The sequence below is a fragment of the Clostridium sp. K13 genome, from assembly GCF_019734195.1.
GTDB lineage: Bacteria > Bacillota > Clostridia > Clostridiales > Clostridiaceae > Clostridium.
Window position 1 is genome coordinate 1 of sequence record NZ_JAASHM010000006.1, and the last position, 57,671, is coordinate 57,671.

Annotated in this window: 61 protein-coding genes and 1 other annotated feature (1 of these 62 running past the window's edge); of the genes, 5 read left to right on the forward strand and 56 right to left on the reverse strand. The window is 26.4% G+C overall.

From position 1 onward, the window contains the following. Positions 1-68: 68 nt before the first annotated feature. Positions 69-521, reverse strand: a complete 453-nt coding sequence (locus HCG76_RS05335) for a site-specific integrase (protein ID WP_260458036.1) — start codon at positions 519-521, stop codon at positions 69-71. Between the two features lie 238 nt (positions 522-759). Further along, a complete protein-coding gene (locus HCG76_RS05340; protein ID WP_221699200.1) occupies positions 760-1,926 on the reverse strand; it encodes a sialidase family protein in 1,167 nt (388 codons plus the stop codon). Between the two features lie 170 nt (positions 1,927-2,096). Here HCG76_RS05340 and HCG76_RS05345 point away from each other — a divergent pair, with 170 nt between their 5' ends. After that, on the forward strand, positions 2,097-2,261 hold the full coding sequence (locus tag HCG76_RS05345) for a hypothetical protein (RefSeq protein ID WP_195989416.1): 165 nt from the start codon (positions 2,097-2,099) through the stop codon (positions 2,259-2,261). 30 nt (positions 2,262-2,291) lie between these two features. On the opposite strand, the gene HCG76_RS05350 is transcribed toward HCG76_RS05345, so the two are convergent. From HCG76_RS05350 to HCG76_RS05375, 6 genes are all read right to left on the reverse strand, one after another. Further along, positions 2,292-3,965 carry a peptide ABC transporter substrate-binding protein gene (locus HCG76_RS05350; protein ID WP_221699201.1) on the reverse strand — a complete coding sequence of 558 codons (1,674 nt, stop codon included), beginning with the start codon at positions 3,963-3,965 and terminating at the stop codon, positions 2,292-2,294. Positions 3,966-4,211: 246 nt separating this feature from the next. Then, the gene (locus tag HCG76_RS05355; protein WP_221699202.1) at positions 4,212-5,192 is read right to left on the reverse strand and encodes an ABC transporter ATP-binding protein; all 981 of its coding nucleotides are present in this window, start codon (positions 5,190-5,192) and stop codon (positions 4,212-4,214) included. Then, positions 5,192-6,199, reverse strand: coding sequence for an ABC transporter ATP-binding protein (locus HCG76_RS05360; RefSeq protein ID WP_221699203.1), 1,008 nt, complete (start codon positions 6,197-6,199; stop codon positions 5,192-5,194). The genes HCG76_RS05355 and HCG76_RS05360 overlap by 1 nt, the downstream gene beginning before the upstream one ends. A gap of 12 nt (positions 6,200-6,211) precedes the next feature. After that, positions 6,212-7,180 (reverse strand): ABC transporter permease, encoded by a 969-nt coding sequence (locus HCG76_RS05365; RefSeq protein WP_221699204.1) that lies wholly within the window; start codon positions 7,178-7,180, stop codon positions 6,212-6,214. Between the two features lie 15 nt (positions 7,181-7,195). Beyond that, positions 7,196-8,113: an ABC transporter permease gene (locus HCG76_RS05370; RefSeq protein WP_221699205.1), complete on the reverse strand. Its 918-nt coding sequence runs from the start codon at positions 8,111-8,113 to the stop codon at positions 7,196-7,198. Between the two features lie 408 nt (positions 8,114-8,521). Then, positions 8,522-9,655, reverse strand: coding sequence for a pyridoxal phosphate-dependent aminotransferase (locus HCG76_RS05375; RefSeq protein ID WP_221699206.1), 1,134 nt, complete (start codon positions 9,653-9,655; stop codon positions 8,522-8,524). A 182-nt stretch (positions 9,656-9,837) separates the two neighbouring features. Here HCG76_RS05375 and dapD point away from each other — a divergent pair, with 182 nt between their 5' ends. Continuing rightward, complete coding sequence (gene dapD / locus HCG76_RS05380) at positions 9,838-10,548, forward strand: 2,3,4,5-tetrahydropyridine-2,6-dicarboxylate N-acetyltransferase (protein WP_221699207.1); 711 nt, start codon at positions 9,838-9,840, stop codon at positions 10,546-10,548. Between the two features lie 39 nt (positions 10,549-10,587). On the opposite strand, the gene HCG76_RS05385 is transcribed toward dapD, so the two are convergent. Together HCG76_RS05385 and HCG76_RS05390 are read right to left on the reverse strand one after the other, a co-directional pair. Next, positions 10,588-11,256 (reverse strand): single-stranded DNA-binding protein, encoded by a 669-nt coding sequence (locus tag HCG76_RS05385; RefSeq protein ID WP_221699208.1) that lies wholly within the window; start codon positions 11,254-11,256, stop codon positions 10,588-10,590. Positions 11,257-11,372: 116 nt separating this feature from the next. Further along, positions 11,373-12,131, reverse strand: coding sequence for a polysaccharide deacetylase family protein (locus HCG76_RS05390; RefSeq protein WP_221699209.1), 759 nt, complete (start codon positions 12,129-12,131; stop codon positions 11,373-11,375). A 125-nt stretch (positions 12,132-12,256) separates the two neighbouring features. Between HCG76_RS05390 and HCG76_RS05395 the strand changes: the two genes are divergently transcribed. Continuing rightward, positions 12,257-12,790 (forward strand): DUF4364 family protein, encoded by a 534-nt coding sequence (locus HCG76_RS05395; RefSeq protein WP_221699210.1) that lies wholly within the window; start codon positions 12,257-12,259, stop codon positions 12,788-12,790. On the opposite strand, the gene HCG76_RS05400 is transcribed toward HCG76_RS05395, so the two are convergent. Then, the gene (locus HCG76_RS05400; RefSeq protein ID WP_221699211.1) at positions 12,787-13,662 is read right to left on the reverse strand and encodes a YncE family protein; all 876 of its coding nucleotides are present in this window, start codon (positions 13,660-13,662) and stop codon (positions 12,787-12,789) included. The two genes, HCG76_RS05395 and HCG76_RS05400, sit on opposite strands and share 4 nt — an antisense overlap. A 155-nt stretch (positions 13,663-13,817) precedes the next feature. On the opposite strand from HCG76_RS05400, the gene HCG76_RS05405 reads away from it, so the two are divergent. Next, the gene (locus tag HCG76_RS05405) at positions 13,818-14,069 is read left to right on the forward strand and encodes a TIGR03905 family TSCPD domain-containing protein (RefSeq protein WP_195989428.1); all 252 of its coding nucleotides are present in this window, start codon (positions 13,818-13,820) and stop codon (positions 14,067-14,069) included. A 42-nt stretch (positions 14,070-14,111) separates the two neighbouring features. Here HCG76_RS05405 and deoD read toward each other — a convergent pair whose 3' ends face one another. From deoD to HCG76_RS18985, 40 genes are all read right to left on the reverse strand, one after another. Further along, positions 14,112-14,822, reverse strand: a complete 711-nt coding sequence (gene deoD, locus HCG76_RS05410) for a purine-nucleoside phosphorylase (RefSeq protein WP_195989429.1) — start codon at positions 14,820-14,822, stop codon at positions 14,112-14,114. Between the two features lie 493 nt (positions 14,823-15,315). Continuing rightward, complete coding sequence (locus HCG76_RS05415; RefSeq protein ID WP_221699212.1) at positions 15,316-16,878, reverse strand: MutS-related protein; 1,563 nt, start codon at positions 16,876-16,878, stop codon at positions 15,316-15,318. Positions 16,879-17,154: 276 nt separating this feature from the next. Next, positions 17,155-18,444, reverse strand: coding sequence for a bifunctional folylpolyglutamate synthase/dihydrofolate synthase (locus tag HCG76_RS05420; RefSeq protein ID WP_221699213.1), 1,290 nt, complete (start codon positions 18,442-18,444; stop codon positions 17,155-17,157). Positions 18,445-18,580: 136 nt separating this feature from the next. Beyond that, the gene (locus tag HCG76_RS05425) at positions 18,581-20,656 is read right to left on the reverse strand and encodes an FtsX-like permease family protein (protein WP_221699214.1); all 2,076 of its coding nucleotides are present in this window, start codon (positions 20,654-20,656) and stop codon (positions 18,581-18,583) included. Further along, positions 20,646-21,413: an ABC transporter ATP-binding protein gene (locus tag HCG76_RS05430; RefSeq protein ID WP_221699215.1), complete on the reverse strand. Its 768-nt coding sequence runs from the start codon at positions 21,411-21,413 to the stop codon at positions 20,646-20,648. Before HCG76_RS05430 ends, HCG76_RS05425 begins: the two co-directional genes overlap by 11 nt. Positions 21,414-21,527: 114 nt before the next feature. After that, complete coding sequence (locus tag HCG76_RS05435) at positions 21,528-22,553, reverse strand: sensor histidine kinase (protein ID WP_221699216.1); 1,026 nt, start codon at positions 22,551-22,553, stop codon at positions 21,528-21,530. Beyond that, a complete protein-coding gene (locus HCG76_RS05440) occupies positions 22,550-23,218 on the reverse strand; it encodes a response regulator transcription factor (RefSeq protein ID WP_221699217.1) in 669 nt (222 codons plus the stop codon). Before HCG76_RS05440 ends, HCG76_RS05435 begins: the two co-directional genes overlap by 4 nt. 61 nt (positions 23,219-23,279) lie before the next feature. Next, complete coding sequence (locus HCG76_RS05445; protein ID WP_221699218.1) at positions 23,280-24,050, reverse strand: hypothetical protein; 771 nt, start codon at positions 24,048-24,050, stop codon at positions 23,280-23,282. Between the two features lie 105 nt (positions 24,051-24,155). Then, entirely contained in the window at positions 24,156-24,287 is a 132-nt protein-coding gene (locus HCG76_RS05450) for a DUF6019 family protein (protein ID WP_221699219.1), read from the reverse strand. Positions 24,288-24,476: 189 nt separating this feature from the next. Further along, the gene (locus HCG76_RS05455) at positions 24,477-24,698 is read right to left on the reverse strand and encodes an ABC-2 family transporter protein (protein WP_221699220.1); all 222 of its coding nucleotides are present in this window, start codon (positions 24,696-24,698) and stop codon (positions 24,477-24,479) included. Further along, complete coding sequence (locus HCG76_RS05460) at positions 24,676-24,816, reverse strand: hypothetical protein (RefSeq protein WP_221699348.1); 141 nt, start codon at positions 24,814-24,816, stop codon at positions 24,676-24,678. The genes HCG76_RS05455 and HCG76_RS05460 overlap by 23 nt, the downstream gene beginning before the upstream one ends. 34 nt (positions 24,817-24,850) lie before the next feature. After that, positions 24,851-25,015 carry a hypothetical protein gene (locus HCG76_RS05465; RefSeq protein WP_221699221.1) on the reverse strand — a complete coding sequence of 55 codons (165 nt, stop codon included), beginning with the start codon at positions 25,013-25,015 and terminating at the stop codon, positions 24,851-24,853. 368 nt (positions 25,016-25,383) lie between these two features. After that, a complete protein-coding gene (locus tag HCG76_RS05470; protein ID WP_221699222.1) occupies positions 25,384-26,511 on the reverse strand; it encodes a M56 family metallopeptidase in 1,128 nt (375 codons plus the stop codon). 12 nt (positions 26,512-26,523) lie between these two features. Further along, entirely contained in the window at positions 26,524-26,901 is a 378-nt protein-coding gene (locus HCG76_RS05475) for a BlaI/MecI/CopY family transcriptional regulator (RefSeq protein ID WP_221699223.1), read from the reverse strand. A 242-nt stretch (positions 26,902-27,143) separates the two neighbouring features. Next, positions 27,144-27,914: a CPBP family intramembrane glutamic endopeptidase gene (locus tag HCG76_RS18980; protein WP_260458275.1), complete on the reverse strand. Its 771-nt coding sequence runs from the start codon at positions 27,912-27,914 to the stop codon at positions 27,144-27,146. Positions 27,915-28,031: 117 nt separating this feature from the next. Further along, entirely contained in the window at positions 28,032-28,364 is a 333-nt protein-coding gene (locus tag HCG76_RS05485) for a hypothetical protein (protein WP_221699224.1), read from the reverse strand. Between the two features lie 114 nt (positions 28,365-28,478). Continuing rightward, complete coding sequence (locus HCG76_RS05490) at positions 28,479-28,856, reverse strand: hypothetical protein (RefSeq protein ID WP_221699225.1); 378 nt, start codon at positions 28,854-28,856, stop codon at positions 28,479-28,481. 91 nt (positions 28,857-28,947) lie between these two features. After that, the gene (locus tag HCG76_RS05495; RefSeq protein ID WP_221699226.1) at positions 28,948-31,269 is read right to left on the reverse strand and encodes an extracellular solute-binding protein; all 2,322 of its coding nucleotides are present in this window, start codon (positions 31,267-31,269) and stop codon (positions 28,948-28,950) included. A gap of 40 nt (positions 31,270-31,309) precedes the next feature. Beyond that, a complete protein-coding gene (locus HCG76_RS05500; protein WP_221699227.1) occupies positions 31,310-32,374 on the reverse strand; it encodes a DUF4179 domain-containing protein in 1,065 nt (354 codons plus the stop codon). Beyond that, positions 32,371-32,907, reverse strand: coding sequence for a sigma-70 family RNA polymerase sigma factor (locus HCG76_RS05505; RefSeq protein ID WP_221699228.1), 537 nt, complete (start codon positions 32,905-32,907; stop codon positions 32,371-32,373). Before HCG76_RS05505 ends, HCG76_RS05500 begins: the two co-directional genes overlap by 4 nt. 198 nt (positions 32,908-33,105) lie before the next feature. Then, the gene (locus HCG76_RS05510; RefSeq protein ID WP_221699229.1) at positions 33,106-34,164 is read right to left on the reverse strand and encodes an LCP family protein; all 1,059 of its coding nucleotides are present in this window, start codon (positions 34,162-34,164) and stop codon (positions 33,106-33,108) included. A gap of 81 nt (positions 34,165-34,245) precedes the next feature. Continuing rightward, positions 34,246-35,457, reverse strand: coding sequence for a hypothetical protein (locus tag HCG76_RS05515; protein ID WP_221699230.1), 1,212 nt, complete (start codon positions 35,455-35,457; stop codon positions 34,246-34,248). A gap of 73 nt (positions 35,458-35,530) precedes the next feature. Next, positions 35,531-36,994: a HAMP domain-containing sensor histidine kinase gene (locus tag HCG76_RS05520; RefSeq protein ID WP_221699231.1), complete on the reverse strand. Its 1,464-nt coding sequence runs from the start codon at positions 36,992-36,994 to the stop codon at positions 35,531-35,533. Next, a complete protein-coding gene (locus tag HCG76_RS05525; protein ID WP_221699232.1) occupies positions 36,991-37,677 on the reverse strand; it encodes a response regulator transcription factor in 687 nt (228 codons plus the stop codon). The genes HCG76_RS05520 and HCG76_RS05525 overlap by 4 nt, the downstream gene beginning before the upstream one ends. A 538-nt stretch (positions 37,678-38,215) precedes the next feature. After that, a complete protein-coding gene (locus HCG76_RS05530; protein WP_221699233.1) occupies positions 38,216-39,268 on the reverse strand; it encodes a VanZ family protein in 1,053 nt (350 codons plus the stop codon). Between the two features lie 160 nt (positions 39,269-39,428). After that, positions 39,429-40,442: a phosphotransferase gene (locus HCG76_RS05535; RefSeq protein ID WP_221699234.1), complete on the reverse strand. Its 1,014-nt coding sequence runs from the start codon at positions 40,440-40,442 to the stop codon at positions 39,429-39,431. A 383-nt stretch (positions 40,443-40,825) separates the two neighbouring features. Continuing rightward, positions 40,826-41,299 carry a hypothetical protein gene (locus HCG76_RS05540; RefSeq protein ID WP_221699235.1) on the reverse strand — a complete coding sequence of 158 codons (474 nt, stop codon included), beginning with the start codon at positions 41,297-41,299 and terminating at the stop codon, positions 40,826-40,828. A 238-nt stretch (positions 41,300-41,537) separates the two neighbouring features. Further along, a complete protein-coding gene (locus HCG76_RS05545) occupies positions 41,538-41,996 on the reverse strand; it encodes a hypothetical protein (protein ID WP_221699236.1) in 459 nt (152 codons plus the stop codon). Between the two features lie 105 nt (positions 41,997-42,101). Next, positions 42,102-42,896, reverse strand: a complete 795-nt coding sequence (locus HCG76_RS05550) for a hypothetical protein (protein WP_221699237.1) — start codon at positions 42,894-42,896, stop codon at positions 42,102-42,104. A gap of 79 nt (positions 42,897-42,975) precedes the next feature. Continuing rightward, positions 42,976-43,185 carry a hypothetical protein gene (locus HCG76_RS05555; protein WP_221699238.1) on the reverse strand — a complete coding sequence of 70 codons (210 nt, stop codon included), beginning with the start codon at positions 43,183-43,185 and terminating at the stop codon, positions 42,976-42,978. Between the two features lie 191 nt (positions 43,186-43,376). Then, positions 43,377-43,760, reverse strand: coding sequence for a hypothetical protein (locus tag HCG76_RS05560; protein WP_221699239.1), 384 nt, complete (start codon positions 43,758-43,760; stop codon positions 43,377-43,379). A gap of 363 nt (positions 43,761-44,123) precedes the next feature. Then, entirely contained in the window at positions 44,124-44,351 is a 228-nt protein-coding gene (locus tag HCG76_RS05565) for a DUF3892 domain-containing protein (RefSeq protein ID WP_221699240.1), read from the reverse strand. Positions 44,352-44,393: 42 nt separating this feature from the next. Then, entirely contained in the window at positions 44,394-45,698 is a 1,305-nt protein-coding gene (locus HCG76_RS05570; RefSeq protein WP_221699241.1) for an MATE family efflux transporter, read from the reverse strand. A gap of 87 nt (positions 45,699-45,785) precedes the next feature. Further along, positions 45,786-48,428, reverse strand: a complete 2,643-nt coding sequence (locus tag HCG76_RS05575; protein ID WP_221699242.1) for a valine--tRNA ligase — start codon at positions 48,426-48,428, stop codon at positions 45,786-45,788. A gap of 245 nt (positions 48,429-48,673) precedes the next feature. Beyond that, positions 48,674-48,904: a binding site (T-box leader), on the reverse strand. 140 nt (positions 48,905-49,044) lie between these two features. Beyond that, positions 49,045-49,416 carry a hypothetical protein gene (locus HCG76_RS05580; RefSeq protein WP_221699243.1) on the reverse strand — a complete coding sequence of 124 codons (372 nt, stop codon included), beginning with the start codon at positions 49,414-49,416 and terminating at the stop codon, positions 49,045-49,047. Between the two features lie 70 nt (positions 49,417-49,486). After that, positions 49,487-51,727 (reverse strand): ATP-dependent Clp protease ATP-binding subunit ClpA, encoded by a 2,241-nt coding sequence (clpA, locus tag HCG76_RS05585; RefSeq protein WP_221699244.1) that lies wholly within the window; start codon positions 51,725-51,727, stop codon positions 49,487-49,489. Positions 51,728-51,730: 3 nt separating this feature from the next. Further along, on the reverse strand, positions 51,731-52,030 hold the full coding sequence (locus HCG76_RS05590) for an ATP-dependent Clp protease adaptor ClpS (protein WP_221699245.1): 300 nt from the start codon (positions 52,028-52,030) through the stop codon (positions 51,731-51,733). Positions 52,031-52,187: 157 nt separating this feature from the next. Next, a complete protein-coding gene (locus HCG76_RS05595; protein ID WP_221699246.1) occupies positions 52,188-52,358 on the reverse strand; it encodes a hypothetical protein in 171 nt (56 codons plus the stop codon). 21 nt (positions 52,359-52,379) lie between these two features. Further along, positions 52,380-52,640, reverse strand: a complete 261-nt coding sequence (locus tag HCG76_RS05600; RefSeq protein WP_221699247.1) for a hypothetical protein — start codon at positions 52,638-52,640, stop codon at positions 52,380-52,382. Positions 52,641-52,657: 17 nt separating this feature from the next. Then, entirely contained in the window at positions 52,658-52,789 is a 132-nt protein-coding gene (locus HCG76_RS18985; RefSeq protein WP_260458038.1) for a CPC_1213 family protein, read from the reverse strand. Between the two features lie 206 nt (positions 52,790-52,995). On the opposite strand from HCG76_RS18985, the gene HCG76_RS05605 reads away from it, so the two are divergent. Further along, the gene (locus HCG76_RS05605) at positions 52,996-53,445 is read left to right on the forward strand and encodes a hypothetical protein (RefSeq protein ID WP_221699248.1); all 450 of its coding nucleotides are present in this window, start codon (positions 52,996-52,998) and stop codon (positions 53,443-53,445) included. A 56-nt stretch (positions 53,446-53,501) separates the two neighbouring features. Here HCG76_RS05605 and HCG76_RS05610 read toward each other — a convergent pair whose 3' ends face one another. The 5 genes from HCG76_RS05610 to hypF form a co-directional block, all read right to left on the reverse strand. Beyond that, entirely contained in the window at positions 53,502-53,975 is a 474-nt protein-coding gene (locus HCG76_RS05610; protein WP_221699249.1) for a hypothetical protein, read from the reverse strand. A 109-nt stretch (positions 53,976-54,084) separates the two neighbouring features. Next, positions 54,085-55,092, reverse strand: a complete 1,008-nt coding sequence (gene hypE / locus HCG76_RS05615) for a hydrogenase expression/formation protein HypE (protein ID WP_221699250.1) — start codon at positions 55,090-55,092, stop codon at positions 54,085-54,087. A gap of 27 nt (positions 55,093-55,119) precedes the next feature. Next, positions 55,120-56,199 (reverse strand): hydrogenase formation protein HypD, encoded by a 1,080-nt coding sequence (gene hypD / locus HCG76_RS05620; RefSeq protein ID WP_221699251.1) that lies wholly within the window; start codon positions 56,197-56,199, stop codon positions 55,120-55,122. After that, positions 56,171-56,431: a HypC/HybG/HupF family hydrogenase formation chaperone gene (locus HCG76_RS05625; RefSeq protein WP_221699252.1), complete on the reverse strand. Its 261-nt coding sequence runs from the start codon at positions 56,429-56,431 to the stop codon at positions 56,171-56,173. Before HCG76_RS05625 ends, hypD begins: the two co-directional genes overlap by 29 nt. After that, positions 56,403-57,671 carry the 3' portion of a carbamoyltransferase HypF gene (hypF, locus tag HCG76_RS05630; RefSeq protein ID WP_221699253.1) on the reverse strand. The gene runs 1,056 nt beyond the window's last position, so only the last 1,269 of its 2,325 coding nucleotides appear in the window; its start codon lies off the right edge, out of view — the gene reads right to left on this strand; the stop codon is at positions 56,403-56,405. Before hypF ends, HCG76_RS05625 begins: the two co-directional genes overlap by 29 nt.

The following is a 57,671-nucleotide window of genomic DNA, read 5'->3' on the forward strand; positions in this document are numbered from 1 at the left end:
AAATAGGATATAACTAATGATCATTTTTGTACATTTTTATTTTCCATTTTCTGTTCATTGTTATATTATCATTTACAAAAGTCCTTATAATGTCTGTTACCACCAGTAAATACTTGTTTCATAAGTTTATTAACCATATCATTATTGATTTCTTCTGTTCTATATAAGTAGTCATAAAAATTAGTTACAACTGTTATAGTTAAATTAACTGTTTTTTCTGTTCTTTTTGCTTTAATTGGCTTTAAATTCACTACTTTATTATTTTCATATGGATTTCTAAGCCAACCTACAAAATCAGAAAGTATATTTATATTCACATTTCTATAATCTATATCTATTTCTTGAAGATATTCAAAGTACAGTTTCAATGAGTAACAATATGTCTTTTGAGTATTAAAACTTTTTTCACTATTATCTATATATTTAAGATATTTTGCTACTGGTATTATAGGTAGTCCACTATCATCAACTAATAAATATCTTCGTTGGTTATTATCTAATTTTACTTCTTGCACCTTCATTTTTTATCATCCTTTGTAAAAATTATAATTTCATTATACAAACATTTGTTCTTGCATACTACAAGTATATTCTACCAACTATACTAATTTACTAATCTATACTTAATTAATTTAGTATATAAAAAAATGTATGGAATTAGTGTTTATATTACACTATCTATTCCATACCTATAATACTATATTTAATTTTAGTTACTAGACTCTTTATTTTTTTATAATTATTATCTTATTCTACTATTTATACTGATATTATATCTTCTAATAAATTAGTAAAATCTCTAAATACTATTTCTCCATCTTTTTCTTGAAGTAAAAATAAATGATTTAAATTATCAGAATCTATAGCATTGCATAAAGATGAGTATCCACCACCTACTTCACTTTGATTCTCTTTATATAATACACTTATTTCTTTCCAGCTCATAAAGTCATATGCTGCATATAAAGTTAAATTATCTCTTTTAACTCCTCCATTTAAATTCTTAGGAGTTGATAATAATCCAACTTGTCTATTATCAGAAAGAATAATTTTTATAAATGACGCTTGGCAAGCCGATGAGTTTTTATTGTTGCTAATACCATTATGCAATGGTGAATAAACTTCCCATGTTTTACCCATATCTTTAGATATATAACATCCTCTATCATTAAACTCTCTTCTACAATTTAATAATAGTGTCCCATTTTCAATTTCTAAAATATCACACTCACTAGTTCCTGCTTCGGCATATCCCTTAGGCATATTCCAACTTTCACCATCATCTAAAGAATAAATAATAGAAGAAAACGTTTTGTTTTGTCCATTTATTCTTCTACATACATCTATAGGTAATACTAGTGTTCCATTTTCCATTTGTATCCCTGTACCAACACCACCTAAAAACGAAACAATATCTCCATCTTCATTAGCCAATGAGCTAATGTCAGTATTAGACCAAGTAATTCCTTCATCTATTGACATAGATATGATAGCTTTCCAATCAGTATCTGGTGTTGTTTCTGTTCTAGTCCAGTTAAAGGCATTATTTTTCCATTGACCATGCAGAGTAAATATTTTACCACTTTCAGTTACTAATGCCGTTGTGTCCATAGTTCTAGATACACTACTATATTCTTTTCCATCCAAATTAGGATATTTGCAAACTAATATTGGTTCTGACCATGTCTTCCCACAATCATCACTTCTTCTAACAACACAAGATATTCTCCCTAAATTATCATCTGCAGTGTCATATCTAGCATCACAAAATGCTAAAAGAGTTCCTTTAGTAGTTTGTATTAAAGATGGTATTCTATAATAGACACAATTTTTGTCTTCTAATTTACAAGTACCTTCACTTATACTAAATAAAACATTATCCTCCAATAAATTCCCCTTATAAATTTCATTTTTTCCATTTAACATTCTAATCTTTTTCCCCTTTATATACACTTTTTACATAAAAATACTTTAATTTTATTTTTATACATATAATATAATACATAAAAGCATTAGTGTCCATAGAAGAATAAATAAAAATATATTAACACATAATAAGATTGTACATTTTATATGAATTTTAGGAGGAGTGAATAATGCCAAAAGATAGTCAACCAGATAATAAACAAGCTAGAATGGAAAAATGTAATTATCAAACTCCAATAACTGAAGAAGGTCATAACCATAACCCTAATTTAAAGCATAAATCAGTTAAAAGACAAGGTGTTTCAAGTCAACACTATAATCCAGCTGGAAATTAAAAAAGAGAGTCTTATGACTCTCTTTTTTAATTATTCTTTATAAGCGTTTTTAAATGTTACTTTTCCTAATGTAGAAACTTGAACACCCTTAACATTATCATTCCAAGCCATTACTGTTGTATAGTAGTAGATTGGGAATATTGGCATTTCATCCATTAAGATATCTTCTGCTTTTCTTAACATTTCTATTCTCTTAGCAGCATCAGTTTCAACTTTTGCATCACTAACTAATTTATCATACTCAGCATTGCTAAATCCACAGTCGTTGTTTCCTCCGCCTGTTACCCACATATCTAAGAATGTCATTGGATCAACATAGTCACCAATCCAACCATGTCTAGAAATTTGATAATCCCCTTGTTGTCTTGTATTTAAGAAAACAGCCCACTCTTGGTTAGTTAATTCAACATTAACACCTATTTCATTCCAGTTTTGTTGAATTATTTGACAGATATCTTTGTGTTGACCTTCAGAGTTGTACATTAATTCAAATGTAGGAAGACCTTCACCATTTTCGTAACCAGCTTCTTTTAATAATTCTTTAGCTTTTTCAATATTTCCATCCATATCTGTTGGATCATAATATTCTTTATCTGAGAATTCACTTCCATCTTCATTGAAGATACCTTGTGGTACAAAGCTATATGCAGGAATTTGTTCTGCTTTACCTACATTGTCTATTATTTCTTGTCTATCAATAACTAAATTTAATGCTTGTCTAACTAATTTATTTCCTAAAGCTTTTTTAACATCAGCACTTAAAGTATCTTGTTTACCAACATTAGCAGCAAAGAAATAAGTACCTAATTTAGGAACAACTTGAACTAATCCTTCTTCTTTACCTGGTTCAATTTCATTTGATGGTACACTATTTACTATATCAAAGTTTCCAGCTCTTAATTCAGAGTAAGCAGTAGTTTCATCAGTTACTAACTTAAATGTTAATGTATCTAATTTAACATTGCTTGCATCCCAGTAGTTTTCATTTCTTTCGAAAACTAATTGATCTTTCATATCCCATTTAACTAATTTGAATGGTCCATTTGAAATATAAGTGTCAACCTTTGTTGCCCATCCTTCTGGATCAGCTGTAACAATATCCTCTCTTAATGGAGCATATGTTGGGAATGCTAATAATTGTGGGAAGTAAGAAGTTGGTGATTCTAAAGTAACTTCTAATGTATGTTCATCAATTACATTGATTCCTACTTCATCAGCAGATACTTCTCCATTATAGAATTTTTCAGCATTTTTAATATAATATAATTGATAGCTATATTCAGCAGCTGTTGCTTTATCTAAAGCTCTTAACCAAGAATATTTGAAGTTATCAGCTACTACTGGTTCTCCATCTGACCACTTAGCATCTTCCCTTAATTTAAAAGTATACACTAAGCCATCTTCAGACACTTCCATACTTTCAGCAACTGCTTCTTTAGGTTGTTCATTTTCATCTAATACCATTAAACCTTCAAAAGCATTTACAATTATTGTACCTGCACCTGAAGAAGTATTTAATGTTGGGTCAATTGTTTCTGGATCTTCCCCAAGGTTAAATACTAAATCTTGATTTGTTGTTGCTGTACTTCCTGATCCAGATGTTCCAGTAGACTTATCGTCACTTCCACACCCTATGAATAAAGAAGTACTAATTGTTGCAGCCATTAAAACTGCACATAGTTTCTTAAGTTTTAAACTTTTCATCTTTTTTGTTCCCCCTTAATATTTTTTATATAAATTGCTAATGCAATTGATAACTGAAACTCCAAATTTTCAATTTGGTTAGTTGAAGTTACACCGCCGACCTTAGGAGGCAGTGTTACCTATATTACTCCAAATTTTCAATTTGGTTAGTTGAAGTTATACCGTAGATATATAGTAAACGGTATTACCTAACTACTATTTTTTAGATACACTAGCTAAATATTAAATTTAGCTAATGAAAACTTTCTATTTAAATAAGTGACATGCAACAAAATGTCCTGGTTCAATTTCTTTAAGTTCAGGATTAACTTCACTACAAACCTTCATTGCTTCCTTACATCTACCTTTAAATCTACATCCTGGTGGTGGATCTATAGGAGATGGAATATCACCTTCTAAAACAATTCTCTTATTAGCTTTTGCTACCTTTGGATCTGGAATTGGAACTGCTGATAATAATGCCTTAGTATACGGATGCTTAGGATTCGTATATACAGCATCTGCTGGTCCTTTTTCAACCATTTGTCCTAGATACATAACTCCAATATGAGTTGATATATGTTTAACCATTGAAAGGTCATGTGCAATAAATAAATATGTTAATCCAAATTCTTCTTGTAATTCTTCAAGCATGTTTATAACTTGAGCTTGAATAGATACGTCTAGTGCTGAAATTGGCTCATCACATACTATAAAATCTGGTTGAACTGCAAGTGCTCTTGCAATACCAATTCTTTGTCTTTGACCACCTGAGAATTCATGAGCATATCTATTTATATGACTTCCATTCAATCCAACCTTATCTAATAAATATCTTATTCTATCTTCTCTTTCTTTTCCCTTGAAAAGACCATGAATATCAATTGCTTCCCCTATTATATCTCCAACTGTCATTCTTGGATTAAGTGATGCATATGGATCTTGGAAAATCATTTGCATATTCTTTCTTAAAGATACCATTTTCTTTTCACTTAAGCCTGTAATATCTTGTCCATTAAAAATTATTTCTCCTGAAGTTGGTTCATATAACTTTAATATAGTTCTTCCAGTAGTAGTTTTACCACATCCTGATTCTCCTACTAATCCTAAAGTTTCTCCCCTTTTAATAGAGAAAGAAACATTATCTACTGCTTTAACAAAGCTCTTCTTAGAAAATAATCCTTTGTTTGCAGGGAAGTATTTACAAAGGTTCTTAACCTCTAAAATAACGTCATTTTTATTTTCCATTATTCTTCCCCCCTTATTGGTGACTCAACTTTTGGTGCATTTTTATGACATAGCCAACATGCAGCTTTATGTCCTTTTTCTATTTCAAATAGAGGTGGTTGCTTTTCCTTACAAATTTTCATTGCATAATCACATCTTGCTGTAAATGGACATCCAACTGGTGGTTTTAATAAATCTGGTGGTTGTCCTTCAATTGGAATTAATTTTTCTTTTAATTCACTCTTTGGATTAGGCACACTTCTTAATAATCCCCATGTATATGGATGCTTTCCTCTGTAGAATATATCCTCTGTTGTACCTTCTTCAACAATAAGTCCACCATACATAACATTAATTCTTGAACATAAATCCGCAACAACTCCAAGATCATGTGTAATTAATATGATTGATGTATCTAATTTTTCTTTTAAATCTTTCATTAAATCTAAAATTTGAGCTTGTATAGTAACATCTAATGCTGTAGTAGGCTCATCTGCAATTATAAGTTTAGGTTCACATATTAAACTCATTGCAATCATAACTCTTTGTCTCATACCACCTGAAAATTCATGTGGATATTGTTTTAATCTCTTTTCTGGGCTTGGAATTCCAACCATATCAAGCATTTTAATTGCTTTTTCTTTTGCCTCTTTTTTAGATATCTTTTTGTGTTTAATTAAATGTTCTGTTAATTGATCTCCAACTGTAAATAAAGGATTTAATGATGTCATTGGATCTTGGAAAATCATTGACATATCATTTCCTCTTATAGTTTGCATTAATTTTTCATTAGGCTTAGTTATATCTTTATCATCAAATGTGATTGTTTCTGCTTCTATCTTTGCATTCTCACCTAATAATCTCATTATTGTCATCATCGTTACTGACTTACCACATCCTGATTCTCCAACAACTCCTAGAGCTTCTCCTTTATCTAAATGAAAAGATACTCCTCTAACAGATTGAACATCTCCAATATGAGTCTTAAATGATGTTTTTAAATTTTTTACGTCTAATAATTTACTCATCTGTTTCTCCTCCTATTTTTGATGTTTAGGATCTAAAGCTTCAGTTAATCCATCACCAAATAAGTTAAATGCTAAAATGATTAAACAAATCATAGCAGCAGGGAATAATAATTGATAAGGTTGTGTTGTTAATAAACCTTTTGCATCATTTGCTAATGTTCCTAAAGAAGCAAGTGGTGCATTTAAACCTAAACCAATATAACTTAAGAAGGCCTCAGTAAATATTGCAGAAGGTACAAATAATGTCATTGTTACTATAATTGACCCTAAACAGTTAGGTATTAAATGTCTTAATAATATTCTTGACTTTGATGCTCCTAATGTTTTAGCTGCTAAAACGAACTCTTGTTGCTTTAATTGAAGAATATCTCCTCTAACAATTCTAGCCATACCTACCCAAGAAGAAATTGCCATTGCTACTATAATAGCAAACATTCCACTTGAACCTTCCGTCTTTAATACGCTCATTAATAAAACAACATATATTAATGTAGGAATAGAATATAATATATCAACTATTCTCATCATTATATTATCAACTTTTCCACCTAAGAATCCTGCAATTCCTCCATATAAAACCCCTATTACAAGATTTAATATTGAAGCTGCAAATGCAATAATAAGTGAATATCTTGCACCATACATAACTCTTACAAATAAATCTCTTCCTAAGTTATCAGTTCCAAACCAATGTTGTGCTGTTGGCCATAAGTTTGATGCAGTTTTATCTGTTGATTTATAAGTAAAACCAAAAAGTTTTTCTACAATAATTGGTCCTAATATTGCAAAAGCAATTATTACAACTATCATAACTAATGAAAATAACGCTACTTTATTAGCTTTTAATCTTCTCCATGCATTAGCCCAATAACCTACACTAGGTCTTACTACTTCATTTGCCTTTTTCTCTTCTGAACTTAAAGGAGAAAATAATTCACTATCTATATTTAAATCTAAATTCTCTACAACTACGTTTTTCAATTAACTCTCCCCCTTTTATCCTTCTAGTTTAATTCTTGGATCTACTACTACATAAAGTAAATCAACAATTAAGTTACAAATTACTATAAATGTACAGTAGAACGCTAAAACTCCTAATAACGCTGTGTAATCTCTATTTGTTATTGTTAATGTAAACTCATTACCAAGACCTGCTATAGCAAATATTTTTTCTACAACAAATGAACCTGTAAGTACACCAGCTGTTAAAGGTCCTAAATATGTAACAACAGGAATTAATGAATTTCTTAATGCATGTTTAAATATTACTGTTGCACCACTTAAACCTTTAGCTTTTGCTGTTCTTATATAATCTGATTTTAAAACATCTATTAATTTATTTCTTGTTAATCTTGTTATAAATGCCATTGAACTTCCTGATAGTGCTATTACTGGCATTATATAATTTGATGGCTTACTAAGACCAGTTGCTCCTAGTACACCTAATTTTACTGTAAATAAGAATATTAATAAGGATCCTATTACGAAACTCGGTATGGTAATTCCCAATGTGGCAATTATCATACATATCCTATCCGGCCACTTATCTGCATTTAACGCTGCAACTACTCCTAATAAAATACCAACTACTACAGAAGCTACAATAGCAACTGCTCCAACTTGTGCTGATTTTGGGAATCCATTTTTTATAGTATCAATAACTTGTCTACCTTTATATTTCATAGATTGTCCAAAGTCACCTTTTAATAAACCTTTCATATAGATAACATATTGTTCTCCTACCGGTTTATCTAGCCCATACTTTTCATTTAATACTTCTTTCATTTCAGCAGTGATTTTTTCTCCTTCAAAAGGTCCTCCTGGCATTATTCTTACAAGAAAGAACACAATTGTAATAACTGCCCAAATTGTAACTATACTAGTTAAAATTCTTTTTCCAACATATTTTAGCATTTGTGTACAACCCCCATCTTATTTTTTTAAAGCTAAATGTTAATAATTTATATTAATTATAATACATTTACCACTTTTGTCAAAATACATCGTTAATTTTTAGCCTTTACATTTAGTATTTTATTAAATAAATGTACACTTTTTTTATAATATGACAATATAATATCTCGCTCCAAGTTAACGTTTACATTTACTGTTTTAGCCAATTCACCCTCTTTAAGGTATAGTTCTTTTTCCAATTTTAAAATGTAAAATTATTAATAATTTGTTCAATTTTTAAAATTTAGCTTTTTACATACAAACGAACATTTTTTCATTTTTGTATTATCACTTACGGACATTTTTTGCATAAAAAAAAGAAATATACATTATTATTTTATAACAATGCATATTTCAAGTAATATTTTGTTAAATTTTATTAATAAATTTCTCTATTCTTTTTAACGCTTCTATTAATTCATCATCAGAATAACAATATGATATTCTTAAATATCCTTCACCACCAATTCCAAATGCAGTTCCTGGAACACAGGCTACCTTTTCCTCATTTAATAATCTAAGTGCAAATTCCTCAGAAGGTATATTAAATTTTTTAATTGATGGAAACACATAAAATGCTCCTTTAGGTGTAATTACATCCAATCCCATTTCTTTTAATTTTCCTACAACCATATCTTTTCTACTTCTAAAAACTTCTTTCATATGACTTACATCTTTTAAGCCATATTTTAATCCATTATAAACAGCCCATTGGCAAATAGATGGTGCACAAGATACATTATATTGATGAATCTTTATAATCTCATTCATCAACATTTGAGAACATGCATAATATCCAATTCTTAATCCAGTCATGGAAAACATTTTTGAAAATCCACCTACATAAATTATTTTTTCTTTAATTTCTTTACATTGTGCAATACTATAATATTCATCGTAACATAAAGATTCATATATCTCATCTGTAATAACTAATATATCATTTTCTTTAATTAATTCTATTAATTCATCTTTTTCTTCCTTTGATAAGATTGCTCCTGTAGGATTACTAGGTAATGATAAAACTAAATATTTTATATTCATATCTTTAATCTTATTCTTTATGTCTTTTACATCAATTTTAAATTCATTATCTAAAGAATAATTTACTACAGTTCCACCTAATATAGTAACTATACTTTCATATGCAGGATATGCTGGTGTTGGAATTAGAACCTTATCATCTTTATTTAATAATGCAGTAAATATATTAAATAAAGCTTCACTACCACCAACCGTAATACAAAGTTCATCTGCTTCATAGGCAATATCCTTAGTTAAAAGGTATTTGCTTATTTCTTCTCTCAATTCAACTATACCTGAATTACTTGTATATGTAGTTTTATTTTCTTGTATTGCATTTACTAATCCTTCTTCAATTGAAGTTGGAAGCTTAAAATCCGGTTGACCTAATGTTAATGAAATTGCTCCTTCAACCTTTTGTACCTCATTATAGAATTTTCTTATTCCAGATATCTTTACTCTATCTAAATTTTCATTCATATTCTTTGCCCCCTTATTTAATATTAAATCCAACATTACTCTCAAGTAATTTTATAGCAAATATACTATTCAGTAAAGTTTTTTCTACTATTTTACTAATGTCTCTTTAAAATAATTTGTAATTCTATTATAATATAAATGCTTAAATAAATATTTGGGGCAAATGAAGAAAGGATGATTTTATGAATTATAATTTAACTGATCCATATGAGATAGCAAGATTTATCAAAGAATCAAAAAAGACAACTCCAGTGAAAGTATATGTTAATGGAGACCTAAGCGATACTTCACTAGGAAACGTTGAACATTATGGAGAAAACAATTTTTACATATTATTTGGAGAAAGTGATGTAATTACTGAAATAATATTAGAAAACAAACACAAGATTAAATCTTTCAGAGTTGAAAATGATAGAAGAAACTCAGCAATACCAATGTTAGATCTTTTATCAATAGACGCAAGAATAGAACCAGGTGCAATAATTAGAGATAGAGTTTCTATCGGTAAAAACGCTGTAATCATGATGGGTGCTGTAATAAATATCGGTGCTGAAATTGGTGAAGGTACTATGGTAGACATGAATGCTGTTATTGGAGCTAGAGGACAATTAGGTAAGAGAGTTCACTTAGGTGCTGGTGCTGTTGTTGCTGGTGTTTTAGAACCACCAAGCAAGGAACCTTGTCAAATTGGAGACGATGCTATGATAGGTGCTAATGCAGTTATCTTAGAAGGTGTTAAAATTGGAGCTGGTGCTGTTGTTGCTGCTGGTTCAGTTGTTACTGAAGATGTTCCAGCTGGTGTGGTTGTTGCTGGTTCACCTGCAAGAATAATTAAAAATGTTGATGATAAAACAAAGGATAAAACTCAAATTTTAGATGATTTAAGAAAATAAAAAAAAGCTCCCATTTTGTGGGAGCCTTTTTTTTGTGTACTATACAGCACCTTCCTCATGACTAGGAGTACTATTTTCTGCTCTTTCTTCTTCAGATACCTTTTCCATTTTAGAAATTGATACCTCATAAGCAACCTTTTTAACTACTTCAGTTTCATTTATCTTCTTTTGATATTCTCTACTTTGTAGTCTTCCCCATACCCTAATATTATCGCCAACTTCTAATGTTTGACAGAATCTTGAGTTTCTACCCCAAGCAATTGTTGGGATGTAATCTGACTTATTGTAAGCTCTATTTACAGCTAATAATACATCTGCTATTTCTCTTCCAAATGGTGTTTTTCTATATACTGGTTCTTTACATATATACCCATCTAAGAATATTTCATTTGGATTTTTACTCTTTTCTATGCATGGCTCTATGTTTCGAGCAAAAACTGTTAATATTAACTTATTTGCACCATCTACAAATTTATTATAAGATCTTAATTGACCTAATACTACTATTTCTTTACCTATAGATAAATCCATATTACTAATAAGTCTTTCAGATACCGTAATGTTTAATAAATCTACAGAATCACTTAACCTAGTTACCTCCATTAGGAAAGTATAAAAACCTTCCCCATACATCTCATGACTAAACTCCATACCACTTACAATTTTTCCTTCAAGATAAATCTTGTTATTTAACATCAAATTGTCCATCTTTACCCCTCTCTCCCTTAGTAATTAATAAAATTCTTATTGCTGTTATAAAAATATCAAGGATTTATTTCCATTATAATACAAATACCTCATAACTTTCAATATTTTTCTAATATTTATTTTTTAATTTGTTCACCTTTTTCATCTACATAGTAATTATCATCATAAATTAACTCACTTATAGTAACAAATTGATAACCTTCTTCAGTTAATTTATTGATGATTTTCTTTAAATTTTGAGGTGTATACTTTGCATTATTATGAAAAAGGGCTATTGAGCCTTCCTTAATATTTTTCATTATCCTATTATATTCAACATCTGCACCTGATTCCTTATAATCTATAGAATCTACATCCCATTGAATACATTCATACCCTAAACTTCTAACATATTCTAAAGCATCTTGATTATAATCCCCACTAGGAAATCTAAATACTTTAGTTTTATTACCTGTAGCTGCATAAACAATATCTTCTGTTTTCTTTATTTCATCAGCCATTCTTTCATGATTAATCTTAGTAAAGCTTGGATGAATATAGCTATGATTTCCTATTTCATGTCCACCATCATTAATCTTCATTAGCTTTTCTCTATTTTCATCAGAATAATTTACCCATCCTCCCATAATAAAAAACGTACCTTTAGCATTATTTTCATTTAATACATCTAATATTTCATATATGTACTCATTCTCTGCCCAATTTACGTCAAAAGTTAAAGCTACTTTTTTCTCTTCTGTACAAACTCTATATATAGGAACCTCTTTAGCTTCGGTTGCTACTGTATTTTTAATTTTTCCACTATAGATAACTGATACAATAATAACCATAAAAATTATAAAAATATTAATATTTAATTTTTTGCTAAATTTCATCACACTACTCCTAAACTTAATTATTATTAATTTATATTCTTAATTTATAATATTATGACTACAATATTCCATCTAACAAATTTTATGTTATAATTAAATAGACACTTTCATATTGGAGGTTTAATATGTACGAAAATTCAGCTGAACTAGCAGAAAATAAACTTTTAGTATTATATGTTATAAAATCCTTAAGACAACCTATTTCTAAAACACAACTTACTGAAATCATTCTTGAAAATAATTTTATTAATTACTTTACACTTCAACAATATATTAGTGAATTAGATACTGCTGAATTTGTTGAGTATATTGAAAAGAATAATAAGATATTAATAACTATAACTAGTAAAGGAGAAAATGTTCTTTCAATATTTAATGACAGAATTTCTCCAATAAAAAGAGATATAATCGATAATTATATCTCAAAAACAATAGACAATATAAAAAAAGAATTAACAATTCATAGTGACTACACTATCGAAAAAAACAATTCTTTTGTTGTTGATTTAAAGGCTCTTGAGGATGAAACACTACTTATAGATCTAAAAATTTCTGTTCCTACTAAAAAGCAAGCAACATCGCTTTGCAATAGGTGGAAGGAAAATCCTTCGGATATTTATACTAAAATAGTTCAAGTACTTTTTTCTGATGAAAACTAAAATAAAATCATAGCATTGGGTTCTGACTCGATTGCTATGATTTTTTTTATTTTTTCATCTTCAACTACAATCAATCTACCTTTTAAGTAATCGCCTATATAGATTTTATTGTCTTTTTTTAAAATTCCTTTAGGCATTCCGCCTATATATAATGTTTTAACTGATTGAAATGAATTTTTATCAATTACACTTATACTTCCCTCAGTGAAGTTAGAAACATAAATACTTTTATCATCTTCATACATATCTATTGGAGATGTTCCTACTTCAATTCTAGCTACTCTATTAAATGTTTCCACGGAAAATACATCTAAATATCCATTTTCATCACTACCTAAATAACTTTCGCATATATAAATAAACTTTTCATCACTAGATATTTTTACTTTTGTAGGATATTCAGGTGTTAAGAGGGTTTTTACAATTTGATAATCATCTAAGTTAATAATATTAGTGCAATTTTCTTCTAAATTCGATACAAGTAATAATTCTCTTTTCTTACAATAATCAATGCTATGTGGCCAATTTCCTGTATAAAGCTCCCATAACACCCTATTTTGAGTTACATCATAAACGACTATTGAATTTGATTCACCACAAATTGTATAAATCTTATCCTCAACTTTAACTAAATCATTAGGTTTTGGTCCAATTTTAATATTACTTATTTCCTCAAAAGTTTCTCCTGAAAAAATTGATATAGAATCACTATAGTTATTTGCAGTTATAATTTCATTATTATACTTTCTTATTCCGTGAGGACCAACTGGTCTTTCAGAATACTTAAATAATATTTTTTTTACTTCAAATGTATCTAAATCAATTTTAGAAAGTGAATCTGCACCTGTATTGCATAAAACAATAGAACTCATTAACTACACCCCCTTAAAACTTCTATGTATTTTAATATATGCAGCTTTCAATAAGTTTGTCACTATTACATTATTTCTTATTTTTCTTTATTTTTCTACAAAGTCAATATATAATTAAAAAGTAAATTATTACTTAGATATTAGGAGGAATACAAATGTTTGTTTATAAAACATCTGGAGTATGTTCTACAGAAATACATGTAGACATAAAAAATGATATTATTGAAAATGTTGAATTCGTAAGGGGATGTCCTGGTAATTTATTTGGAATTTCAGTGCTTGTAAAAGGAATGAATATTGATGAAGCTATTGAAAAGTTACAAGGAATAGATTGTAGGGGAAAAGGAACATCATGTCCAGATCAACTATCTAAGGCTTTAGTAGAATATAAAGCTTCTAATAATTAAAAAAATAAAAAGACAAGCTCTCACTTGTCTTTTTATTTTCTTCTATTTTATTAATTCTAAAGCAATTTCCATCATATCTGTAAAAGTATTTTGTCTTTCTTCTGGAGAAGTTTCTTCTCCTTTAAAAATATGATCTGATATAGTTAAAATAGATAATGCTTCTACACCATTTTTAGCTGCTAATGTATATAATTCAGCTGTTTCCATTTCAACTGCTAAAACTCCATAATCAGCCCATGTTTTTAATGAGAAATGATTAGTATCATCATAGAATAAATCACTTGATAATATATTACCTACTTTTACGTTAGCTCCCTTTGCTTTTGCTATATTATATGCATTATATAATAAGTCAAAGTTTGCAGTTGGTGCATAATCAAGACCATTAAATCTTCTTTTATTAATTCCTGAATTAGTAGATGCACTTTGTGCAAGTACTATATCTCTAACATTAACATCATCACTACAAGAACCTGCAGATCCTATTCTTATAAGTCTTTTAGCTCCGTAAAATTGAATTAATTCATTTACATAAATAGAATGTGATGGTAATCCCATTCCTGTTCCTTGTATAGAAACTCTTTTTCCTTTATAAGTTCCAGTATATCCATACATTCCTCTTACGTCATTATAGCAAACTGCATCTTCTAAAAAGTTTTCTGCTATAAATTTAGCTCTTAATGGATCTCCTGGTAATAATACTGTTTCTGCTATAGCTCCTTCTGGTGCCATAATATGTAAATGTTTTGACATAAACGTATCCTCCTTTATTTTTCATTATTTATTAGTATAGTATATTCTTAAAAAATAGTAAATGATTAGCTTTTCAATAAATTCAAAATTTTAGGATGTTTTTCTTTTATATTTATAATCATTTACGAGTATTTTATTTTAGTGTATATTTTTTATAATATATATATCTAATTATACCTATCAGTGCATATATAAAATCTTTATGGATAAATTAATAGAGGTCGTATTTTACTATACAACCTCTACTAATTTCTTTATAATTATTAATTAATTTATCTAACCATTTTCTTAGAATATTTAGATAGTATGAAATTTGAAATAACTCCTTCTAAAAAGTTACCTATCATTGGCAAAATAATTAACTTACTTCTTATAAAAACATCTCCTATACCTATAGAAAAAAATAAATGATGAAAGAACTTCTATAACTAATTTTATATTAAACTTAATAATATATAAATAATCTCCATATATACTTTCCCCATTTTTTCACTTATATATTTTTTTCAATTATACTTGTTAAGCTCATAGCTTCATTTACAATCTCTTTAGGGTACCCCATATAATCTAACAATCTAATAGCATTTCTAGATTTAACTACTCCTGACTTTAACTTATAATCAAAAGATAATCCTTCATTATCATCAACATTCTCACTGAAATAATAAAAATCATATTTATTCTTTAATAAATCAGTTAATTCTTTATCGTGAGTAGCTACAAAAGTAATTGCATCTCTCTTATTTATATAATTTAATATAGCTGTAGATGAAGAAATTCTTTCAATAGGATTAGTTCCTCTAAAAATTTCATCTATTATGCATAAAGATCTAACAGAACCTTCTAATGAATTTATTATTCTATGAATAGCTTCTACCTCTGCTAAATAATAGCTTTTTCCATTATTAACATCATCATTTGGACTTATTGATGTTACTACATTAAAAAATGAAGCCTCATATCTAGATGATAATGTGAAATTAAATATCTGTGCAAAAATAGCATTTATTCCTACCATCCTTAAAAACGTTGATTTCCCTGACATATTAGTACCAGTTAGAACTATCCCTTTTTTATCTATAATTATAGAATTTTCTACTGGATTTTTTAGTAAGGGATGAATTCCATCTACTATATTTAATTTAGTTTCATTAATAAATATAGGTTCTGAAATATTTTCTTTAACAACTTCTTTATAAATTCCTACTGAAATATAAGCTTCAATTTTACCTAATTCGTAATATAACTCTAATAATTCATCTTTCTGTTCTCTAAGCTTATCTATAACTCTATAATATGAGCCTTCTACTATTAAAAAAGGTAATAGAAACGGTTCTAATATTCCACCATACATACTTGATAAACTAATTAAAAAAGTATTTTTTCTTATATCTCTAAGACTATTCAACAATTCTTTTATTCTTTTGCCTCCTAAATTTTCTTTTTTATCTAAGGCTACTATTTTTATTGCCGCATTCAACATTGCTGATAAATACACAAGTCCATTAGTACTTACATTTTTTCTCTCTTTAGCTTCTATACTTGGAGCAATTATAAATAGTATTAATACAGAAAATGCTATATATTTATTAAAAGTAGCAAATGTAAGTATTATTAGTATAAAATTTACTATACCAAATAAAGTATATAAATCTCTTTTCAACTTATTACTCTTAAATTCTTTTTTCATCATTTCTAAAAATCTATTTTTCTTATCAAAACCTAATTCATAAAATATACATTGAAGCTTTGCTCTTAAATCCTTATCTTCAACAATTTTATCTATTACCTTACTTCTTTTCTTTAAAGCTTCTTCATTCATTATAGGCTCTCTCATAATTTTGTATAAAACAGCTTCCCCAACACTAGATGAAGTTCTATCAACCTTATGAAAAACATTTTCCATATCTAAATCATAAAAGCACTGTTCATCTATAGTATACTTTTTCTTTTCCAGCATATCAAAAAATTCTCTAACCTCATTAATATTACTATTATTAATTTTCTCCTCAAGATAATACTTTTTAAATATATTTAATATCTTTTTAGAATACATATTTTACCTCCTATTATAATTTTTTATATACAATCACTTTATCCACATAAATTTCATCTTTAAAAACTATTTTTAATATAAATCCTTCTAAAATGCACTTTGATATTTATACTAAATTTGATTTTTTTGATTATTATATATTACATAATATTCAACCAAATTCTACCACATCTTAAAACGTTGTCAAGTCTCTATACAAAAAAGGTAGTTAATTAACAATCTTCTATTGTCAATTAACTACCTTTATTTTAATATCTAAGTTAAAACACACGCTTTTTAATTTTTATTAATTATTTTTCTCATATCTCCAACCATATATAATGATCCACTAGCTAAAATAAGATCATTTTCATCTGCATCATTTAATGCAGTTAAATATGCTTCTTTATAATCATCATAAGCCTGGCAATTTTCATTATATTTAATTATTTCTTTTTTTAAGTCCTCTGCAAGTTCTGCTCTTATTGAATTAGGAGTAACAGCATATACTTTTTTAGCCATTGGTGTTATTACTTTAATCATTTCTTCAACATCTTTATCAGCTAAAATACCTAAAATTAAATATAAATTATCATATTCAAAATATTTTTTTATATTTTTGCTTAGTGTTTGTATACCTTGTATATTATGTGCCCCATCAATAACAACATAAGGATTATTTGATAAAACTTCAAGTCTACCTTTCCAAATAACACTTTTTATACTTTTTGTTATGTTATCTATTGATATATCTGTTATATTTCTATTATTTAAAACTTCAATTGTTTTCATTGCAACACTTAAATTAATTATTTGATGCTCTCCAAGTAAAGGTAATAATATATCAATTTCATCATTATATTTTAATAATTGATATGGCTTATCCTCATTTACTACACTTTCAAATTTTAAATTATCACTGTTAGCAATATAAAGCTCTGAATCCATTTCAAAACACTTATTTTTAATAACCTTTAAAGCCTCTTCCTGTTGAGGATATATTACTGTAGGAATTCCCTTTTTTATAATTCCTGCTTTTTCGCCTGCTATTTCTTCTAATGTATTTCCTAAAAGATTAGTATGATCAAAGCTTATAGAAGTTATTACTTGAAGTATTGGTGTAATAACATTAGTTGAATCTAATGTTCCACCTAAACCTACTTCTATAACTCCAAAATCTATATTTTCTCTTTTAAAGTATAAAAGCATTAAAACAGTGATTATTTCAAATTCTGTAGGATGATTATATCCATCTTCTATTACCTTATCTACAGAAAGCTTAACCTCATCCATCAACGCTGCTAAAGTTTCCTTTGGAATATTATTTCTATTAATTTGAATTCTTTCTTCAAACTCTTCTATAAATGGAGAAGTATACATTCCAACCTTATATCCAGAACCCATTAATATTTCTGTTATCATTGAAGTTGTAGAACCTTTTCCATTTGTTCCTGCAATATGTATAAATTTTAATTCCTTTTCTGGATTACCTAAGTACTCTAATAACTTATGTGTTCTTTCTAATCCATAATTTGAACCAAAATTACCAACCTCAGTTATGTATTTCATTGCTTCTTCGTATCTCATTATTTACCTCATCTTAATCTTAACTTATATTTAAATTTACTAAAAAAATTAATATTTATGTAATAATTATATACTATATCTTACAAAATAAAAAGGAAGCCAATTAGGCTCCCAACTTTCAATATATTTACTTAATTTAATTATTAATGTTTCTCTTAAAAGTATAATATGTCCCCAAAAAGTAAGCTATATAAATACTTATTAGTAAAATAACTGCTAATACAATATTAGCTATAAAAGCTTTATCTCCTACATAAAATGCTATCTCTGTCTCTATAAGCTTAAAATAGTTACATGAAAATACTATAACACCTACTATAGCTATAGAAACAGGTACTATAAAGTAAATAGATATTTGCTTTAAGACTATTTTATTAATCTTACTCTCTTCAACTCCTAGCTTTCTAAGAACATTAAATCTACTTTTATGCTCAATTGAATCTGCTAATTGTTGAAGTGCTAGTACTGTTAAGCTAATCATAAGTAAAACTATACCTAAATATATTCCTAATATTCTCATTCCTAAATTAAGATTTAACATTTCGCTAGTTTCTACTGATTTTATACGTATAGCTATTAGCTCTTCAGAATAATCTACATACTCTTTATTATACTTTTCTATAATTTCTTTATTATTATCAGCATACCAATTAGGAATAATGCTATTTTCTACTTCTAAGGCTTCTTCATACTTTAAATCCTTCTTTAAATTTCCTATTAAGTTAGATGTAGCTAATGTTAAATTATTGCAAATATTATCAGGAACTATAATTACTGTATCTGTAAATAAATTAAATATTCCTTCGCCTAAACTTTCTTTATAAAAATCATTTGAACTTAACCTTAGCTCTTTACCACCTATATTTATCTTAGAATTTTCTTTTATAAATGACTGTATTTGATTTTCTTCTATAGACTTTGCCCAATGGGTTGTAAATTCATCTTCTTTTAATTTAATTTCATCATATCCAAGCATTGAACGCGCTTTATTAAACTGACTTAATTTAATTACATTTAAAGGTCTTGTCCATCTATCTGTTATATTAAAATCTTCTGGATTTATAAAATATTTATCTATAATACAATAGTCTTCTAAATTGTTTTCTTTATTCAAATAACTAACAATCTCTTCATAATCAAAGTTTGGGATTTCATCAATACTTTCATATCTACGATTTTCATCAATATTATAATAGGTTCTTACATCTATATCATAAGGAGCTCTATAATCTAAATATCCAAGACTCCATTGTGACATTATTAAGGTTACAATAAAGCTAACAGCTGCACCAAAAAAAGTTATAGATATTGTTGCCATTAATATAGGGGCTGTTTTAAGCTTTGATACTATTGTTCCTATTAAGAAAAGATTTGTATCTTCATACTTGAAATTAGTCCATCTCTCTTTAACTAAAATTAGTATATATGCTAAAGAATAAAACAAAGCATATGTTGCTATAATAAAGCTTACTAATGATATGGTTGTATAAACGGCTTCACCTACCATTGAAGTAACTGTCCTTTCATTAGCCTCTTTTATAAGTGATAATGTACAATATCCACAAATAGTATATAAAATAATTGCTAAAACAAAAATTCCTCCATATACCTTACCACTTCTTTTAAATTGAAATTCTGATCTTTTTTCTGCATTAATCATATTAATAAGTTTTAATTTTCTAAGGACTCTTATATTATTTATACCAATAATACAAAACATACCTAAAAAGAATATAAAAGTTATTACTACTGTATCCATGTATAATCTAAAGTTGAAAACTATTGCTTGTTTTGCCGTTAATAATATTAATGCTGTAACTACTTGTGAAAATAATGTTCCAACAAATATTCCTAAGAAAATAGCTATAAAACCTATTATTAATGTCTCTATGAAAAACATCAACGCTACATTTTTTTGCTCTGTTCCTAGTAATATATATGTTGCAAATTCTCTTTGCCTTCTTTTCATTACATATTTATTTACATATCCCACCAATATAGCTAACAATGCAGTTATTACATATGTAGCATATTTCATTATATCCTGTAGCATTTCAAAATTATAAGAATCCTCTGTTATTAACTCATAACTTGAACTTGATAATGACATAAAGGCATAAAACAAACTTACACATAATGTTATTGTTATAAAATATATAGAGTAATCCTTTATGGATTTTTTTGCATTAGTTATTGCTAGTTTAGCGTACATCCCTTACGTCACCACCTAACAATGCTACTACATCTAATATCTTATTAAAGAATTGTCTACGTGTATTTTCACCTCTTGCTAACTCTGTAAATATTTTTCCATCCTTAATAAATAATATCCTATTACAATAACTAGCTGTAAAGGAATCATGAGTTACCATTAATATTGTTGCATCTAAATCTTTATTTAAATTTGATATCATTTCTATTAACATTTGAGCTGATTTTGAATCAAGTGCGCCTGTCGGTTCATCAGCTAATATAAGCTTAGGATTAGTTACTAATGCCCTTGCACAAGCGGTTCTTTGCTTTTGCCCACCAGATACCTCATAGGGGTACTTTGAAAGTAAATCTTCTATCCCTAATTTTCTAGCAACATTTACTACTTTACTATCTATTTCACTTTTCTTAGTTTTATTTATTGTTAATGCTAAAGCTATATTTTCATGAATAGTTAATGTATCTAGCAAATTAAAGTCTTGAAATATGAATCCTAAATTTTCTCTTCTAAACCTTGCTATATTCTTTTGATTTATTTCCGTTAAGTCTTTTCCATCTAAATAAATATTACCAGAACTAACTTCATCAATTGTAGCTATTAAATTTAATAGAGTTGTCTTACCTGATCCTGAAGGCCCCATCACCCCTACAAATTCACCTTTTTTCACATTAAAGCTTATATCATCAATAGCTTTAACTATGTTACCCTTATTTCCATAATATTTTTCAATATTATTTATTCTTAATACTTCGTTCATTAATTATCACCTCAAGGATATTTTAACTTATATATAACATGTTAGATTCGATTTAATATTACTTTTAGGTGACAATGTTGTAACATTACTAATTTAACTAGCACTATAAATACATTATTTAACTGCATAAGTTTTCATTGTAAAGCTTCCTATAGGAAAAGTAATACTAACTTTTGTATAACAATTTATTTCTGATTCTATATCTATTAATAATCCTAACTTATCACATAACTTTTTGCATAAATATAATCCAATACCGGTAGACTTACTATTTACTCTACCTGTATTTCCTGTAAAACCTTTTTCAAATACTCTATCTAATTCATCAGAAGCAATACCAATACCATTATCCTCAATAATTAACTTAATTCCATTCTTTATATCTTCACAATATACCTTAACTTTTGAATCTTTAGTATTTCTGTATTTTATAGAATTTACTATTATTTGATTTAAAATAAACTCAAGCCATTTACTATCGCAATATACAAACCTTTCTATATTATCAATTTCTATATCTATATTATTTAAAATAAACCCTTGCTTATTTCTTGTAATAACACTATTTACGCAACTTTGTAAGCTTATTTCCTTTACAAGGTAATCTTTATTCACATCTTCACTTCTTGCATAAAATAAAGCTTGTTCTACATATCTATCAATTTCTTCTAACTGCATAAGTATTGCTGAACTTTTAGTTGTTCTATTATTTTCTTCAATTAATTTTATAAGGGAAATAGGTGTTTTTACTTCATGAATCCATTGTTCTATGTATTCTTTATAGTTTTTGAGCTTTGATTTTTCCTTATTTATTTCTTCTCTCATTGATTTACTTGATTTTTTTAGAATATAATAATAAGGCTCTGCCTCAAGAAAAGGTGGTACTTCTAAAACTTCGCTTAATAAATATTTTTTATCTATATTTAATATAGATTTTTCTATTAACTGAAAATAATTTTTTCTCTTCCTATAAGAAATAAAATGATAAATTAATAAAGTAATAATCCATGACAATACAATTACCATTATTACTTTAAATTCATTACCTATACTTAAAAGAAATATTGATAAAACTATTAAGGCTATAATATTTAAAGCTATTGTTCCACTCTTGCTTTTTAAGTAACTTTTTATAGTCATATTATGTAACCTTGTCCTCTTTTAGTTTTAATAAAATCTTTCAATCCTATTTCCTCTATTTTATTTCTTATTCTTGTAATATTTACTGTAAGAGTATTATCATTTACAAACATTGAACTATCCCATAAATACTCCATAATTTCAACTCTAGAAACAATTTTTCCTTTATTAATTAATAAATAATATAATATTTTTAATTCATTTTTTGTAAGCTCTTCACTATTTTCATTATACTCAATTGTACTTGTTAAAATATTTAATTTTAACCCATTATACTGGATTATATCTAAATTAGAATCATTAGGATATGCTCTTTTAATAAGTGAATTTATCCTAGCTAAAAGTATTTGCGTATTATATGGTTTTGTAATGAAATCATCTCCACCTAGTGTAATTGCCATAAGCTCATCTATATTAGTATTTCTGCTTGTTACAAAAATTATTGGTACTTTTGAAAAGCTACGTATTTCTGTACAAATTTTAAATCCATCATCCTTTGGTAAATTTATATCTAATAAAATTAACTCAGGTTTACTCTCTTTTACTACTTGTGGTATATTATTAAAATCCTTTGGTTTCAAAACTGAATAACCATTTATCATTAATAAACTTCCAATTTCATTTTGAAGTTGTTCATTATCTTCTATTATCATTATTGTAAACATATATTATTCTCCATTTATAATTTGTTTTATCCTTTAAACTTTATTAATCTACTTCCTATCATCAAAAATAAATATGATACCATCCCTCATGATTTCTTTCTATTACCCAATCTAATTTATCATGAAACCAATATGTATTAAATCCACTAGTTGTTGTAAATTTTAATCCTCCAACTTCTAGAATATAAGAATAATCAGAAAGATTTAACTCATATATATATTCATTTTTATATTTATTTTCAATTTCACTATAAATCATATCTTTATAATCCTTAATAAAGATTTCTTCCTTTATACTCTTACAATTCTTAAATTTATCAACTCTAGTTAATACCTCTTTTTTCTTTTTACAATACTCATTCTCAGTTAAAACACGTCTATAAAATAATCTTATATAATCAAATTTAGCCTCTTCAATATTTATACTATCAATATAATAATCCAATTTTCTTATTTCATTTTTACATACTATATCTATTTCATTTTTTAATTCATGTCTATACTTTTTATAATCAATAATTGTTTGTCTATAAATCTCTTTAATGAACTCTTTTTGCTTTTTACATAATTCCTCATTTTGAATATTATATTTTTCTAGTGAAATTAAAATATTCTTTAAAATATCTATTCTTATGCTATCCTTCAGAATTTCATCTTTTAAGCCACTTAGAATTTTATAAATTAAATCACTATTTAATTTATTATCCATTTCCTTATATTTAAAACGTATTTCATCTATTTTATCAATACAATATTTCCTTGAACAATTATATATAGCTATAAAACTCTCAATACTTTCACAATTGATTCCATTAATAATTCTTTCCCTCATTAATTCTTCCTACCTTAACATGTTATAATAACTTACTATTTATGTAATAATTATATGATATATTTTACAAATAAAAAAGGAAACCAAATTTTGATCTCCTATTAACTATAACTTTTTTTCAGTAATATCTCTATATGCATCCTTAATTCCATTTTTAACAGCCCATTTAATAACAAAATATAATGCAATTAAAATAATAATAGCTGTTCCACTACTAACCCCTAACTCTTCCCACATTAATATCTCTCCCTAAAACAAATTATTATTAGTCTATTCTAAAAATATATTTATTATGAAATCTAATATAGTAATTTATTCAATACGCTATTTAATTTATATGTTGCTAATACACAGTCTTTAGATAGCTCTACTAAATCAAAGTCTATAATTTCAAAAAACATCTAAAAATTGACTTTCAATTTATTTTTATGACCCTGTAGATTTATAATGACTTACCCCTATTTTCCATAACATTATAGATGGAATAATAAATAAAAAAGCACATAATGGTGATAACATATATAATACTTGATTTTTTCCTGCCTTATCTATTAAATAAAGAAATGGATAATAATTTATAAAAGCTAATGGAATTATATATGTTAAGAACTTTAATACCCACTTTTTATAAATATCTAAAGGATACATTATTTAGAGCATGAATAATCTCATATTCTCTCCTAAAAAGAGATTTGGTAGCTGCTTTTAATCCTGCTTTACGTTTTGACACTTTAAAGGCCTTACTTAAATTATTAACTTCTATCAAAGATTAACACCTCCTAAAAATTATTATGGTGAAATTATTTAACTTCTTCATATTCAGTCCAAGGAAAATTTCCATTGTAAATAATTATTCCCCAAACTGATCCTATACAAATTAATATCCATTGACTTATACTATCATTTTGAGTAAAATCCGTTATAAAATTTATAATATCATGTCCAGAAAATACAAGTAAAAGCAATGGCAATGCTGCAATAATTGAATTTATTTTATTAGTTTTCTTAGTTGTTTCTATTTCTATATTGCATATATTGCACTTTAATTTATTAGCTTTTCCTGTAAAATTTTTTCTATAACTCTATATTTTAGCTTTGTTTTACATTTTGGACAAATAATCATACCTCACCTCTTCTATATATATCTAAATCACATCTTCTCTTTAACTAAATACTCGACCTTGTTTTACTTATTATACCATATATTAAATCTTATTCCTTATATTAATTTATCAAATAACAATATCCCTTAAAATAGGAAAAGGTGCTTCACTCATTGAAACACCTTAATTAAACTAATATATTATAAAATATTTATATTAATTGCACACTATTATTCTGCATTATAACTAGAAGTTCCCAGAACCTCTCCAGTTTTAGTATCAACAACAACAACTGCTCCCCTAACAGCTTCCCCTAGATTAATCTCATTTCTAAATTCATCTACTCTTTCTTCCAATAAACTCCTTATACTTTCATCATTAGCTTCAATTTTAAAGTTTTTAACATTCTCATTAGTAGTTGTTGCTGTAGCACTTATTGCTGAACCTCCTAGTATCATAGCACTAACTAATAATCCGCCAAAAACCCTATTAAAGTTACTTGTCTTCTTTGTATTTAACATATTTAATAATCTCCTCTTTATATACTTTTTCTCACCACACAAATAGAAACATAAAAAATTAGGAACATCATTAACATTTTCAATAATACTTAAAATAGTATTACCATATTCTTTTCTTTCAGCATAAGACATATTTTCTGCAACAATTTCATCACAAGATATTTCACACCATTTTTCAAAACTATTATTCATTATATAAACTATTGGATTAAACCAATTAATAACTGTAATAATCAATTGTAATAACTTAAATAATAAATCATTTCTTTTATAGTGTATTAACTCATGCATTATTACAGGTATTAACTTTGAACTATATTCAATATTTGATGGAAAAATAATTGTAGGTTTAATAATTCCTATAATCATAGGACAACTAACTAGATAGCTTTTTTTAACTTTAATATTAGTAGCTATATTTAAATCTACCTTGCAGTTATAAATAGCCTCTTCCAAATTTTTATCACTATAATATGATTCTTTAATACTTTTAATAAACCTTTTATAACAATATAAATTCCAAATAATAAGTATACTCACACCTATTAACCAAATATAAAATAAATATCCTATTATATCCGCAAAGTAATTTGAACTTTCCATAGGTTTAAATATAATATTAAATCTTCCTATTCCAATACCTTTACTATGCTTAGGAATACTATTATAAATTAAAGTAATTGGAATAAGATAAAATATCATATTTAGCTTTAACATAAATAGATGCCACTTTGCTGAAAATATTTTTTTGGTAAAATAAGATAAAATAAAAAATAGTAAAAAGAATACACTTCCTGAAACACTTAATTTTAAAACTAGCTTTAATAATTCATTCATATATTCACCTTTCTACTTATTAGAAAACCATTCCTTTAATTCATCAATTTCTTTCTTGTTAATTTTCTTACCATAATACAATGCTGATAGGAACTTTTTAACAGATCCTTTATACATATCATTTATTATCCCTTCTGCTTCTTTTTGTCTATATTCTTCAATAGTAACAGCAGCTCTATAATAATTTGTTCTTCCTTTCTTATGTGAAGTTAAAACACCTTTCTCCATCATTCTAGATAAAAATGTTGATATAGTTTGACCAGACCAGGTCTTACCATTATCCCTTTCAACTATTTCTAGTAATTCAGAAGATGTCACTTCTTTATTTAATCTCCATATAATTGACATTAAATCCATTTCTGTATCTGATAATTTTTGAAATTTACCCATGATGTACACCAATCCTTTCGCATTTAACACTACACGTCTGTAGTATATTTTTATATTACTACACATTTGTAGTATATTCAAGTATTTTTTTCCTATAAATAATATTAGTTTTCTTTCTTCTCTATTAGCTCTAGAATATAATTTTCTGGTAAATATTAATCCACTTATAATTATATGATATATTTTACACAAAAAAAGGAAACCACTTGGTTTCCTATAATAACTTTAATACATTTCACTAATTAATTTCCAACAATATTCTTATTACTAGAAATCTTATATTTTATATTCATAATAGTTTTTGAAAGTACTCTTTCTAAAAAATGAGCTATTATTGGTAATAGTATTAGTCCACTTTTTACAAATACATATCCAATTCCAATAGAAAAGATAAATGATGAAACAATATCAATCATTAATTGTTTATTTACCTTTTTCTTTATAAGAATTCCTTGTGTTATTATCCCTAGACACCACACAATTCCATTAATAATTACAGTCCATATACTTGAATTATTTACGTTAAATTTCTCTAAAAAAACAAAAATAAAAGTTTGCATAAACATTCTCTGTGGAATTTCCATCATAATTCCTTCAAATCCATTTATAATAATTTCTGTTTTAGATATCTGTTCTTTTATGTTATTTTGTGATATTAATAATACAACTACAGCTACAGTAATAATCAAAATAATCCATAATGGTACATTTAAAATTTCTTCTATTTTAAATATATTTATCCTTGTTATTATTAACAATAGTATAGTTGGAATTATGGATACAATAGGCATTATTAATGAGCCTTTTATCTTAACTTTACTATTTCCTATTACTATACTAACTCCATATAATATTACCTCAATTACATATGCTAATACTAAACTAATTATTATAAAAACTAAATCCATATGCACCTCACCTAAAAATAATATTTTTTTACTTATTACATACAAATATTCATTAATACAAGTATTTATACCATCTGTTACTGCTACAATATTGCCATTATCCAATTTAACTAAACTGCTTATATATTCTACTTCATTATACATCCTGCTCTTAGGAACTTTTTATATGGTTTAAAACTTAAATATTAATAAATCTTAATTCTTTTTCAGCTTCTAAATAATTTATTTATTATATTTAATTTCTTTATAAATTGTGCCATCCCAATCAGAATAAACCGCTATATATTCATAGTTTGTATATTCCTTTATCTCATATACTTTTTTACCACTATCAGTTTTACAAATTAAAATATTTGAAATAGTATACGTCTCTTCAGGATTACCATAACAATACTCTTTTCCATTTAAATAAATTGATTCCCCTCGCTCTACAGCCTCATTTTTATAACTTTTATTATGTGAAACTCTATACCCAAATAAAGTTATAATAAAAGCTACAACGATTCCTCCCAAAAGCAACATCCTTATTGTCGGTCTTTTCTCTTCACTATTCAAAATATTCCTCCTATAACTCCTTTATATAAAGTATATCTTATACTGCTCACAAAACTCCTATTTATGGGGCTGTTTTAAAAGATAATAATATAAATATTACTACCAGATAAATACTTACTTTTTATCTATCATAGATTTTATAATCTCTATAAATTCACTCATTTGTTCTTCAGTTTCAAATTTATTACTTGGGATTATTATTTTCTTTTTATAACTAAGCCATCTTGTTGACACTATTAATATATATTTATCGATCACTTTTAATTCTACATATCTGTCTAATTTTATTTCTAGTTCATCATCATTACAATATATTAAAAGTTTTTTATCTTTTAATATTAATGTTTTTTCAGATGTAAAATATTTATCTTTCCTACACTTTTTTATTGCTAGATTTTTTGAAATTCTACTTATATCTTTATCTTCAGTTTTCTTTAACCAAAAAAACACTATTGAAGTAAGAATAATTGTATTGGTAAAAAAATACAACAAATTTTGTAATTTTATTGAATAATATATCCCACTAACAACAGCAATAGAACAAATATTAAATATACTATATGAAAATTAATAGTTAATTTAATTATTCTAATAAATATACTTCTACATCACTAATAATTTCAGAAACAGCCTTATTAATATCCAAATCATTATCTATTATCTTAGAAAACTTATTTGCTACCTCTGTAACTAATATTAAATTCACTTTAGGTGCTACATCTAAACTCTCTATTATATCTACAAAAGTATTTATATCTTCATCATTTAACCAATATTGAGGAGTTTTAATTAATACTCCATTATTATCAACATCTCTTTCAATATATTTAATATAGTGATTCTTATCACTATCAAAAACATACTCATTTATACTATCATTTGGAATTTTTAATCCATTAATAAAAGCTTCCCTATTTAAAGTAATTTTTTCTGTTTCATTAATTTCATCAATTAAATACTTTACTGCCTTTATAGCATTATCTTTATTTTTACTTTTATTATTTACTGATATCTTAGTTGATGGTGCAAAAAAGTTACCACTTTCATTAGTGATTATTTTATAATCTATATTATCTTGATATAATAGCATGTTTATTAATAAATATACATCTGATCTACTTCCTATTTGCCCATATGCTAATAAAGGCTTATCAGGTGAGCATGTCATTTCTCTAATGTTCATTTCTGGCATAAATATATCACTATTACTATTTAAACTAACTCTTATTCCATCCTCAACTTTATTTTCTTCCTTGTATATATCTTCCTTGACTTTGCACAAATTATAAATTTCTTTTGCATTTTCTAAAAAATCAGTTAAAGTATCTTTATTTATCACTCCATCACTATCAATCCAATTAGCTCCAAATCCATAATATAAAGAATATATAAATTCTTCAGGAGTTCCTAGACTTTGTACTATCCTATTGTCACTTTTAGCACTTTCTTCTTTTGCAACATCTAAAAATGACTTCATATCATTTATATGTTCTATAACTTCCTTAGGTCCTATGAACACTGGAATAGAAATACTAAGTGGAATTTCATAAATCTTTTCATCTCTTTTATACTCAGATGCTATATTAACAAATGATTTATCTTTATTTAAATTAACTACTTCACTAATATCAGCTAAAATTCCATTTTCAATATATGAATCAACAGGAAGATTATCTAATAATATTATATCTGGTCCTTTTCCAGCCATAATTTCAGCATTAAGACTTTTAATTGCATCAGAAACTGTTTTTCCATTTTCATCATTTAAAGCTACTTCATATTTAATATTAATATCCTTATTCTTTATATTAGATCTAGTGATAGCTTCATTTAAATTCTTATTTTCAGTTAAAGAAAATACAACAATTTCATTTTCTTCAATCTTCATATCTACTCCATCACATCTATAAATTACAAGAAAACTTTGCCCTGTAATATTGTTGCTAAAAGTATATAAGAATTCATTATTACTAAGTTCAATTATTTTTATCCCATTTATACCTGCATCACATAAATACTTACTATCAGTAATTACAGGTGTTATTTTTTCATCATCCAAATTATAAGTAACTATATCTTCATTTTGTAAAAAGAATAAATTATTATCACTTTCACTATTAATTAATGCTGAATAACTTTCTGCATTTTCTTCATCTAAAGCATCTTCAAGCTTATCTAAACCTTTTATTAATTCTCCAGTATTAATATCGTATAATAATATACTTTCAGCTGATTTAATTATTAAATAATCTTCATTAACAATAAAGCGCTCAATATAAGAATCACATTTATATACTCTCTTTTCTTCAAAACTTCTACTGTCAATTTGTATAACTTCATTCCTATTATCAGAATAGTACATTAAATCACCATTACTTAATGAATTAAACATAATTGGCGAACCATTAAATCCAAATTCAGCGTTTATTTCCTCTTCAAAGACTTTATCTATCTCTGTAAAACTACCATCATTATCTATTAACACATATCTTATTCTTTGAATTGCAGTTTCTTCATCAATAATATCTGCTAATAATATACGTCCATCTTTAATAGGATTAACATATCTAACACGAGTTCCATATATCTCTGGAACATTTATTGCTTTTTCTTCCCAAGTCTCCCCATTATTATGTGAAATATATACTTTAGTATCAAAGTCTATATCATCTGTTACTGCTTCAATATCACCATTATCCAATTTAACTACACTACTTATATATTTTACTTCATCTGAAATCTCTATTATTTCTTCCTTTAATTTTATATCTTTCTTTTCAGTCTCTACATTAACTTCTGTAGCATTAACTTCTGATACTTCTATATCTTTTGAACAAGATATTAAAGAAATAGACAAAATACATATTAAATATATTTGAATAATTTTAATTATTCTCTTTCTCATAATTCCCTTCCCCCTTAAATACTCATAATCCCTTATATTATTAATTCTTTTTAAGTTTGAACTTCACAATAGTGCCATCATCTTTAATTATTTCTAAATATAGGTTTTCATTTTCATCAAAAACTGTTGCTTCAAATATTACTTTTATATACTTAACATTATCCTCTTCCTCTGAAATTATAGTTTCTAAAATACCAAAGGTTTCTCCATTATCATTAGTTAGCTTCATATCCGTAATAATCAGTGATAACTCATAAAAATTCAATTCACTACAATCTTTAATAATTATTTTCATAGCTGTAGGTGATAATTCAGCTGAAACAAGCTCCATTTCTCCTGTACTTTCTAAACTGCTATAACTATAATTTATATCTTCTTGAATAATAGAATTAACATCTAAATCAAATGACCATAAAGATTTAAACTTTTTAAATATTTTGATTCCCCTTGCCGTATATGATTCTTTATCTAATTCACTTACACTTGGATCCCATGATAATTTTGATTCACTATTAGTCATTAAAGTAATTTCATTAATATTTATTTTCAAATAATTACCATTTATTTGTTTATCTAATGGATAAGTAAAGTAACAATGAACTTCCTTATTTTCTATATCAACCTCTGACTTTGACATAAACATAGGCTGTTGATTTTTTTTATCCTCATAATCAATATCCATATCTACAAAAATACTTTCTAATTCATCTATTAAATTACTATCTTCAAAGTTAATTACAAAAGAAGCAAATAAAGTTTTGCTATTTAATATTACTTTATCTATTTTAATTTCAACACCATCACTAGAAACTGTATAATCTTGTAGCTGTTTGTAATATCCATTTTCAACAGCTTTTTCAACACCTTGATTGTATTTAAATATAAATTCTTTTATTGTAGCTAGTACGTTTTCTCCTTTAATAGAAAAAATTCCTGTAACTAAAATTAATAAAACAGCTGCAGCTATAAATCCATTATTAAATCTTCTTTTTTTCTTTTTACTTTTTCTTATTTCTTCAAAGGCAATATCTTTCTTCTTTAAAATACTCTCTGGAATATTTATCTCATCATTTACTACCTTATTTAACTTATCATCAAAATTCATAAATGACTCACATCCTTCCCAACATACTCCTTAATATAAAACACCCTTAATTTTTCCTTTGCTCTGCTTAATCTACTTTTAACTGTGCCTTCCTTAATATCTAATATCTCTGCTATTTCCTTTATCAAAAAACCATTAACATAATATAAAACAATAATTTCCTTGTACTCATCACTTAATATATTAAGAACTCGATCAAAATCTAATTTATCCTCAACACTGTCAACACAAATACTATCTCCTTTTTCATATTTGCTATAATCATCTATATAATCAATTTTCTTATCTTTCATTATGGAATTGCAGTTATTTATAAGAATTCTAATAAGCCATGTATTAAAATACTCTGGACGTTTTAATTGTTTTATATTTTTAAATGCAGACATTATAGTTTCTTGAATTGCATCTCCTATAGCTTCTTCATTAGACATCCTACTCTTAGCAACTTTGTACATTTGAAGCATATAGTTATCTATAAGCTTTATAAATGCTTCTTCATCACCCTTCTTTGCTTTTCGTACCAATACCTCCATCTACTTTCCTCCCACTTAATATGTACATATCTAATTGTTAGATTACCTTCTCTTTTAAAAGGTTCCATTAATTTCATGTTTATTTGTAATATTTAAAATAATAAAAAATTAAAAGTAATTAATATTTAAAAAACCCTCTGTTTTAAATTAAACAGAGGGCAGGTAATTTAATAAATAACTAATTCACTAAATTTAATATTATTCTCCAAATCCGTTATATTCATAATAAATACTTGTATCTTTTTCCGTACTTCTATTTAATATGAAATCTGGTAAAGTATCATTAAAAATAAAGTCATTAAGTATTAAAGCATTTTTATAACTATCCATTCTTAACCCCATATTCCCATTTATTTCTTCATCTACACAAAGCTCTAAAGCTGGTATACTAAGTTGCTCTGTATTAAAATTTGAAAATTTATAAATAGTATATGCCATGTTTACACACTCAATAATATCTATATTGGTTTTTACATAGTCTAACATTTCGTTTCCGATTTCAAAGTACTTAATAGGATTAGTTTTTTGTAATTTCTCAGCAACTTTAAAAAGAACCTCCCTTTGTCTTTCAGTTCTTTCAAAATCATCACCAACACCTTTTCTTATTCTTGCATAGGATAAAGCTTGTTTACCATTTAACCTTTGTAAACCTGCTTCTTCTACTGAACAATCATTACCACCAGTATCAATTCCTATATATTTATTCAATTCATGTAATTGATACTCTTGAACATCAATGTCAATTCCACCTATTTGATCAATTATAGCTTCAAACCCTTCAAAATTTATCATCACATACTTTTCCAAACTCAAATCAAAATTATATCTTATAGTATCCATTACAAGTTCTACTCCACCTAGACTAAAAGCTGCATTTATCTTATCTTCTCCATATCCAGGTATAAATACTATTGTATCTCTATATAGTGATGTTAATTTAACCTTTTTATTATTACTATCTAAGGTTGCAATTATTAGAGAATCTGACCTTCCCTCCTCAACTGAAAAGTCCACTCCATCTGCACCAATTAATAATATATTTGTAATTCCATCAACCTCTTTCAATTCAATACTTTCTTCATTTAACTTATTATTAGTTTGTTTATCTGATACAGTTGAATTGTTACTCTTAACATATATCTTACTTCTAACATAGACATATCCTGATCCTATTAATATTAAACAACATATAAATATTGAAATAATAACTATTAAACTTTTTTTATATTTATTTTTTATCTTTTTATACTGATTCATAAGACTCCCCTCTTTCTTACCATTATCTATGTTTAAATCCTTCTTTTCCCTACAATTAAATTCCTTACTAATTATCTTAAGTTATTTATTCAGCTTAATTTTTATTATCTTATCTATAACAAATCCATATTCTGATAAAGTTCTATTAAATACCTTAATCTCTCTTTCATCATTACTTACAGATATGTTACTTATATAAAACTCCTCTAATTCATTTTTATCAGCTTCATATGCAGTTATACTATTCTCTATATCCATGCCATTTATTTCTGCTATCTTTAGCGAAACTTTTTCTCCATCATCTTCACAGTAGTATATTTTATCTTTACTAGGAAATAAATTTAGTCCCTTTAAAGTTATTAATCCCTCTCCTTGTTTAGTTGAATATTTCATAAACTCTTTTCTAGTTTTATTATTTAAATTATACATTTCAACCACTTCTTCAGAATCTTTGCATGATGTAAAAATAATTATTTCATCATTTATAACATGAAAATTTCTGAAGCTACCTATTGTATTTTTTTCAATTAACTTATTAGTAGTTAAGTCTATCACTAGCAAAGTATCCGGATTGCTATAAGTATACATATAAGTATCTTCTATTCCTACTTCCCCATTAAGAGCTTCTATCGCTAAAGTACTTATTGCTGATAGGAATAACCTATCTCCTACAACATTACACTGTAAAATAAAACTTAACTCTTCTGGCATTTTAATTCTTCCGCTACTACTAGTTTTCAAATTTGTCCAACTTATATAATCATTCGTAATATTATTAATTGTTGTATCATTCATAATTTCAATTAAATATTCTCCTGATAATTCATATCTACTTTGTTCATTATTTATTAAACTTTCTTCTGTCTTAAATGTATTCTCGCTATATCCATCTATTATTAAAACTTTATTATTGTCTAAACTATTTAAGTAAAATGTTTTATTTATATTTCTATATTCATCACTAATAGATTTTTTATATTCACTAGTAGCTTTATCTCCATCAATTTTAACGTTTATACTGTTCATTAAATATCCATTAACATAATTTTGTCTTATTAATGTTGATCCATCCTCCCTTTCTATGTAAATATTAGAAAAATCTTTTATATGATTTTCCAAAGGAATTATTTTTGTTGATATAACCTTTAATTCTGGTTCTGTGTCCGATTTAACATCTTCTGTAAGAATTATTGACTGGTTTAAAGCTTTCTTCTCACCAGTACATCCTATAATATTAAAAGTTAAAAATACTATACTAAATAATATTATTGATCTTATTGTATTTCTTACCATAAGTTTTACCTCCTCTATAAATTCATTATAAATAGTTAATGTTGTCAACTTATTATAAGATGTTATCAAAATGTTACCAAATCAGATTATTTTTAGGTATTTTAATTGTTACAATTACTTTTTCATCATAATTAAATTCTATACTTCCTCCATAGCTTTCAACTATTTGTTCACATATAAATAAACCTAATCCATTACTGCCAAGCTTTCTAGACTTCTCAATATTTTCCCTATAAAAAGGCTTTAACACATTTTTAATTCCTTCTTCACTTATTTCATCACTATAATTTTCAACTTCAAAAATATATAACTCTCCTTCTTCTATAGATTTAATATTTATAGTTGTATTTGCTTTTGAGTATTTAATAGCATTATCAATAACATTTATAAATATACTTCTAATATCTTCTTCATTACATTCTAAAATTGCATCTGAAATATCTGCCTTTACATTCAGCTTATACTTTGGAGCTTTTATAGATAGATCCTTTATTATCTCTTCTAATGTATATTTTATATTTATTAAGGTTTTGCTCTCTTTCTTTATATCAGTTTTGTTTTTAGAAACCTCAATTAAAGCGACTACCATCCTATGCATTCGATCACTCTCTTTTTCTATTCTTTCTAATGCATAATCACGAAATTCATCATCATTAAAATTTTCTTGCTGTAATATTTGAACATATCCTGATATTGTAGTTAATGGAGTTTTTAATTCATGGGTAACATTATTAAAGAATTCTGTTCTTGTAGTTTCTAAAGCTACAACCTTTTCTTTTTCATTGCTAATAGTAATTATCTGATTCTTTATTTGTCTTTTCATTGAAGAAAACCCTTTAGATAACTCACCAATCTCATCCTTTGTATTAATATTAATATCTATATCATATTCTCCCTTTTCTACTTCCTTAAAAGCTGCTCTTAACCTTACTAAAGGTTCTACAATCTTACCACTCAATAAATAAACAGCTAGTATCATAACAATAAAAACAACTATATTAACACTCTTAACAACTCCAATAAAATCATTTATACTACTATAATAATCAGTAAAATCCTTAGTTAAAATTATAGTTCCAATATATTTTTTATACATATACAACGGAAATATTGTAGCTGCAGTTAATTTTTCGTCTTCATAATAAATATCTAGTAAATTTTTATTCTCTATTTCCTCATAACTATACTTATTAATTCTATCAACATCATAATTAATAGAACCGTTAGCTAGCTTATACTTATATAGATGTTCATTATTCTCATTTAAAACATAAAGCTCACACCTTTTATCTTCACTAATATTAGTTGCTATCTCCGGTATATGTTCTATAATATTTTCTTTAGTTAAATCAATTAAGTTATACTGAGCATAAGAATTAACAAACCTATATGTACTCTTATATGCTAAATACATTTCATCTTTAACTTCATTAATAACAAAATTAGTTCTCATCTCATTTATAAGAAAGTTTAAAATTATAAATGAAATTGAAAATATAATTATAAATCCAATACCAAATTTATATCTTATCTTCATACCTTATCTGTCCTTAACATATAGCCTGTCCCAAATACAGTTTCTATAGAATTATTATCTTTAAGCTTTTGCCTTAATCTTCTTATATGTACATCTACTGTTCTTGGGTCTCCAAAGTAATCATATCCCCATACAGAGTCTAAAATCTTCTCCCTAGTTAAAGCTCTGTTGCTATTTTCTATAAGATAAAACAATAAATCTAACTCTTTAGGTTTTAGTTTAACCTCTTCATTATCTACAGAAACCCTTCTAGCTTCCTTATAAATATCTATATTTCCTATTTTCATATAATCAACATTTTCACTTTCCACTGTATTAACTTTCTCAATTCTCCTTAATGCTACATTAACTCTAGTAACACATTCACGTATATTGAAAGGCTTCGTCATATAATCATCAGCACCTAATTCTAATCCTAGTATTTTATCAACAACATCATTTCTAGCAGTTAACATAATAACTGGAGCACTATATTTGGCGAGTTGTTTACATACCTCGAACCCATTAATTCCTGGTAACATTAAATCTAATAACACTACATCTGGATTGAAGACATGAAAAATCTCAATTCCTTCTTCACCACTTAATGCATGTCTTACTTCAAAACCTTCGCCTTTAAATGTATATCTTAAAATATTAGATATATCTGGATCATCTTCTATTATTAAAATTCTTTTTCCCATATTCCCTCCAAAACAATTACTTATATACCATTATAATACATTATTTTACAAACAACAAAATCTACTTGAATTTTTTCTTCAAGTAGATTTCTCATAACTTATTCTTATAATCTTTTAAAATTTGAATTTGTCAAGTTTCTCATTATGCTCATTTGGTAAGGTTATATTTTTTGCTCATATGGTCTAAATCACCATATTCATATTATTTTACATCTACTTCAAATATATCATTACCATATACATTCATTGAATCCATCTTACTCCCCCTATTTACTTTACTTAGCTAAGTATTACATATATTAGATGGATATCCCAATAAATATGTTCAATATAATTTTATTTTTCATAAAATTATAGAGCAGTTCATAATGAACTGCTCCCTTTAGAAATATATTCTGCTATGATAATCCTAGCTTTTTAGTTTACCATGATGGATATTTAAGGATTCCAAATCAAGAATTAATGAAAGAATTTGAACATGTTTTAGCTATAGCCATTTAATTTTTATTTCATTTTGACAACTAGATATTGATAAAATTTAATTTGCAAATCTCATCTCATTATAATAATTTTCATTAGAATCTAAAAATCTTATATTTAGGCTCTTGCTCTCTTCACCATTATACAAGTTATCTATATCATTATTTTCTAAAACCTCAAAGCTTGGAAATACAACAAGAAAGTATTCATTGGGATTTATTTCTTCAACATAGTTCCTACCATTGAAGATTACCTCTACTTTACTTGCATTTTTATTTTTACCAAACACCACAATAGACATTGAAATATTATCTTCATTGTTATTATCATAGATAGTGCTAATACTATAATCTCCATTGCTTTTTTCATACTGTCCCATACTTGTTCTACTATCAAGCCATCTATCATTTAAAACACTCTCTACACCTATAAGATTTATATAATCCCCTTCATCTCTTAAAAACAATTTATATCCTGCAACATCTTTTACAGCTTCAAAATCCGTGTTGCTACTATACTTGAACACGGCTCTTGCAATGTCCTCATTAGATCTATTAGCAGATATAGTTGAATTATATATAGTTATAATAGTAAAAAGTACTACTGCACCAAACATAATACTTAAGGGTTTAATACTTAATACTACTAAATTACCATCATATTTACTTGTAACTCTACTAATAAAATTCCTTAGTTTTGTTTTCTTTATAACATAATAAAATAAATTAAATATGAAAAAACCTAAAACTGCACCTAAAGTATTAAATATTATGTCATCAATATCAGTTAAGTTAATTGGAGTAGATAATTGAATAAGCTCTATTGCAAGGGATGCATAAAATCCATATAAGGCTATATTAAAAATTTTATTTTTCTTTTTAAATAATAGTGGAATTAAAAAGCCTAATGGTACAAATAACAAAACATTACCAACTACATTGTAAATAGCGTTTCCTATACCCATAAAATTATCTTTAAACATATTTATCGTTTCTACAAATGGTATATAGTTAATATAAAATCTATGTTGAAATCTTATTTGTAACATCCCCATTTTGCATATAGTTAAATTAATTAATATTAGAAAATATATGAAGAATATATTTATCATAACTTCTCTTAATATGTTTTTTTCTTTACTTTTAATTAATACTATAATTCTATATATAGCCCAAGTTACAATTAATATAGCAGCTATATATATATATATGATATAGTTATCATAGTTATCTCTCCTTTTTTAATATAATATAATATAATAATACAAATATTTATCTAAATTCTACTAAAATAATATTTAAAAGCTCTATAACCTTATCACATATATCAGATTTATCTATTAACTCAATCCAAAGCATAACATTAGGGAAAAATGAAATATAAATAACCTTTCTATACTCCTCTAACAAAAGATTTTCAATATCTGTTAATTTATATGACGATAGTATATATTGCATCATATCATCTTGTATTATTTTCATTTTACTATATATTTCTTTTGCTGTTAGTATTTCAAAATCTTCAATTGTTAAATAATACATTGTCTCATTTAAAAAGCAATTAATATTAACCTCTGTTCCAAACATATTAAAATCAATTATTCCTACAAAGTTATCATTATCATCAACTAAGATATTACTGTAGTTTAAATCTCCTTGATATACACACCTAGGTAATTCATTTAGACTAAGCTCTATTTTATTTCTAGCTTTTATATTTTCATCTACTAACTTACTTGCTAGCTTATTATATCCTTTTTCCTTTAATTTCTTAATAAGGTTATCTAAATTTTCTTGCTTTTCATCTATATCAATATCAAATGGACCTAATTCTATTAGGCTCCACATTGACCTATTGTTAGATAAATCAACGTTAGTAAAATTTCTTGCTAATTCACCAATATGTTTAATTACTGTCTTTTTAAAGTCATAATCTATAAGTTCCCCCTCTTTATAGAAATTGTATAAAGCATATTCCTCCATATAGCATGTATACTTTTTACCTTCTTTAATAAATTCATACGTTAAAGTTCCCATTTTATTTCTAATAATGTTTGGACAGTATACTCCTATACTTATATATCTTTCAATAAGTCTACTTATATCCTCCAAAAACCTTTCGGTAATTGCTACAAAGTTGGTTATTTTTAATACATATTTATTATCAATTATGTAATTATATCTTTTATCATCTTCATCATGAGAAGTATCTATTACGTTGCTTATCTGCTTAAAATCAACCCCGTAGCTATTGCAAATGTTTCTTATATCATTATTACTAAACATTTTACTCCTTCCCCCCTTATATTTTCTTTTTAAAAATCTAAATTATACCTATTTTGCTATTACCTTTAATGTAAACTATGTACTTGCTGCATTAATTTGTCTATCACCTTATAATCTCTTATTTTCATAAATTCACCTCTAATAAACAATCCATTTTATATCTATAAAACTCAATAAAAAAAATAGCAAAATCGCCTACAAATACTTACAACCGCTTTTGCTTAATATTTAAAAATAGTAACCTTAGCAACTTATCTTTCAGTTAATTGAGCTGCTTGTTTAGAAACAAACTCCCTCTTTTTATTAATAAAAGTTTACTAGCTTTTCTTTAAATTTCTATATCACCTAATGCAAAATTGGAATTTAACTTACTATATATAATTTTAAAATTGAATATCTCTAAAATATAAATATAGTTTTTCTGTAACATCTTTATCCAAAGGATTTTCTTTTAAACTTCTAATTATTGGAATAAGCGTGCTGAAATCATGTGTTTCTAATAAATTGTTAATCCTTGTATTATTGCTTATTGTATTATTTAAATTCCATAAAGCTGTATATAGCAATTTATTTTCCTCATAATATGATGTTTGTATATATACCGATGTGGCTTGTCCTGTGGCTGACGATAATATAGCTGTACCTAATATTTTTTCATCAACAGAGTCCTTAACCTTAGCTTCTTCAATAGTTTCTATACCATGACAAATTAACTCTAATTGAATACCAAACTCATTGTCGCTAGTTTTTGTAATTGTTTTGTAACTTCTTATTTTGCTAAACTGAAATATATTAAATAATACTAAAAAAAGTATAAATATTATTAACATATATTTTTTACTTTTACTGTTAATCATTTTACCTCCAATATATCTACTATAAAATATTAGTTACTCTAATATTTTATTTAAAAACTAACATGGAATAATATTTAAAATCATCCTCAGAATATAACTTTTAAATCAATTAATAACTGATTATTTAACTATACTACTTTTATTAAAACTAATTAGTGGTGCACAGTCATCACCTTTATTACTTACTGAACAAATTCCATACCATAAAACATCTGGATAATCTCTTATTATGACTTTATCAAAAATTGATAAATCTTAATTCTTTTTCAGCTTCTAATTTAGATTTATAAAATATAACTTCATTGTAGGGTTTAAGATTATTTTTCCAATTAGTAGTTGTTTCCAAAAACTCTTTTCCACTAGTTGCAATTAGAAAACACTCTCTATTTTTATTTATATAGCATATTGGTAAATCACTTTGTAAATCTGTCATTGAACCCACAGTTCCAATTAAACCACCTTCCCTATCAGTTGCAAAAACATCTACCTGAGGAACTGTATAAAATGATACTTTAGGAATATTATCATCAAAAATAAAATGTATATCATACTCATCAGCATATTGTTGATAAGTTTCATTTTTATCATTTGAATTCATATGATAAACAGTAGTACCTGATTTAATTACTTCCGTATCTTCTATAAATATAGCTGCACAATTTTCTCTTTTTGTTACATCTAAATATACCTTATTCATTTTTCCTCCATTACTCCTCCTATAAACATACTTACCGTAGTAACTTATATAATAAATATTAATAATTTATGATCGTATAAATTATGATATTTACACAGGATAAATTTAAAATACAGGATCATAAACTAATTTATAATAGCAATTATTATTTTCTATTCTAATTACTTCATATTTATCATCATCAATTTTATTAAAAAATACAGTATTTGAATCATACTCTCCTGAGTAAATCTTTTTAATATAGTCATTTAACTTATCGTAATCTAATATCTTATCTTTAAGTATTATATTTCTAAATTCATCTAACTTAGAATCTTTAAATTTAAAATTTTCATTTACATTTTGAATTGAAGCCTTATATACTACGTCACTATAGGTTTTACCAAATACCACAAAAGAATCATCAACATAATTAGCGGCTTCTGTAGTATTTATACTTAAATCGATATTTAAACTTTCTTCATCTGTGAAATATTGTATTGTTTCTGCTCCTAAATTCTCTAAATTCTTTAATAATAAATAATGCTCATCATCTGATAAATCACTTAAGCTAGAAATTCTATCACTAATTGGTTGAACATATTTTATCTCTAATGAATTATTTTTACAAAATTCCTTTACTATAGTTATAGCTTTTATGTATTCTTCTGAAACAGCTTTATTTCTAGCTTCAAAGTTTGGTGTACCAGCATTACTTTTAATAGATATTACTTCATTTTTAGTAGTTATTATATTACTTAAGTTGCTATTTTCTATTTCAGATATAACACTATTTTCTTCTAATTGAGATTGAACCTTAATATTTTTAGTTTCTTTCTGTACTTTAGAATTTTTATTTATTGTACATCCTATTAATATTAAACTAAGTACCAATACTAAAATAATCTTATTTTTTCTCATCTTATTCTTCCCCTTACACCTTTTTATGCATCAAATAAAAACATATTTTTACTTATTATACCATATATTTAATCACTTTTTATGTATATATATCATCTTTAATTTTCTTTATTATAGATAGCAAACTTGCTCCTATTATTCCAATAACTCCTCCAAGTGCAAAAAATAAAATTATATTTTCAGCTACAACCCCTATAATTATACCTAGTCCAACCCCAGCTGCTATTCCTTTTGTTAGATATTCATAATCTTTTTCAGATAAAATTATCTTTTCTAAAAATTTCTTCATAGTTCTAATACCTCTTATAATACTTATATATATTAGACTATTTATAATACACTTTTGTTTCATAACTTATATTATTTTTTTATTATATATAAATTTGTAATAATATTTTAGTATCTATAAAAAAAATAAGCTTCAATTATTGAAGCTCATTCATGAAACTAATTTATAAAATTATAATAGAACTTTTTTCATTATTTATAATTCATCACCTTACTAGTAGTGACTTTAATTACAATAAAATAAACAGCAATAGCGCAAATTGTTGCTATCATATCGTTAACATCAAAAGGACTATTTAAAAATAAATCATGTACTATTTCCGAGATAAATGCCAATATTAAAATGGCACCACAACTTATTATTGATATTTTAAATGTAAACACTTTTGATAACTTTTCACATATAAACTCTGCAATCCATATAAAAAGCCATGTTGCTGATATATTAGGCATTACTCCTAATATGAATGCTATACTATTTACAGTACTTAATTGTGTACCTCTCAAAAATATAGTTAATGCCCATGTAACTATACCAATTACCCCAATAATATATGTAGTTGTAAATTTAGTCATACAATCCCCCTATTTAATGTAATTTTGTATATATTTTAACATAGTTTATAATCGCTGTATATATTTTACAATAAAGCTTTATCCTATAATATTATTGATAAATATATATATATATAAATTCATTATTTTATTTATATATTACTTTTTAAAACATAAAACAGTGACAATAGAACTTGTCACTGTTTTATAATTATAATCAATTCCATAACTCCTATAGATAGTTTTATTAAATATAATAGTTTCTTAATTAATAACTTCATAATTATAAATTCAAATAATTTATAAAAAAATAACGTCTAAAAAGCTTATTTAAACTTTATTAGACGTTATTTTCTATCAATTAATATTAAACTAATTTAAAATTTAATCTTGTTTAGACATTGATGATAAATTATTTCCTTCAGTTCCATCAGGTTTAGTTCTTAAATATTCTTCACCCTTCTTAGAATGAGCAATAATTACACCATCAATTTGACCATTTTTAGCCATTTCAACTCCTTGAGCCTTTTCAACTGTTTGGCCATTTTCTAATACATATTGCATAATTTCGCCACTACTATTTTTAATTGTTTGCACTATTTTATTACTCATATTATTCACCTCTTAATAATATTTTCCACGAAATGAATAATTTTATGCATTTTTCTTTAGAAAAATAACAGTTGCAATTAAAGTTAATAATTCTCCTATAGGTACGCTTAGCCAAACACCATTAATCCCAATAAATAATGGTAATACAAATACACAAATAGAAACAAATAGAAGACCTCTACAAAAAGCAATAATAAATGACTCTTTAGCTAACTCTATAGATTGAAAATAAGCTCCGCTAACCATATTTATTCCCATAACAATAAATGCAATAGAATAAGTTCTAATTGAATTAATAGCTATAGCTAAAACTTCATTATTGGGATTAACAAAAATTCTCACTATTTGCTCTGGGAAAATAATGCATAGTATAAAGAAAGCTACTCCTATAACTAACGCAGTAAATAATCCTAAATTTCTTAATCTAGTTGCTCTTTCTTTTAAGTTTGCTCCCATATTAATACTTATTAATGGCTGTATTGTTTGGCTTATTCCATTAAATAAGGCAACGGCTATTATCCCAGTATTGGAAATAATACTATAAGCAGTTACACCATCATCACCAATAATTTTTAAAATCTGAATATTAAAAATAAATATAACAAACCCTAGTGATACTTCTATAAAAAGACTAGGTAATCCACATTTAAATATTCTAGTAATATAAGATAATTTATAAAAGTCTTTCTTAAATCTTAATGTATTATTTTTAGATAAAAGATGAGTTAATAAAATTAAACAACTTATTGTATAAGAAAAAACTGTTGCTATTGCAGCTCCTCTCATCCCCATATCTAACGGAAAAACAAATATATAATCTAATATAATATTTAAAAAGCCACTAAAAATAACAGTAAACATAGCTTTTTTAGGTGCTTTATCAGCTCTAATAAAGGGAGCCATTACACTTCCCATAACAAATGGAATAGTACCAATTACAACTACTACCATATATTCTTTTACAAAAGGCATAATTTCTTTTGTAGCACCCAATACTAAAGCAATTTCTTCTAGAAATACAAAGCCAATTATACAATAAATAGTTGCTAATATAAGTCCTAATATAAATGATAAAGTAAATATTTTATTAGCTTTATCAAGTCGTTCTCTTCCTTTCTCAATAGACATTAAAGTAGATCCACCTATTCCAATTAAAAGACCAGTTCCAAAATAAATTGAATAAATAGGTAATGAAATATTTAATGCGGTAAGACCTTTACTCCCTACTCCCTGTCCAATAAATATAGTATCAAATAAAATATAAACTGATGTAGATAAGGCAGCACACATAGTAGGAAAGAAATATTTAAAATATAACTTAACTACATTATCTTTTAGTAAATTCATAATATCCCCCATTTTTATTTATAAATAATAAAAATGGCAGGTGACAAATCCTATGAACTTGTCACTTGCCAAAGTATTAACTTAAAACTATTTTAAAGTGTCTATTCTAACTAAAACTGCATCAAGCATTTCTTGATACTTAACCATTTTTTCTTTTTCTGCATTAATTACAGCTTCTGGTGCCTTAGCTACGAATCCTGCATTAGAAAGCTTCTTTTCAATTCTTGTAACTTCGCCTTCTAATTTTTTCTTTTCTTTATTTAATCTTTCTAGTTCCTTTTCTTTATCAACTAAGTCAAGTAATGGCATAAATAATTCTCCACCCTTAACTACTAATGATACTGCATTTTCAGGAACTAAAGCTTTATCAGCTATAAATTCAACTTCCGAAGCAGAACCTAGTTTTTCCATGTAAGGAATACCTGCAGTAAATGCTTCTTTAGCTTCTTCAGAAATATAGCAAATTACTTTTGCTTTTCTTGATGGTGGAACGTTCATTTCAGCTCTAACGTTTCTTAATCCTTTAATAGCTTCAATAATGAATTCCATATCTTTTTCAGCTTTTTTATCTGCTAAAGCTTCAGAGTATTCTGGCCAAGTTGAAATTGCTATAGATTCTCCTTCTGTTAATGTAGTATATATTTCTTCTGTTATATATGGCATAGCTGGGTGTAATAATTTTAATCCTGTAGTTAATACAGTATTTAATACGTTGTATGCTACTCCCTTAGCTTTTTCATCATCACTGAAGAATACTGGTTTAACAAGTTCTATATACCAGTCACAGAATTCAGTCCACATAAAGTCATAAACCTTTTGGTTAGCTATTCCAAGCTCATACTTTTCTAAGTTTTCTGTTACTTCTTTAGCTACAGTGTTCATTCTTGAAAGAATCCACTTATCAGCTAAGCTGTAATCTTTGCAATTAGCATATTTATTCATTAATTCTTTATCAAGGTTCATCATAACGAATCTTGAAGCATTCCAAATCTTATTAGCAAAGTTTCTTGCAGATTCAACTTTTTCAGGGATATATCTTATATCATTTCCAGGTGTACTTCCTGTAACTAACATGAATCTTAATGCGTCAGCACCGTATTCATCAATTACTTGTAATGGGTCAACACCATTTCCTAAAGACTTACTCATCTTGATACCATTAGCATCTCTTATAATACCATGCATTAATACTGTATCAAATGGAGTCTTATCCATGTTATATAATCCTGAGAATATCATTCTTGCAACCCAGAAGAATATGATATCATATCCAGTAACTAATACATTACCTGGATAGAAGAAATCTAAATCTGGTGTTTTTTCTGGCCAACCTAAAGTTGAGAAAGGCCATAATGCAGATGAGAACCAAGTATCAAGTACGTCTTCATCTTGTCTTAAGTTTTCAGAACCACATTTTGAACACTTACATGGTGCATCAACTTCAACCATAATGTTGTTACAGTCATTACAGTAGAATACAGGTATTCTGTGTCCCCACCATAATTGTCTTGAAATACACCAGTCTTGAATATTTTCCATCCAGTTGAAGTATATTTTTTCAAATCTTTCTGGAACAATCTTTGTTTCACCATTTCTAACAACATCTATAGCTGGTTTTGCTAAAGATTCCATCTTTACGTACCATTGTTGTGATATTATAGGTTCAACTACAGTGTTACATCTATCATGTGTTCCTACGTTGTGAGTATGAGGCTTAATTTTAACTAATAATCCTTGTTCTTCTAGATCTTTAACCATTTGTTTTCTAGCTTCATATCTATCTAAACCTTGGTATTTTCCACCTAATTCATTAATTACACCGTGGTCATCCATTACTCTGATTATTGGAAGGTTATGTCTCTTACCAACTTCAAAGTCATTAGGATCATGAGCTGGAGTTATTTTAACTGCACCTGTACCAAATTCGATATCAACATAATCATCACCAACTACTGGTATTTCTCTATCAGTTAGAGGTAATTTTAATGTTTTACCTATTAAGTGTTTAAATCTATCATCATTTGGATTAACAGCAACTGCAGTATCTCCAAGTAATGTTTCTGGTCTTGTAGTAGCTATTTCTAAATATCCTGAACCATCAGATAATGGATAATTTATATGCCAGAAGCTACCTTCTTTTTCTTCATATACTATTTCTGCATCTGATAAAGCAGTAGTACATTTTGGACACCAGTTAGTTATTCTGTTTCCTTGATAGATTAATCCATCATTATATAATTTAACAAATACTGTTCTAACAGCTTTGTTTAAATGTTCATCCATTGTAAAAGCTTCTCTTGTGAAGTCACATGAAACTCCTAGTTTTTTAAGCTGATTTCTAATAGTACCTTTGTACTCTTCAGCCCATTTCCAAACTTCGTCTAAGAAAGCTTCTCTTCCCATTTCTTTCTTAACTTTACCTTCTTTTAATAGCTCATTTTCAACTTTAACTTCAGTTGCAATTGAAGCATGGTCTGTTCCTGGAAGCCATAAAGTGCAGTAACCTTGCATTCTTTTAAATCTTATAAGCATATCTTGCATTGTGTTATCTAATGCATGACCTAAATGAAGCTTCCCTGTTATATTTGGTGGTGGCATCATTATTGTAAATGGCTTCTTTGTTTTATCAACAACAGGAGTGAAATATTTCTTTTCTTCCCATGTTTTATAAATTCTTTCTTCAAATTCTTTTGGATTATACGTTGTGGCTAAGTTCTTCTTTTCTTCCATCAATAAAACCTCCTGAATAGTTTATTTTCTATATTTAAAGTTCTTATATAAAGACTACTTTACTAATTTAATGTTTTTTTATTTGTGCCTAAAAATAATATTACTTTAATTATAATCTCCATAATTTAATTTTTAAATCTTTGTACTTACTAGAACTAAGTTTCTCTCAGTTGTTAAATCAGTTTCATTAACCAAACTTTAATTAGCACCTCATTCAATATAACGCAAAAAAAGCCTTAATCCTAAAAAAGGACGAAGACTCGCGGTACCACCTTTATTCCTACTAAGCAAACTCTGTTTACTTCTTATAGGCTCTTAATTCAAATAACGACTTAGACAAGCCGTCTTTAGTTACTACTATTTCACTAAAGAAACTCAAAAGCTACCTTCAGGATATTCAATATAGAAGGCTTACAGCCTAGACCTTCCTCTCTTAATACGTCCTATTCCTTACTCCTCTTTATCACTGTTTTTAAATATTTATTTGTTCTTATATTATGATATTTTTTTAGCTTTGTCAACAAATGTATTATAACTTTTATTTTTTATTTTAGTCAATAGTTATTACTAACTATTGACCAAAATACTAATTAAGTATACTAAAAACTTTCTATTTTTATAATTTTCTAATAAATTCATTATAACTTTCTGGCTCACCACTTCCAAAAATAATTTTAAATTCATTTGTTTGTGGGTTTCTATAATTAATATAACTTTTATCCATATTTAATCTAGAAGTATCACTTAAATTAAACTTTTTTACAGCTTGCTCTTCAGTAATATTCTCACCTAATGTTCCTATTTGTCCAATTCCACTAAGAGTAACTAATTTATAAGCTCCACATGGATTTAAATATTCAACTTTATTTTCTTTATTATAAAAATACCCACAACATGTACAAATCTTAGTAAGCTTATTTAGCGACCCCTCTATATTAATTAATCCTCCGCAAATTTTACACTTCTCAATATTTAATACGTTATCCATTTTTAACCCCCATATATTCTTAATTATATTAATTTATATTAATTATAAATAAAACATATGAGGATCTTTTTTATTTATAGATAAACTTATTATCTTTAATATCTAAAGTAATTTCTCCACCATTACTTAAGGCTCCAAATAATATTTCATCAACTAACATTGGCTTAATTTCTTGATTTATAATTCTTATTATTTCTCTTGCTCCATATTCTTGGGAAGTACCCTTACTAGCTATAAAAGAAATACATTTATCATTAAAATTAATCTTAACATTTTTCTTTGATAATTGTTCATTAAATTTATTAAGCTCTCTACGTGCAATATCTAATGCCATTTCATTATTTAAATGGTTAAATACTACTATTTTATCAAGTCTGTTTCTAAATTCAGGAGTAAAGAATTTTTTAACTTCCTCCATTATGGCTTCACCTCTAATTACTCTTTCACCAAAGCCTATAACACTTTTACCAATATTCTTTGCTCCAGCATTAGAAGTCATAATTAAAACTACATTTCTAAAATCAGCTTTTCTTCCTTGGTTATCACTTAATGTAGCATAATCCATTACTTGAAGTAAAACATTCAATATATCTGGGTGTGCCTTTTCAACTTCATCCAATAATAAAACACAATATGGATTTTTTCTTATTGTATCTGTTAAAAGCCCACCTTCTTCATATCCTACATATCCTGGAGGAGCCCCTATAAGCTTAGCTGCTGCGTGTTTTTCTGAATATTCACTCATATCAAATCTAATAAGCTTAACACCTAAACTTTTTGCTAAAATCCTTGAAAGTTCTGTTTTTCCTACCCCTGTAGGCCCAACAAATAAAAGTGAACTTATAGGCTTGTTTTCTTCATTAAGTCCTGCCCTTGACATTTTAATGCATCTTACTACCTCATGAATTGCTTTATCTTGACCAAAAATATTTTTTTCTAAATTATTTTCTAGTTCTTTCAATTGTAAAATTTCATCTTTTTCAACTGTATTCTTTGGTATATGACATACTTTTGATATTACTTCTTCTATTATTTCTTCATCAATTATCTTCTCATTTGAATCTTTTCTATTCATAGAAACATATGATCCAGCTTCATCAATAACGTCTATAGCTTTATCTGGTAAAAATCTATCATTTATATATTTACTACTTAATTCAACCGCTAATTTAATAGCTTCATCAGTATACTTTACATTATGATAATTTTCATAATTACTCTTTAGTCCTTGAATAATTTTAATTGTTTCTTCTACTGAAGTTTCTTTAACCTCTATTGTTTGAAATCTTCTACTTAGTGCCTTATCTTTCTCAAAATACTTTTTATATTCGTCAAAAGTTGTAGCACCAATAAATTTTATCTTTCCTTCCATTAAATAAGGTTTTAAAAGATTTGATGTATCTAATGAACCTCCCCCAATTGAACCTGCACCTACAATAGTATGTATTTCATCAATATATACTATTGGATTTTCATGCTTAGATATTTCATTTAACACCTTTTTTATTCTCTCTTCAAAGTCACCTCTATACTTAGTTCCAGCTAAAGTAGCCCCAATATCTAATGAAAAAATTTCAGCATTTTTTATTTTTTCTGGAACATCTCCCTCATTAATAAGTCTAGCTAATCCAAATGTTATAGCTGTTTTACCAACTCCAGGCTCTCCCACATGAATAGGATTATTTTTAGTTCTTCTACACAGTATTTGTATAGTTCTATTTAATATATCCTCTCTCCCTATAAGTGGATCATTATAATCATTTCTAACATATTCATTTAAATTGCTAGTTAAAGTATTAATAAGTGATTCTTTTTTACTACCTTCATTTACTTCTTCTTCATCTATATCATCATCTTGAATTTCTTCATCATCAATATAATAAGTATTTTCCAAATTATCATGACAAAGTCTATAAAGCAGTTCTCTTTTCTCTATTCCTTCTTCTAGCAAATAATACTGAGCATAACTATTGTCTAATTCATAAATTGCAGATATCATATGCTCCATAGAAATATCCTTACTACTTGCATAAATTGCCTGTTCACTTGCTCTTAATATAATCTGCTGAAAATTATAGCTTTCTTGAACCTTTCCAATTTCATCCCTTTCCATATAACTATTTAAATAATCTAATAATTTACTTCTTAGTTGCTCAACATTTCCTTCTAACTCTTCAATTACTGTAATAAATCTTTCTTGAAATGTTATTGCATACAATATATGTTCTGCTGTTACAAATTCATGATTATTCTTTTTAGCCACTTCATATGCTTCAACTAGAATATTATTTACTTCTCTTGTTATCTCCATAGCTTATGCCTCCTCTATAGTTATATTAAAAGGAAAGCCTTCTTCTTTTGCCATACATAATGCCACAGCTACCTTTGTAGTGGCAATATCATAAGGATATATCCCAACTATTCCTCTTCCTAACTTATGAACGTCCATCATTATCTTATTTGATGTATTTATATCTTTTTTAAAAACAGTCATTAATATATTAACTACGAACTCCATTGTAGTGAAATCATCATTATGCATAACTACTTTATAATGTATTGGCTTTTTAATCTTTACTTTTTCTTTATTTACTGTTGCAATACCATTTTCCATATATTATCTCCTTGTATAATAACTTTTACTTTTATTATATTAATGCTACTGATTAATATCAATATTACATTCTAACTTTAATATTATTGTACAAAATAAAGGTCATACTATTAAATTAATTGTTAGTATGACCTTTACTTTATACAATTTTTATTATTTATTTATCTTGCATCCATTCATATGTCTTATAGCTCTTTTTATTATGAGCATGTGCTCCTATTTTTTCACCATTTTCTATTCCAACCTCTGAATTTCCAGTTGGATCAATTTTTCTTAATTCATTTTTAGATTTTGGTTTATCTTTCATTCTATTCTTATTATTATCCATAAATCTTACCTCACAAGTATGCTAATAATTAAATTTGCTTTTTACTGCATCAAAAACTGGTTTAAACTCTTCCTCATGCTCATCAAATAGTAATGTTAATTCATCCTTAGCTTTAATATATTTAGGATCATTTTCCTCATATTGTACTATTCCTCCAGACTCTTTATGAAACTTCATAAAAATCATAGGATGTTTTTTAGCAAAGGATTCCATTTCATCAATATGACGCTCAGGTTTTGAGGCATTTTTTAGCCATCTAAATACATAATCATATTTATCCATCTCTTCACTACCTTTATCTATATTTTAAAATCAGTTGGATCATATGTTTTTGCTTTAGGTTCACCAAAACAAGCTTTTACACTTTCAACTTGTGGATTATGATTTACATTTTTATGTTGTTGTTTTGTTTTTTTCATTTTGTTTCCCATAATATCACCTCATTTATATTCTTTCCTTATAAAAATTCTATTATCCTATTAGATGTTTTCCATTTGTTCTTGTTTTTAGTTTAATACTCATTTACGAGTATTTTAAATACAAGTATAATTGCATTTATTTTTTCTTATTAATCACTCTTTGTATCCATAATCATATTATGTACTATAACTAATGAAAAAATTTAGGAGATGGTAACATGTCAAGATGTGAAAAAAACTTTAATAACTGTTCTTATTTTAAAGCAGAAATAAGAACACAAATTACTATTTTAGCAGACTCTGACACCATTTGCGATTTATTAAAAGAAATACATGATAATTGTATCAATTTAGATGGTTACTATTATCAAAATATTGAATGTGACAGTAATATTTTCACCTTTGTAGTAGGTAATGAAAATGAACAATCCTCCTCTGATTTAAGAACTGTCCAATGTATTCTTAAAAAATGGTGCATAGACTATTTAGAAAATGATACTGTAAGAGTAATTATCAATCATAATACACCTGGTGCTTTAGCTAAAATTTATTGTGCTTTAGCTAAATGTTTAGATGTGTATTCTTCATATTATGCTCAAAGAAAAGGTATCTATATTGAAACCTCAAACAATTGTAAGGCTGTTAAAATAATTAATTCCTTAAATTAATTATCTAAAATAAACCACAGTATAAAAATATTAACTTTTATACTGTGGTTTTATATTTATACATTATTTTTTTTGTAATACTTATTATATATTTCTTTTGTATATCCATAATCTATTAATACATATCTATTGTTCACTATACCCCAGCTTGTAAATTTATATAAGTCAGCCCAAACTAAATTATACTTATCATGGATTTCTTTAATACTTTCTTTATTTTTTATATCTTTTTTATTTTCAATATTAAAATAATTTAAAAACTCCTTTTCATTTTTTATAGGCTTTGCTTTTTTCATAATTAAATACTTATAATCATCTGATACAAAATATACTCTTGCAAGTAAATCTAATTTACTTTCATTAAAAATTAGAAATTCTGCTTCATTTTGAGCAATTCCCTTAATATTCCTAGCAATCTTCAATACAAATCCATTATTTAAGTCATAAACCTTTCTAGCTGAACCTGAACCTATATACTTATACATTCCAGATTTTATCCCATATAAAACATACTGAATATCAATGTACATAATAAGCACCTGCTCTTTTGTATAAAATTAGAGCACTTATTGAACTACTCTACATATTTATAATATTCATTTAATACTTAATATGTGATTCAATTATAACTTCATATTATCAGCATATCCTAACTAATATCTCACCTTCAGGCATATTTATAATTCTTTTACCTCCAATATTAGTTTTTAAATAAAGCTTATTTTTTCCATCATTTATTACTTCTCCTAATAAAACAGAATTTTCTCCTACTGGATTCTTCTTCATAATGCTTAGCACATTATCTGCATCATTTTTATCTACTATTACAACTAGTTTTCCTTCATTAGCTATAAATAATGGATCAAGCCCTAAAATATCACACATAGCAGCCACTTCTTGCTTTACTGGAATATTCTCTTCTTTAATTTCTATACTAACATTACTATGTTCTATAATTTCATTTAAAGTAGTAGCTAGTCCACCTCTAGTAGGATCTCTTAAAACTCTAATATTTGTACTAACGGATAATATATCACTAATTAATTCATTTAATAAGCAACAATCACTTTTGATAGTACTTTTAAATCCAAAATCTTCTCTTTTATTCATAATGCACATACCATGATCACCTAAAGTACCGCTTACTATTACCTTATCTCCAGCTCTTACCTTATCTCCACTTAAATACCTATTATTTTCTTCTATTATACCTATACCAGTAGTATTAATATAAATCTTATCACAGCTTCCCTTTTCTACTACCTTTGTATCACCTGTAACTATCTTAACTCCTGCCTCGTTAGCGGTTTTAGCCATAGATTGTACAATTTTTTCAAGTTCATTTATAGTTAACCCTTCTTCTATTATAAAACCTACTGAAATATATAATGGCTTTGCCCCACTCATACATATATCATTAACTGTTCCACAAATTGATAGCTTCCCTATATCTCCACCTTCAAAAAATATAGGATTTATTACAAATGAATCTGTTGACATAGCTATTCTCCCATTTAAAGGAGGTAATACTGTTGAATCATTTTTTTGTGATAAAAGCTCATTATTAAAATACTTATAAAATAAATTATCTATTAACTTATTAGTCGCCTTTCCTCCACTACCATGAGCTAAAGTTATTATTTCCATAAAAGTCACCTCTTAAAATTCTAAAATTTATCTATACTTATAAAATGCTGAACAAGTCCCTTCTTCTGATACCATACATGCTCCTATTGGATTTAAAGGAGTACATGCTTTTCCAAACAATTTACATTCTGTTGGTTCTTTAATTCCCATTAGTATATCACCACAAGAACAAGCACTATTATTATTACTTTCCTTCATACTCATATTAAACTTAAATAGAACATCAAAACTTTTATATTCATCTCTTAATTCTAGTCCTGCATTATTAACTTTTCCTAGTCCCCTCCAAGTGCTTTCAGTTAATTTGAATATATTTCTTAATAAATTATTAGCCTCTTTATTTCCATCCTTCTTCACTAATCTACTATATAAATTTATTAATCCATATTCATTTTTTTCTTTCATCTCAATTAATTTATATATAGATGATAAGATATCATTTATCTCAAATCCAGAAATAACCATAGGCATCTTATATTCTTCTGCTATATTAAAAAAAGGATTTTCACCTATTATAGTTGCAACATTTCCTGGACATAAAAATCCATCTATTTTAACCTTAGGATTTAAAACCAAAACTTCCATAGCTTCTGGCATTGTTTTTAAACTATTTAATATTGAATAATTTTTAATATTTTCTTCTTTCGCTTTTTTTATACTAAGTGCTATTATTGGTGCAGTAGTCTCAAAGCCAATTGATAAGAATACTACTTCTTTATCAATATTTTTTTTTGCTATTTCTATACTATCTAAAGGTGAATATATAACTCTTATATCTCTTCCCTTAGCCTTTTCTTTAGATAAGCTGCTATTACTCCCTGGTACTCTAATTAAATCTCCAAATGTAGTTATTATTACATTATCTTTTTTAGATAATTCTATAGCAGTATCTATATATCCTTGTGGTGTTACACAAACAGGACAGCCTGGCCCATTTATAAGTTTAATATTTTCACTTAAAACATCTTTTAATGCATTTTTTAATATTACATTTGTATGAGTTCCACAAACCTCCATAATAGAAATATTAAAATTCCCCTTACTATTTATCTTTTTTAATAGCTTTTGAGATATATCCTTACTTTTCAACTCTTTTAATATTTCCATTAAAGTTACACTCCTCTATAGCATTACTTAATTCTTTAAATATATCTAAGGTTTCTCTTGCATAATCCTCATCTATTTTTTGAATTGCACATCCTGCATGAACTAATACATATTCTCCTTCCTTAGGATTTTCAATAAACATTATATTTACCTTTACTTTGACTCCGTTATAATTAACAATAGCATCACTTTCTAAAATTTCTTCAATTTTTGCTGGAACTGCTATACACATACCCTCTCCCCCTTAATTCTTCTTTTATAACTTCATTTGCAATTACTAATTGCCCTAAACTTACTCCACTATCATTACAAGGAATAATCTTATGAGCTATTACATTAAAATTATATTTATTTAATCCCTCTATAACACCTTTAAATAATATTTCATTTTGAAAAACACCCCCACTAATTACAATAGTATTAATATTGGTATCTTCTCTAATACTTAAAGCCATTTCAATAGTACCTTTTACTACTGTATTATGAAATTTCTTCCCTATAATACTAATATTATTTTTACTATTAATATCATAAATAATGCCTTTTATAATATCATCAAAACAGAAAATAAAACTTTCTTTATCTCTTATAATTTGGAAAATATATGTTTCACTATTGTTTTCATCACATATATTTTCTAAATTAATAGCCGCCTCACCTTCAAAGGTAACTTTATTATTAACTCCTAATATAGAAGAAATTCCATCAAATAATCTTCCCATACTAGATGTCTCTGGAGAATTTATTTTTCTATCAATCATAGTCTTTATTATGTCAATTTTTTCATTATTTAAATGTTCTGGAATAAAATCTTTTAACTTTTCTTTAAAGACTTTATAAATTAGTGAAACCCCTATTCTCCAAGGTTCTTTTATTGCTTTTTCTCCACCTGGTAAATAAAATTTATCTAAATGCCCAACTCTTTTATACTTTCTTCTATTACATAAAAAAAATTCTCCACCCCATATACTTTCATCATCTCCATATCCAGTTCCATCAAATGCAATTCCAATAACATCTTCATTTATATTGTTTTCTGCCATGCAGCTTACAATATGACTGTGATGATGTTGTGCTTGTACTATTTTAATAGTGCTTTCTATTTTTAAAACTTTTTTTAAATCAATTTTCTTATATTCAAAATCCGGATGATTATCATATACTAAAACCTTAGGAATAATATTATATATTTTGCTAAAATGCTCTATAGTGTGTTCTAAAGAATCTATTACTTCACTGTTCTTTAAGTCTCCTATATATTCACTAATAAAAACATCCTTTCTATTACTTAAAGAAATAGTATTTTTCAATTCTGATCCTAAAGCTAATATTTCTGTAATAGTATCAATATTTAATGTATATGGTGCATACCCTCTTCCTAGTCTTATGACCCTTTCTTCTCCTAAAATACTATTAGTTACTGAATCATCAATTTTCATATAAATTTCTCTATTATGCATTAAAAAATAATC

Excerpts from the sequence above, each read along its gene's own strand:
- HCG76_RS05545 (WP_221699236.1), bottom strand. The coding sequence starts at position 41,996 with ATGAATAAGGTATATTTAGATGTAACAAAAAGAGAAAATTGTGCAGCT.
- HCG76_RS05530 (WP_221699233.1), bottom strand. The coding sequence starts at position 39,268 with ATGATAAATATATTCTTCATATATTTTCTAATATTAATTAATTTAACT.
- HCG76_RS05625 (WP_221699252.1), bottom strand. The coding sequence starts at position 56,431 with ATGTGTATAGCAGTTCCAGCAAAAATTGAAGAAATTTTAGAAAGTGAT.
- HCG76_RS05605 (WP_221699248.1), top strand. The coding sequence starts at position 52,996 with ATGTCAAGATGTGAAAAAAACTTTAATAACTGTTCTTATTTTAAAGCA.
- HCG76_RS05525 (WP_221699232.1), bottom strand. The coding sequence starts at position 37,677 with ATGGGAAAAAGAATTTTAATAATAGAAGATGATCCAGATATATCTAAT.
- HCG76_RS05580 (WP_221699243.1), bottom strand. The coding sequence starts at position 49,416 with ATGGATAACGTATTAAATATTGAGAAGTGTAAAATTTGCGGAGGATTA.
- HCG76_RS05430 (WP_221699215.1), bottom strand. The coding sequence starts at position 21,413 with ATGAACGAAGTATTAAGAATAAATAATATTGAAAAATATTATGGAAAT.
- HCG76_RS05520 (WP_221699231.1), bottom strand. The coding sequence starts at position 36,994 with ATGAAGATAAGATATAAATTTGGTATTGGATTTATAATTATATTTTCA.
- HCG76_RS05400 (WP_221699211.1), bottom strand. The coding sequence starts at position 13,662 with ATGAGTTCTATTGTTTTATGCAATACAGGTGCAGATTCACTTTCTAAA.
- HCG76_RS05570 (WP_221699241.1), bottom strand. The coding sequence starts at position 45,698 with ATGAATTTACTAAAAGATAATGTAGTTAAGTTATATTTTAAATATTTC.
- HCG76_RS05450 (WP_221699219.1), bottom strand. The coding sequence starts at position 24,287 with ATGTGGGAAGAGTTAGGGGTTAGTAGTGGAACAGCTATTATTATTTTA.
- deoD (WP_195989429.1), bottom strand. The coding sequence starts at position 14,822 with ATGTCAAAACATTTACATATTATGGCACCAGAAGGAGCTATAGCAGAA.
- HCG76_RS05555 (WP_221699238.1), bottom strand. The coding sequence starts at position 43,185 with ATGAAGAAATTTTTAGAAAAGATAATTTTATCTGAAAAAGATTATGAA.
- HCG76_RS05595 (WP_221699246.1), bottom strand. The coding sequence starts at position 52,358 with ATGGATAATAATAAGAATAGAATGAAAGATAAACCAAAATCTAAAAAT.
- HCG76_RS05550 (WP_221699237.1), bottom strand. The coding sequence starts at position 42,896 with ATGAGAAAAAATAAGATTATTTTAGTATTGGTACTTAGTTTAATATTA.
- HCG76_RS05445 (WP_221699218.1), bottom strand. The coding sequence starts at position 24,050 with ATGAGGGAAAGAATTATTAATGGAATCAATTGTGAAAGTATTGAGAGT.
- HCG76_RS05345 (WP_195989416.1), top strand. The coding sequence starts at position 2,097 with ATGCCAAAAGATAGTCAACCAGATAATAAACAAGCTAGAATGGAAAAA.
- HCG76_RS05515 (WP_221699230.1), bottom strand. The coding sequence starts at position 35,457 with ATGGTAAGAAATACAATAAGATCAATAATATTATTTAGTATAGTATTT.
- hypD (WP_221699251.1), bottom strand. The coding sequence starts at position 56,199 with ATGGAAATATTAAAAGAGTTGAAAAGTAAGGATATATCTCAAAAGCTA.
- HCG76_RS05390 (WP_221699209.1), bottom strand. The coding sequence starts at position 12,131 with ATGAAATTTAGCAAAAAATTAAATATTAATATTTTTATAATTTTTATG.
- dapD (WP_221699207.1), top strand. The coding sequence starts at position 9,838 with ATGAATTATAATTTAACTGATCCATATGAGATAGCAAGATTTATCAAA.
- HCG76_RS05470 (WP_221699222.1), bottom strand. The coding sequence starts at position 26,511 with ATGAATGAATTATTAAAGCTAGTTTTAAAATTAAGTGTTTCAGGAAGT.
- HCG76_RS18985 (WP_260458038.1), bottom strand. The coding sequence starts at position 52,789 with ATGGGAAACAAAATGAAAAAAACAAAACAACAACATAAAAATGTAAAT.
- HCG76_RS05505 (WP_221699228.1), bottom strand. The coding sequence starts at position 32,907 with ATGGAGGTATTGGTACGAAAAGCAAAGAAGGGTGATGAAGAAGCATTT.
- HCG76_RS05495 (WP_221699226.1), bottom strand. The coding sequence starts at position 31,269 with ATGAGAAAGAGAATAATTAAAATTATTCAAATATATTTAATATGTATT.
- HCG76_RS05590 (WP_221699245.1), bottom strand. The coding sequence starts at position 52,030 with ATGGAAAATGGTATTGCAACAGTAAATAAAGAAAAAGTAAAGATTAAA.
- HCG76_RS05455 (WP_221699220.1), bottom strand. The coding sequence starts at position 24,698 with ATGTATCCTTTAGATATTTATAAAAAGTGGGTATTAAAGTTCTTAACA.
- HCG76_RS05565 (WP_221699240.1), bottom strand. The coding sequence starts at position 44,351 with ATGAGTAATAAAATAGTGCAAACAATTAAAAATAGTAGTGGCGAAATT.
- HCG76_RS05355 (WP_221699202.1), bottom strand. The coding sequence starts at position 5,192 with ATGGAAAATAAAAATGACGTTATTTTAGAGGTTAAGAACCTTTGTAAA.
- HCG76_RS05610 (WP_221699249.1), bottom strand. The coding sequence starts at position 53,975 with ATGTACATTGATATTCAGTATGTTTTATATGGGATAAAATCTGGAATG.
- HCG76_RS05535 (WP_221699234.1), bottom strand. The coding sequence starts at position 40,442 with ATGTTTAGTAATAATGATATAAGAAACATTTGCAATAGCTACGGGGTT.
- hypE (WP_221699250.1), bottom strand. The coding sequence starts at position 55,092 with ATGGAAATAATAACTTTAGCTCATGGTAGTGGAGGAAAGGCGACTAAT.
- HCG76_RS05575 (WP_221699242.1), bottom strand. The coding sequence starts at position 48,428 with ATGGAAGAAAAGAAGAACTTAGCCACAACGTATAATCCAAAAGAATTT.
- HCG76_RS05510 (WP_221699229.1), bottom strand. The coding sequence starts at position 34,164 with ATGAATCAGTATAAAAAGATAAAAAATAAATATAAAAAAAGTTTAATA.
- HCG76_RS05405 (WP_195989428.1), top strand. The coding sequence starts at position 13,818 with ATGTTTGTTTATAAAACATCTGGAGTATGTTCTACAGAAATACATGTA.
- HCG76_RS05475 (WP_221699223.1), bottom strand. The coding sequence starts at position 26,901 with ATGGGTAAATTTCAAAAATTATCAGATACAGAAATGGATTTAATGTCA.
- HCG76_RS05360 (WP_221699203.1), bottom strand. The coding sequence starts at position 6,199 with ATGAGTAAATTATTAGACGTAAAAAATTTAAAAACATCATTTAAGACT.
- HCG76_RS05440 (WP_221699217.1), bottom strand. The coding sequence starts at position 23,218 with ATGTTTACAATAATGATAATAGAAGATAATGAACAACTTCAAAATGAA.
- HCG76_RS05350 (WP_221699201.1), bottom strand. The coding sequence starts at position 3,965 with ATGAAAAGTTTAAAACTTAAGAAACTATGTGCAGTTTTAATGGCTGCA.
- HCG76_RS05435 (WP_221699216.1), bottom strand. The coding sequence starts at position 22,553 with ATGACTATAAAAAGTTACTTAAAAAGCAAGAGTGGAACAATAGCTTTA.
- HCG76_RS05500 (WP_221699227.1), bottom strand. The coding sequence starts at position 32,374 with ATGAATTTTGATGATAAGTTAAATAAGGTAGTAAATGATGAGATAAAT.
- HCG76_RS05385 (WP_221699208.1), bottom strand. The coding sequence starts at position 11,256 with ATGGACAATTTGATGTTAAATAACAAGATTTATCTTGAAGGAAAAATT.
- HCG76_RS05335 (WP_260458036.1), bottom strand. The coding sequence starts at position 521 with ATGAAGGTGCAAGAAGTAAAATTAGATAATAACCAACGAAGATATTTA.
- HCG76_RS05425 (WP_221699214.1), bottom strand. The coding sequence starts at position 20,656 with ATGTACGCTAAACTAGCAATAACTAATGCAAAAAAATCCATAAAGGAT.
- HCG76_RS05600 (WP_221699247.1), bottom strand. The coding sequence starts at position 52,640 with ATGGATAAATATGATTATGTATTTAGATGGCTAAAAAATGCCTCAAAA.
- HCG76_RS05560 (WP_221699239.1), bottom strand. The coding sequence starts at position 43,760 with ATGACTAAATTTACAACTACATATATTATTGGGGTAATTGGTATAGTT.
- HCG76_RS05375 (WP_221699206.1), bottom strand. The coding sequence starts at position 9,655 with ATGAATGAAAATTTAGATAGAGTAAAGATATCTGGAATAAGAAAATTC.
- HCG76_RS05415 (WP_221699212.1), bottom strand. The coding sequence starts at position 16,878 with ATGTATTCTAAAAAGATATTAAATATATTTAAAAAGTATTATCTTGAG.
- HCG76_RS05340 (WP_221699200.1), bottom strand. The coding sequence starts at position 1,926 with ATGTTAAATGGAAAAAATGAAATTTATAAGGGGAATTTATTGGAGGAT.
- HCG76_RS05420 (WP_221699213.1), bottom strand. The coding sequence starts at position 18,444 with ATGAGATACGAAGAAGCAATGAAATACATAACTGAGGTTGGTAATTTT.
- HCG76_RS05540 (WP_221699235.1), bottom strand. The coding sequence starts at position 41,299 with ATGATTAACAGTAAAAGTAAAAAATATATGTTAATAATATTTATACTT.
- clpA (WP_221699244.1), bottom strand. The coding sequence starts at position 51,727 with ATGGAGATAACAAGAGAAGTAAATAATATTCTAGTTGAAGCATATGAA.
- HCG76_RS05370 (WP_221699205.1), bottom strand. The coding sequence starts at position 8,113 with ATGCTAAAATATGTTGGAAAAAGAATTTTAACTAGTATAGTTACAATT.
- HCG76_RS05395 (WP_221699210.1), top strand. The coding sequence starts at position 12,257 with ATGTACGAAAATTCAGCTGAACTAGCAGAAAATAAACTTTTAGTATTA.